This window comes from Sinomonas humi (assembly GCF_000802235.1).
GTDB lineage: Bacteria > Actinomycetota > Actinomycetes > Actinomycetales > Micrococcaceae > Sinomonas > Sinomonas humi.
In genome coordinates this window covers 1-57,671 of sequence record NZ_JTDL01000141.1, presented here as the reverse complement: position 1 = coordinate 57,671, position 57,671 = coordinate 1, and the positions used below count along the sequence as shown (strand labels likewise).

The 57,671-nt window shown below is 65.6% G+C and carries 52 protein-coding genes and 2 pseudogenes (1 of these 54 running past the window's edge); 26 read left to right on the top strand and 28 right to left on the bottom strand.

Annotation, left to right across the window (positions count from 1 at the left end; all coding sequences use genetic code 11):
* A protein-coding gene (locus LK10_RS15925) for an AraC family transcriptional regulator (RefSeq protein WP_043125738.1) crosses the window boundary here: on the top strand, window positions 1-777 show its 3' portion. It extends 213 nt beyond the left edge of the window; only the last 777 of its 990 coding nucleotides appear in the window; the start codon falls outside the window, past its left edge; the stop codon is at window positions 775-777.
* A 63-nt stretch (window positions 778-840) separates the two neighbouring features.
* Here LK10_RS15925 and LK10_RS15920 read toward each other — a convergent pair whose 3' ends face one another.
* From LK10_RS15920 to LK10_RS15905, 4 genes are read right to left on the bottom strand one after another with little or no spacing between them, the layout of a single operon-like run.
* Entirely contained in the window at window positions 841-2,382 is a 1,542-nt protein-coding gene (locus tag LK10_RS15920) for a class I adenylate-forming enzyme family protein (protein WP_197061962.1), read from the bottom strand.
* A 23-nt stretch (window positions 2,383-2,405) separates the two neighbouring features.
* Window positions 2,406-4,346 carry a hydantoinase B/oxoprolinase family protein gene (locus LK10_RS15915; protein ID WP_043125736.1) on the bottom strand — a complete coding sequence of 647 codons (1,941 nt, stop codon included), beginning with the start codon at window positions 4,344-4,346 and terminating at the stop codon, window positions 2,406-2,408.
* Between the two features lie 8 nt (window positions 4,347-4,354).
* Window positions 4,355-6,397, bottom strand: coding sequence for a hydantoinase/oxoprolinase family protein (locus LK10_RS15910; protein WP_043125734.1), 2,043 nt, complete (start codon window positions 6,395-6,397; stop codon window positions 4,355-4,357).
* Window positions 6,398-6,408: 11 nt separating this feature from the next.
* Entirely contained in the window at window positions 6,409-6,627 is a 219-nt protein-coding gene (locus LK10_RS15905; RefSeq protein ID WP_052207488.1) for a hypothetical protein, read from the bottom strand.
* Window positions 6,628-6,813: 186 nt separating this feature from the next.
* On the opposite strand from LK10_RS15905, the gene LK10_RS15900 reads away from it, so the two are divergent.
* Together LK10_RS15900 and LK10_RS15895 are read left to right on the top strand one after the other, a co-directional pair.
* Window positions 6,814-7,617 (top strand): SDR family NAD(P)-dependent oxidoreductase, encoded by an 804-nt coding sequence (locus LK10_RS15900; RefSeq protein ID WP_043125732.1) that lies wholly within the window; start codon window positions 6,814-6,816, stop codon window positions 7,615-7,617.
* Window positions 7,614-8,429, top strand: coding sequence for an acyl-CoA thioesterase domain-containing protein (locus LK10_RS15895; protein ID WP_052207461.1), 816 nt, complete (start codon window positions 7,614-7,616; stop codon window positions 8,427-8,429). The genes LK10_RS15900 and LK10_RS15895 overlap by 4 nt, the downstream gene beginning before the upstream one ends.
* 13 nt (window positions 8,430-8,442) lie before the next feature.
* On the opposite strand, the gene LK10_RS15890 is transcribed toward LK10_RS15895, so the two are convergent.
* On the bottom strand, window positions 8,443-9,474 hold the full coding sequence (locus LK10_RS15890; RefSeq protein ID WP_052207460.1) for an AraC family transcriptional regulator: 1,032 nt from the start codon (window positions 9,472-9,474) through the stop codon (window positions 8,443-8,445).
* 149 nt (window positions 9,475-9,623) lie between these two features.
* On the opposite strand from LK10_RS15890, the gene LK10_RS15885 reads away from it, so the two are divergent.
* The 5 genes from LK10_RS15885 (at window position 9,624) to LK10_RS15865 (ending at window position 15,848) form a co-directional block, all read left to right on the top strand.
* Entirely contained in the window at window positions 9,624-10,874 is a 1,251-nt protein-coding gene (locus LK10_RS15885) for a cytochrome P450 (RefSeq protein WP_052207459.1), read from the top strand.
* 33 nt (window positions 10,875-10,907) lie between these two features.
* Window positions 10,908-12,587: an FAD-dependent oxidoreductase gene (locus LK10_RS15880; RefSeq protein ID WP_052207458.1), complete on the top strand. Its 1,680-nt coding sequence runs from the start codon at window positions 10,908-10,910 to the stop codon at window positions 12,585-12,587.
* 7 nt (window positions 12,588-12,594) lie between these two features.
* Complete coding sequence (locus tag LK10_RS15875) at window positions 12,595-13,833, top strand: NAD(P)/FAD-dependent oxidoreductase (protein WP_043125730.1); 1,239 nt, start codon at window positions 12,595-12,597, stop codon at window positions 13,831-13,833.
* 40 nt (window positions 13,834-13,873) lie between these two features.
* Window positions 13,874-14,209 (top strand): 2Fe-2S iron-sulfur cluster-binding protein, encoded by a 336-nt coding sequence (locus LK10_RS15870; protein WP_043125728.1) that lies wholly within the window; start codon window positions 13,874-13,876, stop codon window positions 14,207-14,209.
* A 157-nt stretch (window positions 14,210-14,366) separates the two neighbouring features.
* Entirely contained in the window at window positions 14,367-15,848 is a 1,482-nt protein-coding gene (locus LK10_RS15865; RefSeq protein WP_043125725.1) for an aldehyde dehydrogenase, read from the top strand.
* A gap of 316 nt (window positions 15,849-16,164) precedes the next feature.
* Here LK10_RS15865 and LK10_RS22385 read toward each other — a convergent pair whose 3' ends face one another.
* Window positions 16,165-16,572 carry a hypothetical protein gene (locus tag LK10_RS22385; RefSeq protein ID WP_043125723.1) on the bottom strand — a complete coding sequence of 136 codons (408 nt, stop codon included), beginning with the start codon at window positions 16,570-16,572 and terminating at the stop codon, window positions 16,165-16,167.
* Window positions 16,573-16,767: 195 nt separating this feature from the next.
* The gene (locus tag LK10_RS15855; protein WP_052207457.1) at window positions 16,768-18,087 is read right to left on the bottom strand and encodes an MFS transporter; all 1,320 of its coding nucleotides are present in this window, start codon (window positions 18,085-18,087) and stop codon (window positions 16,768-16,770) included.
* A 968-nt stretch (window positions 18,088-19,055) separates the two neighbouring features.
* On the opposite strand from LK10_RS15855, the gene LK10_RS22010 reads away from it, so the two are divergent.
* From LK10_RS22010 to LK10_RS22005, 6 genes are all read left to right on the top strand, one after another.
* Window positions 19,056-19,202, top strand: a complete 147-nt coding sequence (locus tag LK10_RS22010) for a hypothetical protein (protein ID WP_156144211.1) — start codon at window positions 19,056-19,058, stop codon at window positions 19,200-19,202.
* A gap of 126 nt (window positions 19,203-19,328) precedes the next feature.
* Window positions 19,329-20,534: an ABC transporter substrate-binding protein gene (locus LK10_RS15845; RefSeq protein ID WP_043125718.1), complete on the top strand. Its 1,206-nt coding sequence runs from the start codon at window positions 19,329-19,331 to the stop codon at window positions 20,532-20,534.
* A gap of 45 nt (window positions 20,535-20,579) precedes the next feature.
* On the top strand, window positions 20,580-23,405 hold the full coding sequence (locus LK10_RS15840) for an ABC transporter permease subunit (protein WP_043125716.1): 2,826 nt from the start codon (window positions 20,580-20,582) through the stop codon (window positions 23,403-23,405).
* Complete coding sequence (locus LK10_RS15835) at window positions 23,402-24,184, top strand: ABC transporter ATP-binding protein (RefSeq protein WP_081998605.1); 783 nt, start codon at window positions 23,402-23,404, stop codon at window positions 24,182-24,184. The genes LK10_RS15840 and LK10_RS15835 overlap by 4 nt, the downstream gene beginning before the upstream one ends.
* 380 nt (window positions 24,185-24,564) lie before the next feature.
* Window positions 24,565-24,795, top strand: coding sequence for a hypothetical protein (locus tag LK10_RS15830; RefSeq protein ID WP_043125713.1), 231 nt, complete (start codon window positions 24,565-24,567; stop codon window positions 24,793-24,795).
* Between the two features lie 85 nt (window positions 24,796-24,880).
* Window positions 24,881-25,033: a hypothetical protein gene (locus LK10_RS22005; protein WP_156144210.1), complete on the top strand. Its 153-nt coding sequence runs from the start codon at window positions 24,881-24,883 to the stop codon at window positions 25,031-25,033.
* A gap of 49 nt (window positions 25,034-25,082) precedes the next feature.
* On the opposite strand, the gene LK10_RS15825 is transcribed toward LK10_RS22005, so the two are convergent.
* From LK10_RS15825 to LK10_RS15780, 10 genes are all read right to left on the bottom strand, one after another.
* On the bottom strand, window positions 25,083-26,069 hold the full coding sequence (locus LK10_RS15825; RefSeq protein ID WP_043125711.1) for an aldo/keto reductase: 987 nt from the start codon (window positions 26,067-26,069) through the stop codon (window positions 25,083-25,085).
* 370 nt (window positions 26,070-26,439) lie between these two features.
* On the bottom strand, window positions 26,440-27,681 hold the full coding sequence (locus tag LK10_RS15820) for an MFS transporter (protein WP_052207455.1): 1,242 nt from the start codon (window positions 27,679-27,681) through the stop codon (window positions 26,440-26,442).
* A 62-nt stretch (window positions 27,682-27,743) separates the two neighbouring features.
* Entirely contained in the window at window positions 27,744-29,141 is a 1,398-nt protein-coding gene (locus LK10_RS15815; RefSeq protein WP_197061961.1) for an MmgE/PrpD family protein, read from the bottom strand.
* 306 nt (window positions 29,142-29,447) lie between these two features.
* On the bottom strand, window positions 29,448-30,245 hold the full coding sequence (locus LK10_RS15810; RefSeq protein ID WP_043125706.1) for an IclR family transcriptional regulator: 798 nt from the start codon (window positions 30,243-30,245) through the stop codon (window positions 29,448-29,450).
* 283 nt (window positions 30,246-30,528) lie between these two features.
* Window positions 30,529-31,404: a cytochrome b/b6 domain-containing protein gene (locus tag LK10_RS22725; RefSeq protein WP_231567801.1), complete on the bottom strand. Its 876-nt coding sequence runs from the start codon at window positions 31,402-31,404 to the stop codon at window positions 30,529-30,531.
* A 672-nt stretch (window positions 31,405-32,076) separates the two neighbouring features.
* Window positions 32,077-33,054, bottom strand: a complete 978-nt coding sequence (locus tag LK10_RS15800) for an electron transfer flavoprotein subunit alpha/FixB family protein (RefSeq protein ID WP_043125702.1) — start codon at window positions 33,052-33,054, stop codon at window positions 32,077-32,079.
* A 7-nt stretch (window positions 33,055-33,061) separates the two neighbouring features.
* Window positions 33,062-33,838 carry an electron transfer flavoprotein subunit beta/FixA family protein gene (locus tag LK10_RS15795; RefSeq protein ID WP_043125699.1) on the bottom strand — a complete coding sequence of 259 codons (777 nt, stop codon included), beginning with the start codon at window positions 33,836-33,838 and terminating at the stop codon, window positions 33,062-33,064.
* Between the two features lie 45 nt (window positions 33,839-33,883).
* Window positions 33,884-35,101, bottom strand: a complete 1,218-nt coding sequence (locus LK10_RS15790) for a CoA transferase (protein ID WP_043125696.1) — start codon at window positions 35,099-35,101, stop codon at window positions 33,884-33,886.
* Window positions 35,102-35,109: 8 nt separating this feature from the next.
* The gene (locus LK10_RS15785) at window positions 35,110-36,003 is read right to left on the bottom strand and encodes an HpcH/HpaI aldolase/citrate lyase family protein (protein ID WP_043125693.1); all 894 of its coding nucleotides are present in this window, start codon (window positions 36,001-36,003) and stop codon (window positions 35,110-35,112) included.
* 75 nt (window positions 36,004-36,078) lie between these two features.
* Window positions 36,079-37,254 (bottom strand): CaiB/BaiF CoA transferase family protein, encoded by a 1,176-nt coding sequence (locus LK10_RS15780; protein ID WP_043125690.1) that lies wholly within the window; start codon window positions 37,252-37,254, stop codon window positions 36,079-36,081.
* Between the two features lie 263 nt (window positions 37,255-37,517).
* Between LK10_RS15780 and LK10_RS15775 the strand changes: the two genes are divergently transcribed.
* Window positions 37,518-37,727 carry an aldehyde dehydrogenase family protein gene (locus LK10_RS15775; protein ID WP_043125688.1) on the top strand — a complete coding sequence of 70 codons (210 nt, stop codon included), beginning with the start codon at window positions 37,518-37,520 and terminating at the stop codon, window positions 37,725-37,727.
* The gene (locus LK10_RS15770) at window positions 37,724-39,160 is read left to right on the top strand and encodes an MmgE/PrpD family protein (RefSeq protein ID WP_043125685.1); all 1,437 of its coding nucleotides are present in this window, start codon (window positions 37,724-37,726) and stop codon (window positions 39,158-39,160) included. Before LK10_RS15775 ends, LK10_RS15770 begins: the two co-directional genes overlap by 4 nt.
* Before the next feature lie 189 nt (window positions 39,161-39,349).
* Here the strand turns inward: LK10_RS15770 and LK10_RS22380 are convergent, their stop codons facing one another.
* The 11 genes and pseudogenes from LK10_RS22380 to LK10_RS15720 form a co-directional block, all read right to left on the bottom strand.
* On the bottom strand, window positions 39,350-39,790 hold the full coding sequence (locus tag LK10_RS22380; RefSeq protein WP_043125683.1) for an MmgE/PrpD family protein: 441 nt from the start codon (window positions 39,788-39,790) through the stop codon (window positions 39,350-39,352).
* 8 nt (window positions 39,791-39,798) lie between these two features.
* A pseudogene (locus tag LK10_RS22375) lies at window positions 39,799-40,002 on the bottom strand (MmgE/PrpD family protein); the annotation flags it as partial.
* A gap of 82 nt (window positions 40,003-40,084) precedes the next feature.
* Entirely contained in the window at window positions 40,085-41,428 is a 1,344-nt protein-coding gene (locus LK10_RS15760; RefSeq protein WP_043125679.1) for a phenylacetate--CoA ligase family protein, read from the bottom strand.
* 5 nt (window positions 41,429-41,433) lie between these two features.
* Window positions 41,434-42,651 (bottom strand): acetyl-CoA C-acetyltransferase, encoded by a 1,218-nt coding sequence (locus LK10_RS15755; RefSeq protein ID WP_043125678.1) that lies wholly within the window; start codon window positions 42,649-42,651, stop codon window positions 41,434-41,436.
* A complete protein-coding gene (locus LK10_RS15750; protein WP_043125675.1) occupies window positions 42,651-43,805 on the bottom strand; it encodes an acyl-CoA dehydrogenase family protein in 1,155 nt (384 codons plus the stop codon). Before LK10_RS15750 ends, LK10_RS15755 begins: the two co-directional genes overlap by 1 nt.
* The gene (locus LK10_RS15745) at window positions 43,802-45,013 is read right to left on the bottom strand and encodes a CaiB/BaiF CoA transferase family protein (protein WP_052207453.1); all 1,212 of its coding nucleotides are present in this window, start codon (window positions 45,011-45,013) and stop codon (window positions 43,802-43,804) included. Before LK10_RS15745 ends, LK10_RS15750 begins: the two co-directional genes overlap by 4 nt.
* On the bottom strand, window positions 45,010-45,801 hold the full coding sequence (locus tag LK10_RS15740) for an enoyl-CoA hydratase/isomerase family protein (protein ID WP_043125672.1): 792 nt from the start codon (window positions 45,799-45,801) through the stop codon (window positions 45,010-45,012). Before LK10_RS15740 ends, LK10_RS15745 begins: the two co-directional genes overlap by 4 nt.
* Entirely contained in the window at window positions 45,798-46,976 is a 1,179-nt protein-coding gene (locus LK10_RS15735; RefSeq protein WP_081998604.1) for a CaiB/BaiF CoA transferase family protein, read from the bottom strand. The genes LK10_RS15740 and LK10_RS15735 overlap by 4 nt, the downstream gene beginning before the upstream one ends.
* A gap of 52 nt (window positions 46,977-47,028) precedes the next feature.
* Window positions 47,029-48,195 carry an acyl-CoA dehydrogenase family protein gene (locus tag LK10_RS15730; RefSeq protein ID WP_043125670.1) on the bottom strand — a complete coding sequence of 389 codons (1,167 nt, stop codon included), beginning with the start codon at window positions 48,193-48,195 and terminating at the stop codon, window positions 47,029-47,031.
* A 10-nt stretch (window positions 48,196-48,205) separates the two neighbouring features.
* Window positions 48,206-50,158, bottom strand: a complete 1,953-nt coding sequence (locus LK10_RS15725) for an AMP-binding protein (RefSeq protein ID WP_043125669.1) — start codon at window positions 50,156-50,158, stop codon at window positions 48,206-48,208.
* Between the two features lie 54 nt (window positions 50,159-50,212).
* Window positions 50,213-50,698, bottom strand: coding sequence for a MaoC family dehydratase (locus LK10_RS15720; protein WP_043125666.1), 486 nt, complete (start codon window positions 50,696-50,698; stop codon window positions 50,213-50,215).
* On the opposite strand from LK10_RS15720, the pseudogene LK10_RS22720 reads away from it, so the two are divergent.
* The 10 genes and pseudogenes from LK10_RS22720 to LK10_RS15670 form a co-directional block, all read left to right on the top strand.
* A pseudogene (locus LK10_RS22720) lies at window positions 50,648-51,463 on the top strand (acyl-CoA dehydrogenase family protein); the annotation flags it as partial. The gene LK10_RS15720 and the pseudogene LK10_RS22720 overlap by 51 nt on opposite strands.
* Before the next feature lie 29 nt (window positions 51,464-51,492).
* Window positions 51,493-52,020: an acyl-CoA dehydrogenase family protein gene (locus tag LK10_RS22715; protein WP_231567800.1), complete on the top strand. Its 528-nt coding sequence runs from the start codon at window positions 51,493-51,495 to the stop codon at window positions 52,018-52,020.
* Between the two features lie 2 nt (window positions 52,021-52,022).
* Complete coding sequence (locus LK10_RS15710; RefSeq protein ID WP_043125664.1) at window positions 52,023-52,844, top strand: HpcH/HpaI aldolase/citrate lyase family protein; 822 nt, start codon at window positions 52,023-52,025, stop codon at window positions 52,842-52,844.
* Window positions 52,845-52,857: 13 nt separating this feature from the next.
* Window positions 52,858-53,604: a 3-oxoacyl-ACP reductase FabG gene (gene fabG, locus LK10_RS15705; RefSeq protein ID WP_043125662.1), complete on the top strand. Its 747-nt coding sequence runs from the start codon at window positions 52,858-52,860 to the stop codon at window positions 53,602-53,604.
* A complete protein-coding gene (locus LK10_RS15700) occupies window positions 53,604-54,506 on the top strand; it encodes an FAS1-like dehydratase domain-containing protein (protein WP_043125658.1) in 903 nt (300 codons plus the stop codon). Before fabG ends, LK10_RS15700 begins: the two co-directional genes overlap by 1 nt.
* Window positions 54,503-54,955: a MaoC family dehydratase gene (locus tag LK10_RS15695; RefSeq protein WP_043125656.1), complete on the top strand. Its 453-nt coding sequence runs from the start codon at window positions 54,503-54,505 to the stop codon at window positions 54,953-54,955. Before LK10_RS15700 ends, LK10_RS15695 begins: the two co-directional genes overlap by 4 nt.
* A gap of 62 nt (window positions 54,956-55,017) precedes the next feature.
* Window positions 55,018-55,749, top strand: a complete 732-nt coding sequence (locus tag LK10_RS15690; protein ID WP_052207452.1) for a GntR family transcriptional regulator — start codon at window positions 55,018-55,020, stop codon at window positions 55,747-55,749.
* A 32-nt stretch (window positions 55,750-55,781) separates the two neighbouring features.
* Entirely contained in the window at window positions 55,782-56,486 is a 705-nt protein-coding gene (locus LK10_RS15685; protein ID WP_052207451.1) for a nitroreductase, read from the top strand.
* 26 nt (window positions 56,487-56,512) lie between these two features.
* Window positions 56,513-56,968: an acyl-CoA thioesterase gene (locus tag LK10_RS15680; RefSeq protein ID WP_156144209.1), complete on the top strand. Its 456-nt coding sequence runs from the start codon at window positions 56,513-56,515 to the stop codon at window positions 56,966-56,968.
* Window positions 56,969-57,215: 247 nt separating this feature from the next.
* Window positions 57,216-57,671, top strand: a 456-nt coding sequence (locus LK10_RS15670; RefSeq protein ID WP_043125652.1) for an MmgE/PrpD family protein, incomplete at its 3' end; no start/stop codon positions are given.

The window sequence follows — 57,671 nt, the reverse complement described above, 5'->3', positions numbered from 1 at the left end:
CCCATGCGCTCCTGCTATCACGTGAATCTGCCGCTGACTGGCGTGAGCACGGCGAGCCAGCACGGTCGGCGTCGGACGGTGAGTGCTGGCGAATCCGGGGTGGCGTTTCTCCCTTCGGGCCCGCTCTCCGTTACTTGGAGCGCCGATCAGCGGCAATACGTCATCCGGCTCCGCAAGGAGCAGCTTGAGGCGTATGCCGCCAGGCTCTCGGGCCAGCCCATCCAGCCGATCGACTTCGACCTGACCTTCGACCTGCGCTCCGGGGCCGCCCAGTCCCTCCTCGCGACGGCGGCTTTCGTCTACGCCGAGCTGATCCGCCCCGGAGGGATCGCCGCCATCCCCGCCGCATGCCAAGAACTTGAGGCGGCCTTGATGACGCAGCTCCTCTTCGTCGTCCCAAGCCAGCTCAGTCGAATCCTCCACGGCGAAGCCTCCGCTGGACGGCCGGCCAAGATCCGTGAGGCACTCGCGATCATCGATGAGGACCCATCGGCTCCCCTGACGACAGCACAGCTCGCCGCGCAAGTCGGGATGAGCCTTCGCTCGCTCCAGCTCGGATTCCAAGAGGCTGTCGGCATGACCCCGACGGCCTATCTATGTGGAGCCCGACTCGACCGGGTTCATGAGGAACTTCTCCTTGGGGCCAACGCCTCGGTAACCGACGTCGCGATGCGATGGGGGTTCTTCCACCCGGGACGGTTCGCCCAGCAGTACCGCGCGAGGTTCGGGCAGCTGCCGTCCCAGACCGCGGGGTGGCGCGCTGGCGCATCCCGTTGACAGCCCCGCGCTGCGATGCAGGCGAGCCGTCACGGGGACCTAGGCCCCAGCGCGTCACCGCTGTCAGGACGCCGCCGCACCCAGAGCTCTCCAACGGTCCCTCAGCTCGAACTTCTTCACCTTGCCGGAGGGCGTCCTAGGTAACTCGCCTTCGACAACGAAGTAGCGCGGCACCTTGTACTTGGCCAAGTGCTCTAGGCAGTAGGACCGGACCGCCGCGATGTCGATCGTGTTGCCATGGATCGGGACAAGGACTGCGCAGCCAACCTCGTGCCACCTAGCATCTGGCACAGCAACCACGGCAGCGTCTGCGACGCCCGGCGCCGTCGCAAGTACCGCCTCGATCTCGGCGGGGTAGACGTTCTCGCCACCGCTGCGGATCATGTCCTTCGCGCGGCCGCCGAGGGTGATAAATCCCGCGGCATCGATGCTCGCGAGATCGCCCGTGCGGCACCATCCGTCGATGAAGGTCTCGGCATTCGCGTCCGGCCGGTTCCAGTAGCCCGGGCTCACGGCTGGACTGCGCACGTAGAGCTCGCCAGCGACCCCCGGACTGACGAGATTTCCCTCAGGATCGAGAACCTTCACCTCGGTGAACGGCATCGTGCGGCCAACCGAACCTGCCCTGTCACTGTCCGCACCATCGAGGCAGCACGTGATCGCCCCTCCCTCAGTCAGGCCATAGACCTGGACCAGCTCGATGTGCGGGAGCCTCCGGGCGAATTCCTCGTAGACCCACGGCATGAGGGTGTCCCCGCCGCACACGATCCGTCGAAGGGTCGACGGGAGAAGCTCCTCGCAGTTCGGGAGCCGAATGAATTCCGGGACCATGAACGAGTAGAGCAGGATGTCTGTCGCCTCTTGAATGCGGCAGGCCGCGAGGTATTCGAGGAGGTCGAATGCTCCCGACGAATAGGTGATCGCAGTACCGTGGTTGACCATGGCGGCGAGGAGGAGGGCTTCCCACCCGCCCGCGTGGAAGAGGGGGCCGGCCGTCACGGCGACGGTGGATGCATCGAACTTCCACCGGAGCGCTTGGATCGTGCTGAACCACAGATTGTTGCCGTGAGTCCAGATCGCCCCCTTGGGCAGGCCCGTCGTACCCGACGTATACATGAGCGTCGCCGGCGCGTCCATGTCCAGTTCGGGGAAGTCGGTGCGCAGTTCGCCGTCCAGGAAGTCCTCGAGCGGCTCGGCCCAGTCTGCGGCGACTTCGGGATCGCCGCGCACGACAAACTTTCGCACCGGAACACCGTCCCTGATGGGCTCGACCTTGTCCACGAGGTCGTGGTCTATGAAGAGCAGACTCGTGCCGGAGTCTTCGAGGATGAATTTCAGCTCTCTGGGCATGAGCCTCCAGTTGAGGCGGACGGCAACCCCGCCGACGCGGGCGATCGCGAAGACCAGGACGATATAGTCCACGGAATTCTTCAAAAGCATTCCTACTCGGTCTCCAGGCTGGACGCCGGCGCGCTGCAGGGCCGAGGCGAAGAGAATTTCGCGCTCGCGGAACTCCCTCCAAGTGAGCGGCGGCTGGTCCGCGATCGAGACGGCCGCCCGGTCGGGGGCCACCGAAGGAGCTTGACCCGCAATCGAATCGGACACCCACGACATGCTGATGCCCACAGTCACCGCCCCTTTCTCAGCGCAGCGGTTGCATGCTCGTCGACGCGCAGTCCCTCGGGGTCCAAGGCGGGGTCGCCAACGACTACAACTCCATAGTCCCGCGCCGCCCCTTCAACGCTCACATACTCGTCGCGGACATCGCGCAGCACTTTCGCTGGCTCCCGCTCGAATGGGTTTCCCCATCCGCCGCCGCCGTTGGTCATGGCCCTCAGTACCGTATTCGGGCTCGTCTTCCACACAGGACGACTGGCGAAATGGTGGTAGACGCCCTGGGGATCGAGCTTCTTGGTCTGAATATTGAGCATTCCCGCAATGGGCTCGCTTGCAGCGTATTCCTCGTCGGAGAAGCCGACGAGCCCGGAGGGGGCAGAGCCGTCGTCTCGAGGGGGGAAGAACCACATTGCGCCATTCGGCCCGGGTCGGCCTCCGTTCGCTCCTACCCCGCTTGGCTCCTTTGTCCTGAATGGCGAGAGCCAATGGCTGGCGTCGGTGAGCCAGAGCGTGTCGCGGACGTTCGCGGCGCCTCCCCTGTGCGTGCCCGGACCGCCCGTGTCAATGGCATGACCTTTGCGGAGCATGACGACGGGCGAGTCGTGCTCGATCGTCTCTGTGGCCGGGTCGAGATTGTTGAGGTTGTAGAGCACGGTGTAGCTGTCCCCGTCGCCGTGCCGCGTTGCGCCCCAGGGTCCATGTTCGCCTCCCGCCTGGGTCGCGCTCGTCCAGAGGGTGCCGTCCGCACGGAGGCCGTGGGAATTGTGGGTGTTCGTCGAGCCGTAGTCGCCGCCGACCCCGCGTTCGCCGAGCACGGGATTAAGGGCCTCGAAGATGGCGGCTATGAGTGCTCCCGAGCTCTCCCAGAACATCATCGTCGGGCCGTCCGGCGGCAGGGCGGTGACGAGCGAGCCTGGCGGGGCGACGAGGTCGATGCTGCGCCACGTGCCGGAGGTGAAGGGGACCTTAGGGTCGAGCATCATGGTGAGCGCGACGCCGACGGCTGTCTTCGCGTCAAGCACGCCGGCGTTGATGCTCGTGCGGGCCTGTGCCGAGGTGCCGGAGAGATCGACCTCGACGGAGCTGCCGCGCTTGCGTACGGTGACGTGCACGCGGTATTCGACGGAGGCATCCGTGCCGTCGGCATCGATGAGGGCGCTGCCCTCGTAGTCGCCGTCTGGGATCAGTGCGATCGCGTCCCGCATCCGCTCCGCAGATGTGTCGGTCGCATAGACGAGGGTTCCGAGATAGGCCTCGAGTCCGTATCGTGCGATGTTCTCGAGGATGAGCCTCTCACCCAGCTTGAGCTGCTCGAGCATGCTCTTGAAGTCCGGCAGGAGCAGGGCTCCCCAGCGTGTGTTGTCGAAAATGAGGCTGAACGTCGACCGCACCGGCTCGTCCTTGGACCACAGCAGCATTGGCGGGATGACCAAGCCGTTTTCGAACACATTTTGCTTCGTCGCCGAGAACCCGCCCGGGACCGTGCCGCCCATGTCGAGCTGGTGGGCACACATGTTGACGAAGCTGACGATCCGTCCGTCCACGAAGACCGGCCGGATGAACAGCACGTCGTTCACGTGCCGCCCTCCCCGATAGGGATCGTTGCAGATCAACACGTCGCCAGGCTGGAGTCGGTCCACACCGTACTCGACGACGGTGTTGCGCAAAGCGTCGGCCATGGTCCCGAGGAAGGGGGTGAGGCTGTTGCTTACAACCGCCATCGGATAGTCCTGCTCCGCCGGGCCGCTGATCGTACAGGCAAAGTCGTACCAGTCGCGGATGATGGGCGAGAATGCCTCCCGCATGAAGGCCGTCGACATGTGCTCGACAACGTATTGCAGCCTGCTTCGGAGGACCGAGGATGTGAACCGATCAGCCCCGTAGGCCGCATGGAACTCATCCTCGGAAATGTCCCGGAGCCGGGCGACCCCGGAAATCTCGACAGTGCTCATGACTGACCTCACTTCTTCCTGATCACGATCTCGCCGTAGCGGCCCACGATGGCCTGCTGCCCCTCACCCACATGGGTTGTCGAGAGCCTCTCGGCGATGATGCTCGGTCCTTCGATGACATCGCCCCGGCGCAGCGACTCCCTGTCGAAGACGGTGGCAGCCTGGCCTGCCTCGTCAGGATCGTCCAATGCACCGAGATACGACAGCGTCGTGGTCCGGGTCGGAACCGGACCGGCGTCGTCTTCCCGGCCGGGCAGTTCGGGGTACTCGACCTTGTCGGTGTCCTGCACCGCGCGGACGCGGAAAGTCACCCCCTGCACCGGGAACTGGTCGAACCGATTTCCAGAACGGGCCTGGTAGGTGTCATGGAACGACGCGATCATCTGCTCGACGGCGAGGGCGTCGATCGTCCCGTCCGGTACAGGGACGAAGGGGGTGTCCCAGCTCTGCCCGACGAGGTGTCCGTCGAAGCTGCGCTCGAAGGTGACCGACGCATCACCCTCCAACCGTTCCCGGAGCTGTGCCTCCATCTCGGCGAAGATACGGTCGATTCCAGAGGCCTCCTCGGGCGACAGGATCGTGTACGCGCTGCGGTTGGCGGTGTAGACCTGATCGGCGGCGAGAAGGCCGAGGGCGGAGAAGAGCCCCGGATAGGGCGGGATCAACACCTCCTTGCAACGGACCGTATCGAGCACTGCGGGCAGCAGCATCGGCCCGGCCGCGCCATAGGCGACGAGCGTGTAGTCCCGAGGATCCACTCCGTTCTTGATCGCGACGTTGAGAAGTCCTTCGGAAATGTTGTTGATCGCCATGTCGTACGCGTAGCGGACACGCTGGCGGAAGGAGAAGTCACAGTCAAGCCCCTCGAAGGCGGCAACCGCCTTCTCCCTGTCGAGCTCGATGGTTCCTCCGGCAAAGGACTCCGCATCGATGATGCCGATGAGTAGGCACGTGTCCGTCGTCGTCGGCTGCGTGCCACCACGCCCGTAGCAGGCCGGCCCGGGATCGGCGCCGGCGCTGCCCGGGCCGACTTGGATCTCGCCCGTTGGGCCGATGGTGACGAGGCTGCCGCCGCCTGCGCCGATGGCCGTAATGTCGTTCGCGAGCGCGTTGACGACGAGGTCGTGCTCGAGCTCGAAACTCGTGTTGACGAACGGGCTGCCATCCACGACGACACTGATGTCGCAGGAGGTGCCCCCGATGTCTGCGCAGAGGAGGTTCGTGGCCCCAATGAGATTGCCGAAGTGCGCCGAAGCCACTGTTCCGGCAGACGGCCCCGAGAACACGATGCGGAAGGGTTGTTCCATGGCTCGGTCGGCCGGGACCAGAGTGGCCGCGCAGTCGGCGAAGTTGAGTTGGCCGGAGAAGCCGAGGCCCTTCAGCCCGTGATCGAGCCGGTGCGTGTAATCGCCGTAGATGATCTTCATGAAGGCGTCGATGACGGTAGTGGAGGCGCGGGCGTACTCCTTGGCCAGCGGAGAGACCTCGCTCGAAATCGAGCAGGCGACGTCGCCGAGGACCTCATGCACGAGTTCGCGAAGCCTGATCTCATGGTCCGGGTTGACGTAGGCATTCAGAAGGCAGACGGCTATGCCCTCGACGTTGCATCGGCCGAGCACCTCTAGCTGTTGGCGGGCCTGATCCTCATCGAGCTCAAACAGCACGCTGCCGTCGGCGAGCAGACGCTCCGCGATCCCGCGCCGCAGATAACGGGGCACCAGGGGCCGAGAGGCATCACCGAAGCTGCGCCGCCATGAGGGGTCCAAGATGGCCGTGGCTGGTCGCCATACGCGCCCCATGTCCAAGATGTCGCGATGCCCATCGGTGGTCAGGAAGCCGATCTTGGGGAGATTCCGTGTGATCACGGCGTTGAGTCCGTGAGTGCTCGCATGATTGAAGACGGGTGCGTCGGCGACGCCGAGGATCTCGGCCCCCTCGAGGACCGGAGCGGCCGTGTCGGCGTAGCTCGTTGAGACCTTCGCGGTTTCGATCCGGCCATTTATGACGGCGACGACGTCCGTGAACGTGCCGCCCACATCTACTGCAAACATAGCGACCCTTCCTAGATCTGGTCCGCGAGTAGGCGGAGGGCGCCGAGCAGCGGTCCGCGCTCCCGGCTCACCGAGTGAAGGCACCCCTGGCACTTCACGACGTCGAACCAGCCGCCTTCCGAAAAGACGGGATAGGCGGCCAGGGCGGCTGATCCGCACCGGGGGCACAGGCCCTGGACCGGGACGCGATCTTGGGCAAGAGGTGGGCTCGTGGCGATGTCCTGGCTCATGGGGGGGACCTCCGGCGTCGTTCTTTTCGCGGCCTCCATGGCCGCTATTCGAAGATAGGATCCTGTGATCCGAGTCACTATCCAGCTGGCGCATTGCACCCATCCGATTTGCGCAGTTCCGGATCCTGACCGACGAATCAGGTCTAAGCCTTGGCTGTTGCTCGAAAAATATATAAAATTAGATCCATGATCCAGATTGGCCGTCCTACCCGAGTCCTCATAAGCGGCGCAGCCGGGGGCCTCGGCACCGCCGTCGCCCGTCGATTCTCCGCCGACGGCGCGCGAGTCGCGCTCACAGACATCAATGCCACCGGCCTCGCCGCTTTGGCCGAGGAGGTAGGCGGTCTCGCACTTCCGGCGGACGGGACGGTGCGCGGCGAACTGCACGACGTGGTCGCAGAAGCAGCCAAAGAACTCGGAGGCCTCGATGCCGTCATCGCCGCCCAAGGAGCACAGATCCCCTCGACCACAAGCCCGAAGACCCAGGAGGCCTGGCTCCGCAACCTCGACATCAACCTGAGTGGACCCTTCTACCTCGTCGCGGAAGCCATGCCCCGTCTGATTGAGTCCAGAGGCTCCGCCGTCCTGATCTCCTCTTCGGCGGGAATCTTCTCCGGACCAGCGGGCACCGCAGGCTACACCGCTGCCAAGACCGGCATCGTCGGCATCGTCCGCTGGCTAGCCCGCGAGTACGGCCCCCGAGGCGTGCGAGTCAATGGAGTGAGTCCGGGGTGGATCCGCACCCCCTTCGGCGACGGCGGCATGGCGTTCATCGCCCAGCGGGACGGCATCACCGTCGAGGAGGCCTACGAGTCAGCGACCGCGCGCGTGCCGCTGCGACGCCCCGCCGATCCCGCCGAAATCGCCGCCGTCTGCGCGTTCCTCACATCGTCGGATGCGTCGATGGTCACGGGCCATACCGTGGTGGCAGACGGCGGCGGCGCCGTCGTCGACTCCTCGACCGAGATCTTCGACGCGGCGAACGCATGAGGGCGACCGAGGGCTATTTCAGCCACGACGACGGAGTCTTCGAGCCTCTCCCGACGGCATCGAGCGGCTGGCACCCCAAACAGCTGCGCGGCCCCGCCGTCACGGGCCTCCTCGCGCGGGCCGCTGAACAGGCCTGCCCCGCCCAGGACCGGCAGCCCGCGCGCGCCACGTTCGAGCTCTTCCGACCCGCGCTCATGACTGCCTCGACCATGCGCGCTACGGTCGTGCGCAGCGGTCGTAGGCTCACGCTCGTCGACAGCGAGATGGTCCAAGGCGGTGTCGTCGTGGCACGCGCCCATGTCCTCTTCCTCGCGTTATCGGAGAATCCGGAGGGCCGGCTCTGGGCCGCCGACGGGCACCCAGATCCTCCCCCGGCTGGTGTGAGATCCGACGAAGAGGGACGCGTCTATCAGAGCCACGGGGGAGCTTGGACGCCCGAGCCCGCCGACCACTACAACGAGCACGCCAAGGCCGTGTGGCAGGAGCCGCTCACGATCGTGCACGGAGAACCACCGACGCCCTTCCAGTGCGTTGCGAGCACGAGCGACCTCACAAGCCTCGTCGTGCACTGGGGCGACCGCGGCGTCGAGTACATTAACGCCGATGTCTCCGTCGCCCTTTCCCGCCTCCCGATAGGCCCCGGGCTCGGGGTCGTGGTGAACCACCGTTCCGCCGAGGCCGGGATCTCCGCGGGAACAGCACTCCTTTTCGACCGGCAGGGAACCTTGGGCTCGGCGAGCGTCGTCGGACTCGCCAACGCTGACAAGGCCGTCACCGTAGGCCGGCACAGTCAGGCGACGACGGCGCGCTGAGCGCCCGAGGACCTTATCGCGTGCCTCGGGCCGTCTCCGATGGCGTGACCCCGAACCGCTCGCGGTAATGGCCCGCGAACCGCCCAAAATGGTAGAAGCCCCATTTTGCGGCGACGGCGGTGACCGCACCGCCCGCCAGAAGGTCGGCGTGAACGCGGTCCAGGCGGACTCCACGTAGGTAGGCGGTGGGACTGATACCCACCGACTCGCGGAACTCGGCCTGCAGTGACCGAATGCTGCACCCGGCGATCTGGGCGAGATCGGCAGTCGTGATCTCCCGGTCGGCATTGGCATCGATGTATTCGAACACGTCTCGTACCCGGGACCGTCGTACTCGTTCGGGCGGGCGGGCGACAATCCTGATCAGCTGACTGGGTACTGTCATGAGGATCTGAGTCAAGAACGCTGATTCGAACTCCTGGCATGCGAGAGGAACGGCACTTAGGCCTTGAGGACGGCTGCACTCCTCGTACAGGAAGCGGACTGCCGACAGCAGGGTCGGTCCCATGCCGTCAGTCAGATCGAAGGTGAGGTCGAAGTCGATGGGCTCACCCGTTGGCAAACCGGCCATCTTAGCTGCCCGTGCCTCGAGCAGTCGCTTCGGAATCTTGACGTGGTACTGCCAAGATCTCGCACTCATCGTCACCTTGAGCGGCTCGCCAGGACGGAACATGATGGCAGCTCGACCGGCTGTCAGAGCGCCGCGCCGCCCGTTCTGTTCAGCGCGCGACTCCCCCGTCATGGGGACATTGATGTGGTACCAGTCCTCCATCGGGGGTCCGAAGACGGTCGCCGCATCCCCGTACCCCATCCGGCCGAGGGTCAGCCGCGACGAGCGGGCGAGGTCGAGCTGGAAGTCCAGATCATTCACACCCGCGAATTGCATGTCGACCTCGCTGAAGGCCGCCGATGTCTGCCGCCGGACCAACTCAGCGTCGCGCCCCCGCAGAGACACGAGACCGCTCTTCTGGCCGACGAGTCGGTCGTGCTCGGGATCAGCGCCCACAAACCCCGGCTGGAGCGCCGCGTCGTCAAGAGGATCCATAGGCCGCCAATAATAGTGACCCCATTCACACCGCGCTACGGTCCGCGGCGGATTGACGAAATCACCGCCCCTGATCTCGAGGCAATCTGCGGTAACCGGATGAAGCGCGACGTTTAGCGGATAGCAGAGGCGTTCCGTCTGCTTCTAGCGTGAAGACGTCCGTAATCCAGCTCACACTCGACCTCTTGAACGGAGCCGATATGACCGTCGCACTAGAGTTCAATCCGTTTCTCCGCGATTACCAGCAGAATCCTCATGGCTATTACCGGACAATGCGCAACGAGGCTCCCGCCTATTACATAGAACCCCTCAACGTTTGGGCGTTGTTTCGGTACGACGACGTTGTCGATACACTTCGGCGCCCGGATCTCTATTCATCCCGGGACTGGATCCGCAACACTCTGGGTGAATACGACCCCGTCCCCCAGGTGACGAACCTCATTGCGATGGATCCGCCGGATCACACCCGCATCCGCAAGCTCGCGAACAAAGCCTTCCTCCCCGGAGTGATCCGCAAGATGGAGGGTGACATCCGCGCGCTCATCGAGGAACTCCTCGACGAGGTGCAGGACCGCGGCCGCGAGTTCGACTTCGTGCACGACTATGCCGCCCACGTTCCCGTCAACGTGACCGCCAAGATCCTGGGCGCCGACGAGCGGACGGCCCGCAACGAGTTCAAGCGGTGGACCATGGATCTGCTGCGTGCTCCGAGCCGGAGCGTTCTTCCACAGGAGGACCTCGACCAGATCAAACGGAGCATGACGGAACTCCGCGAGTACTTCACCGAGCTGATCGAGTTCCGCCGGAGGAACCCAGGCAACGACCTCGTTTCGGTGCTCGTGCAGGCAGAGGAGGACTCTCAGGCCCTGACTGCGGACGAGATCCTCTCACTGGCCTTCATCCTGCAGTTCGGTGGTTCGGAGACCCCATCGCATCTCATCAGCTCGTCTCTGCTCAACCTCTTCGACCATCCGGATGCGATGGCAGCCGTCAAAGCGGATCCCGCGAAGACAGCCGATGCAGTAATCGATGAGACCTTCCGCTACTCCTCGCCGGTGCACTTCGTGAGCCGGACCGCCACCCAGGACATCGAAATCCACGGCCAAACCATACCCAAGGACTCCATAGTGATGGCGTACATCAGCTCGGCCAACAGGGACGAGACCGTGATCGAAGATCCGGATACCTTCGACATCACGCGCAAGGGCAATAGCCGCCATCTCGCCCTCGGGCTCGGCACACACTACTGTCTCGGAGCATTGCTCGGAAAGATGATGTGCGGCACCGCGCTGACCAGAGCCCTCGAGCGGATGCCCAGTCTGCAGCCAATCCACGAAACCCCGGAATGGATGCCGTCGTACTGGGTTCGAGGACTGAACACCTTCCCCGTCCGGTACTGAACCGCGAGAAGATCCGATCCGCTAGGACCTGCCATGCCCCACCTCATCCTCTCCAACTGCTGCAACGATGCCTCCTGCGTGCCGGTCTGCCCCGTCGACTGCATCCATCCGACTCCCGACGAGCCCGACTATCAAAGAGCAGAGATGCTCTACATCGATCCCGATGTCTGCATCGACTGCGGCGCGTGCATCCCGGCCTGCCCCGTCGGGGCGATCATCCCCGACACCGAGCTCGGCCCCCGCGACGAGCAGTATCTGAAGCTCAACGCCGACTATTACACTGCGACGGGCTCGGCGGCGGACCGCCAGAGCGAGTGGGCGGATCCACTTGCGGGACAGCATCCCGCCGCCCCCGATGCCGAGCCACTCCGTGTCGCCGTCGTCGGGGGTGGCGCCGCCGGCCACTACACCGCGGCAGCGCTGCTCGATCGCGTCGACGTACGTGCACGCGTCGACATCTTCGAGCGCCTGTGCACGCCGGGCGGTCTGGTGCGCTTCGGCGTGGCTCCGGACCACCTTGCCACGAAGCGGGTCCTCGACAATTTCACGGCGACACGGCGCCGTTCCGGCGTCCGCACTTTCTTCAACACCGAAGTCGGCAGGGACATCACCCACGAGGAGCTTGCCGAGCGATACCACGCCGTGGTCTACGCGGTGGGCGCAATAGAGGGCAGATCGTCAGGCCTATCGGGTGAGAATCTGCACAACAGCGCGTCAGCCGCAGAATTCGTTGCCTGGTTCAACGGCCATCCGGAGTTCGCCGACGCCTCCTTCGACCTCTCGCACGAACGGGTCGTGGTGCTCGGCAACGGCAACGTCGCCCTCGACGTCGCACGGATCCTGACCACTGATCCCGACGACCTAGCCGAGACTGACATAGCCGATCACGCCCTCAACGCGCTGCGGGGGTCCCGGGTCCGGGAGGTCATCCTCGTGGCTCGGCGCGGACCTGAGTACGCAGCCTTCACATCGCCGGAGCTCCTCGGGCTGATGAGTTCGACCTCGGTTGCTCTGGTGGTGGATCCTTCGGATCTCGAATCGGCCAACACAGCGGTCACGAACGATGAGCTTGAGCGCTACTACCAGGACCAGAAGCTGGCTCTGCTCGGTGAGATCGCCAGCAAAGGGACACCCCCTGGTGACCCTCGGAGGATCGTCTTCAAATTCGGCGCCACTCCGACACTCATCCTCGGTGAGAACGCTGTCACGGGCGTGCGGGTCGTCTCGCGGGGTACGGAGGCAACGATCGACTGCGGGCTCGTGCTCCGAGCCGTGGGATTCCGCGGTTCAGCTGTTGACGGGGTCCCTTACGATGACGACGCGGGGATCATACCCAATGACGGCGGGCGCGTGATCGATCCAGAACGCGGCGGAACGGTCGCGGGCGTCTACGCCACCGGCTGGATCAAGCGCGGCTCCACGGGAGGCATCGGCGCTAACAAGGCTTGCGCGAACGCGACCGTCGCCGCGATCGTCGAGGACTTCGAACACGGCCGACTGAGTGCTACGAACGACCCTGACGATCTCGTCGGAAGGCTCGATCGATCCTTCAACGACGTAGGGGCTCAGGCTATCGACGACTACGAGATCCAAGCGGGAACGAGAGTTCAACGGCCCAGGGTGAAGATCGTCGACCAAGCCCACCTCATATCGATCGGCCTGACGGCCGGCCGCGAGCAGGGAGCACTTCCAACAAGCCTCAGAGGGAAGTGAAGGGGAAATGTCCGAAGAAGCGATTGTCATCGTCGGAGCCGGCCACGCCGGGGTCCAGGCCGCGGTGCGGCTGCACGAGCTGGAGTGGCCGGGCCGGATCCTAATCGTCGAGGAGCAGGCCGGCGACACCTACGAGCGTCCTCCGCTGAGCAAGGAGTTCCTCAAGGCGGGGGCGGGCGAGGACGTCGCGCCACTGCGAAAGGAGCAGTACTTCGCGGATAAGGGCATCGAGCGGGTCACCGGATCAGTGGCAGCGATCGACCGCTCTGCACGCCGGGTCGTGCTGGCCGACGGCACCGCACTCGAGTACGCCCGCCTGATCCTGGCCCCCGGCTCGAGCGCCCGCTCCCTCAAGGTCCCGGGTGGGGACCTCGAGGGGGTGCACCTGCTCAAGACCCGCGACGACGCCCGAGCGCTGCGTACAGCCCTGCATCCCGGTGCGCGCGTGGTGATCGTCGGGGCCGGCTACATCGGCCTCGAGGTGGCCGCCGCAGCCGCCGCCCTTGGCTGCGATACGACCGTGCTCGAATTCATGGACAGGGTCATGAGCCGGGTGACGTCCGAGCCGGTCTCCCGTTTCTTCGAGCAGGTCCACGCCTCGCACGGGACGAGGTTCGTCTTCGGGGCCGCCGTGACAGAGCTCCGCGGCGAGGGCCGCGTCGAGGAGGTCATCACGGCCGACGGCGCGACCTATCCGGCGGACGTGGTCGTCGCCGGCATCGGGGTGGTTCCCCGTCAGGAGCTCGCCGCGGCCGCCGGGCTGGCGGTGCGCGACGGCATCCTGGTCGACCTCGACTCCCGGACCTCCGACCCCGATGTCTACGCCGCCGGCGACGCGACCAGGCTGGTCGACCAGCAGCACGGCATCGACCGGCGCCTCGAAAGCATCCAGAGCGCCCAGGCTCAGGCCGTCAATGCCGCCAACAGCATCATGGGACAGCCGAGTGCAAGGCACGAGGTCCCCTGGTTCTGGACGGTCCAGCACGGAGTACGCCTGCAGACGGCCGGGCTGCGCCTTCCAGAGGACGAGATCGTGCTCAGGGGCGACCCGGCGAGCGGGAAGTTCGCCGTCCTGTACCTGCGGGAGGGGCGTCTGGCCGCCATCGACACCGTCGGCTCGCTCGCTGACTTCATCTCCGGGAAGAAGCTCGTCGCGGCCGGCGCCGCGCTCGACCCAGACCTCGCCTCGGACCCCGCCGTCAAGCTCTCTGCAACCGTGCAGGAACCGGTCGCCCAGACCCGCTGACCTGATCCGAAGATCCACAGAGGAACTGAAAGGACTTGCCATGACAACCACAACCAAGACCACGATCAACGTCGTCGACCGCGACGGCCAGCGGCGCGGGGTGGAATGGGAGCCGGGCCAGTCGCTCATGGAGACCCTGCGCGACAACGACTTCCCCATCCTCGCCTCGTGCGGGGGAACCGCCTCCTGCGCCACGTGCCACGTCTTCCTCGACAAGGCCGTCGTGGACACCCTCGGCCCCCGCAGCAGCGACGAGCTCGAACTCCTCGAGGAGCAGGAGGCCTACGACCCCGAGACCTCGCGCCTCTCGTGCCAAGTCGAGCGCTGCGAGAGCCTCGACGGCATCACAGTCACCATCGCCCCCGAAGAGGACTGACCTTTGATCGTCCCGAAGAGGACTTGATCTAGACGCGCCGGGGCAGCGGCGGCGGCAGCGTGTGTGTTTCTTCATCGACTGTTCCCAGGGTCCGCGCAAGCCCTCCCAACCTTGGCGATCCGCAGCTCGACCGATACAACGACGTAGGGATTTAGCAATGACCATTCAGACTGAACTCTGGCAGGGACAGTACGACAGGCTCTTCATCAACGGTTCGTGGGTTCGCCCCTCATCCGACCGCAGGCTCGAGGTGATCTCCCCCGCCACCGAAGAGGTCATCGCGACCGTGCCCGAGGCGCTCGAAGCCGACGTCGACGCCGCCGTTGCCGCCGCCCGGCACGCCTTCGACCACGGGCCATGGCCGCGCATGGCCCTCGAGGAGCGGATCGCAGTCCTGCGCAAGCTCAGCGCCGACCTCGCTGCCCACGAGGGCGAGGCAGCCCGCCTCGTGAGCGCAGAAATGGGCTGCCCAATCACTCTCTCGACCAAAATGCAGTCCATCGGACCGCGGCTTCTCCTGGACGCCTTCCTGGAGCTGGCGCCGTCGTACCCGTGGGCCGATACGCGGCAGTCGACGACGGGAAACTCGCTCGTCACCCGGGAGCCTGTTGGCGTCGTCGCCGCCATCGTGCCTTGGAACGCGCCCCTCCTCATCTCGATGATCAAGCTCGCTCCTGCGCTGCTTTCGGGGTGCACGATGGTGCTCAAACCGACACCGGCCACACCGCTCGACGCGTACCTCCTCGCACACCTGCTCGAGAAGGCGGGGTTGCCTAAGGGCGTGCTCAACGTCGTGCCCGCGAGCCGCGAGGTGAGCGAGCACCTCGTGCGCCACCCCGGCGTCGACAAGGTCTCCTTCACTGGCTCGACGGCGGCCGGTCGTCGCATCGGCGCAATCTGCGGAGAGGACCTGCGGCGCTGCACGCTCGAACTCGGAGGCAAGTCGGCCGCCGTTCTCCTCGAGGACGCCGACCTCGACGCGGCGATCGCCGCCATCCGCGCTGTCTCCCTCCGCAATACGGGCCAGGTCTGCAGCAACAAGACGCGCATCGTCGTCGCCCGCTCGATCCGGGACGAGCTCAACGACCGCCTCATCGATCTCATCCGCTCAATGCCCGTGGGCGATCCCTTCGACCCTGCGACCGAGATCGGGCCTGTCGCGAGCAGTGCCCAGCGCGACCGCGTCGAGGCCTACATCGCCGACGGGAAATCTTCCGGCGCCTCGCTGCTCATCGGCGGCGGCCGGCCTACCGACCTCGACCGGGGCTACTTCGTCGACCCCACGATCTTCACCGACGTCGATCCAAATGCGCGCATCGCCCAGGAGGAGATCTTCGGACCCGTCCTCACCGTGCACACCTACGACACCGAGGCCGAGGCGATCGCGATCGCGAACAACTCCGAATACGGGCTCAACGGGTCCGTCTTCTCCGCCGACCTCGAGCACGCGCTCAACGTCGCCCGGCACATACGCACGGGAACGGTCGAGGTCAACGGCAACCCCGTAGGGTTCCAGTCCCCCATCGGCGGGTTCAAGAACAGCGGCATCGGACGCGAGGCAGGGCCCGAGGGCTTCGACGCATACGTCGAGATCAAGTCATACGGGCTCCCTTCGACGGCCCTCGGAACGCTCGTCTGACTCAGGAAGGAAGTCAACTCCCGCCAAGGCGGGCGACGTCGGAACATAGCTTTCCTTGTCTCATAAGTGACTTATGAGTCTGTGGGGAAGGAGGAGAGGATCGAAGAGCGTCTCTCACAAGTGATCGAGGGACTCGTGCGCAAGCTGTTGCATCGACGTCCACCACGGCCGACTCCGCCTGCATGAGTCCGAGTCGCCTCTGCGGGAATAGGAGCAGCCGATGAGCATCCCGGGGGTGCTTGGTCGACGCGATTCTGCCCGCCCTAGCGACGGGTCTGCATGCCTCGCCGAGCGATGTGTTTCTCCTGTTTACGAGTTACCTCGCCCCAGCGGGCTCGGAGCAGCCGGTCATCGCCACCGTTCGGGCCAACGCGGCTGCGGCCGCCGTTGTCGACAAGGCCGCGGAGCTCGCTGCGAGGGAAGGCCCGCCGCTCGAAATCGTCCACATACGGGAGACCGAGGTCATCGAAGAGCTCGCGATCAGCCCTGAAACCGCAGAAGAAGCTGCGCCACCGTCGCGAACCACCTCGATCGGCTCGCGCCGGCAAATGGTGTCACAGTGCACGGCCTCGTCCTTCACAGCGTTGTCGACCGCGCGGCCGCTGCCGAAGCGCTCGTGCGCCACGCGTCCGCCGTCGGGGCACGCGCCATTGTGGTCCGTAACGTCCCGCACAGCCCCCTGGCCAGCCAGCTCAAGGCGAGCCTCGCCCCCGGACGGGCTCATTACCGAGTTCGTGCTCGTCCACGCCCAGCCGAGCTGCCGGGACGTAGGGCCGAAGAGGGGACGGGAACCGCACTAATGTGCACGGTTCCCTCCCTGCTATCTGCTATCTGCTATCTGCTATCTGCTATCTGCTATCTGCTATCTGCTATCAGTCATACGGGAGCCCAGGCTTCCCGCGGCCGGTCGCAAGCCTGGCTACGCGTGTTTGGCGACTTCACGCGGGGCACGGAGCATGGCGAGCGCCAGTAGGCTCAGCACAGATCCGAGTGCGACATAGGCGCCGACGGAAACGGTCGTGTGGGTCGCCGCAAGGAGCGCCACCATGATGAAGGGGGCGAGGCCGCCGCCGATAACGTTGGCAAGCTGAGTGCCCAGTGAGATGCCCGAGTAGCGCACGCCGGTGGGGAACATTTCAGCCCACAAGGCAGCGCCCGGGCCGAACATCATGCCCACTGCGATCATGCCCACGCAGGCCGCCAAGGTCAGCAGGGCGAAGCTGCGGGTCTCCGCCAGCGGAAACATTACAAAGCCCCAGACTCCCGTCACGGCGGCTCCGGCGGCATACAGCCAGCGCCGTCCGACCTTATCGGAGAGCCAGGCGAAGAAGATGGTGCCCGCTGCGAAGGCCGCCATGGAGATCATGACGACGAAAAGCATGAGGTCCTTTGCTAGGTGCAGATCGCTCACCGCGTACTGCAGCAGACCCGTCGAGACGACGTAGAACATGATCGTAGGGGGCAAGTATGCGAACGCGATGAGGAGCACCTGCTGAGGCTGGCGCAGCACTTGGAGGACGGAGGAGCGCGGGGCACGCATGCGCTCGTTCAACTTGGCCTCGACCTCCTGGAACTGGGGCGTGTCCTCGATGTGTCTGTGCACGATGTAGGCAACCGGGAACATCACGACTGTGAGGAGGAACGGGATCCGCCATCCCCACGCGAGGAACTGCTCGTTGGTCGTGACCTGACCCATGAAGAGAAATACGAGCGTTCCCGCGACCATGCCGACGGAGACGCCGACCTGCGGCAGCGAGCCGAACAGCCCGCGGCGATTGGCCGGAGCATGCTCGATCGACAGGAGCGTCGAGCCGGCCCACTGACCGCCTAGCGAAATCCCCTGGAGAATCCGCAGGAGCGCGAGGATGATCGGGGCCGCCACGCCGATCGTCCCGTAGCCCGGCAGGAAGCCGATGAGCATCGTCGAGCTGGCCATGATGAGGATCGCCAAAAGCAGCGCCGGCTTCCGTCCGAACCTGTCCCCGATGTGGCCGAACACGGCGGCGCCGATCGGCCGTCCCGCGAAGCCTACCGCGAACGTGGCGAAGGCAGCGAGGACGCCGACCACTGGGTCCGCCGAGGGGAAAAACTGGGTGTTGAGCACGAGTGAGGCAGCCGTGCCATAGACAAAAAAGTCGTAATACTCAATCGACTGCGAGGCGACGCCGGCGAATAGGAGTCGGCCCTGCTGGCCGCGGCGCGCCCTCACCTGCAGATTTGCACTGGTCTCGAGACTCATGGAAGTACCTTTCAGAGAGCCGTTCCGGACATCCTTGACCGAATCACCATCGGCTCGGTATCAAATATATGATCCTTTATATCTTTGTTTGTGACAAGCCTCACGACCGAACTGGTTCCTCAGCGCCCCTCCCCGGGAGACGCCTACCCGCCGCGTCAGCGACAACGACGGCCGCAACGGCGCGCCCGGAGACTAGGCACCAGCTGTTCCGGGCGCGCCGATCGAGACCCTATCAGCCAGATCGTTCACATGTATACACGGATCTACTAGTTGCAACCTGATGGCTTAGGAAAGACCGGGGTATCTTAAGAATTTGGGTGGCAATTGTATACATTTGCTCCCGGCCCCCGAAATTTGGGGCGAACCCGGGACGGCAAGCGAGCGAGCGATGTCATGTCTGGCGCCCCCTCCCCATGCCCGAAACGCGACCCGATACGTCAGCACTTCTCGGGCCGCGGACAGGCTCGGCCCAACTCCCTCTCCACCGACTTGCTCTTGCAGGCTCTCGCGGTCGGGCGCCGGGCGAAGACACTCGGCCAGGCATGAGATCTCCCCATGGGCCGCCACAAGACAAGCTTGACGTTGAGCTCGGTATTTTATATTATGTATTCGGCAGCCTGCGGATCCTCATATCAGAAAGACCCAGAAGGGGCGAGGCGCGATGGAGACTGAAGACGTTGTCCGAGCGTGGTGCTGGGCAGGGAACAATACGCCGCGCGAACGGCTCGCCCACCATGCTGGGGCCCTGGCCGCGGACGGCCCGATGGGTGCGCGTCAGGCCCTCGACGACGAACGGGAAGACAGGACGATTCTTGCCCTCTACCGCGTAGACCGGCCCCACGCCACGATCCCCGATCTCCAACAGGCCCCGCCACTGGCGATTGCCGGCTACCACCAACTGCTCCACGATCTCACGCGCGCGGGACTCGGCTCCCTCCCCTCTGGCCGGATTGCAGGGGGGAGCCCCGGTGAAGCGTCGCAAGCCCCGCACGATCGACGCCCTGCCCCAAGCCATCACCTCTCTGCTTGACGACGGGCACTCCGAAGCCGCACGAAAGCTCGAGCTCATCCTGCACCAGCTAGAGATCGCAGAGCTAGTCACCGATTTCGCCTGACGCAAGCGTCGGCGATGACCGCGCCGTCAGGTACAGGTCGAAGGCATTGCCTAGAAAATATATTTTCGATAGTATCAAAGGCACGTTTCCGACACGCCCCTCGAGGCGCGAACAGGGAGAACTGCAATGAAGCAGATACCAGCAAAGCTCGCACTGACATCCCTCACTCTGCTGACCGCGGCATCGCTCGCTGCGTGCAGCGGATCGGCGGCCGCCGGCGGTGGCAACAAGAACACCCAGACCGGAACGACGGTCAAGATCGGTCTTTCGGTGCCGCTCTCCGGCCCGACGGCGACCGCCGGCACGGCGACGGCGTGCGGCGCGGACGCCTATTTCAATACGATCAACGCGCAGGGCGGAGTGAACGGTTACACATTCAAGACCAGCGCGCAAGACAACAAGTACGACGCCGCCCAGGCGGCGCAGATCGCTCAGGGCTTCTCCGCGGACGGTTCGTTCGCGGTGATCGTCCAGGGCACGGCGATGTTCACCGCATCCACACCCGTGCTGCAGCCGAAGAAGGTGCCGGTGTTCGGCGGCCCCGATGGTGCAATCGTCACGCCGGGCCAAGAGGGCATCTACGGATACAACCCGATCTATGCCGACGAAGGCGCATCGGCGGCGCAATTTATCACGAACACCCTGAAGCTGAAGAGCGCGGCCGTGGCCTACTTGGCTCCTGCAGTCGAGAAGGGCGCCAACACGTTCGCGGACAAGTTCAAGGCGTCCGGCGGCACGGTGCCAATGATCGAGGGCGTGCCGACGACCGTGACCGATTTCGCCCCGCTGGCCCAGAAGTTGAAGGACACGGGGGCGCCAGCCGTCTACACCATGCTCGTCGATACCCAGCTATCGGCTCTGCAGAAGGCCGCGGCGGCCATCGGCTACAAGCCGGCGTGGGTCACCTGGGCGATCGCCTATGGCCCGAGCTACGTGAAGCTCGCAGGCGCGCTGGCCGAGGGTACTTACACCTCTCGCTGGGGGATCCCAGCCTCGGAGACTAGCGACCCGGCGGTGAAGCAGTACGTCGATGCGCTAACTGCGATGCCGAAATGCAAGGCGCTCGTGGGCGACAACGCCGCCGACACCGGCTACGCGTCGGCCGCGGCGATCGTCTACGGCGTAAAGCAGGCCACCCAGGGCGGAGCCAAGCTCGACGTGGACAAGTTCAACGCTGCGCTCTCGAACGTCAAGAACATGGAGCTGGGGATCACCCCCGGGCAGTCATTCGACTCCGCCTCACACGCCTCAGTGCGGGAGAACTCGTACTGGCAGGTCAAGGGCGGCCAGCTCGTCAAGGTGCAGGACTACCAGCAGCTGCCCACCAACTGACCCCGTGCGACCGGGCGAGCGACACGACGATCGGATGAGTTTGCCATGTTGAGTGTTCTGATCAGCGGCCTGGTGACAGGGCTGCTCTACGGTCTGGCCGGACTCGGCCTGGTCGTGGTCTACCGGGCATCGAAGGTGATGAACTTCGCCTTGGGCGGAATGGGAGCGCTCGTCGCTTATCTGGCCAAGGATCTTCTCGGCGCCGGCATCCCCTACTGGCTGGCACTGCCGATCTGCGTGGTGATGGGCGCGGTTCTCGGCGGATTGCTCGAGCTGTTCATAGCTCGGCCGATGAGCAGGCAGTCTCACTTGTCGATCGGTCTGGCCACGCTGGGCGCTCTGCTGCTGCTGGAGGGCGTCATCGACTGGCGGTGGACGACCAACACGGCCGTGCTGCCCCAGTTCATTGACCCGGCCGAGGTTCTCCACATCGGCGGCCTCACAGTCGCGTGGAACAGCATTTTCATCGTGCTGGTCGCGATCGCAGCCACTGGGCTGCTGGTACTCGTCGTCGACCGGACCTCCTTCGGTCTCAGGATGCGCGCCATCAGTGCGGGCGCGCAGACGTCGGCGCTGCTCGGTGTGAACGTGCGGCGGGTACGGATGTCCTCGTGGATGCTCGGCGGCGCTTACGGGTGTCTGGCGGCGCTGCTCGTGATCCCGTTAACCTACCTCTCGCCGTCGAGCTTCACCACCTTCCTGCTGACGGCATTCGCAGCGGTTGTGCTCGGCGGTCTGACGAGCATCGTCGGAGTCATCATCGGCGCAGTGCTGTTCGGCATCGCGTTCAACCTGATGTCCGTGTACGTCGACGGCTCACTGCTGTCGACCTACACGTTCATCGGCGTCACCCTGATGCTCGTGCTCCGCCCGCACGGATTGTTCGGTCGATCCGAACAGGAGATCAGTGAGCCGAGATTGTCCCGCCCGTCGCGAGCAGGCCGAAGTGCGGGGGCAGCCGCATCACGCAACCGGGCCGCAGCGGCGTCCGCCGCACTGACTGGACCGGGATCGCTCGTGGCCCGCCTACCCGCCGTGAAGTACCTCGGATGGGTCCTTCTCGCAATCATGCTGATAGCCGTGCCGTTCGTGCTCGACGAGCTGAGCATGAACACGGCCGCAACCATCCTCGCCACTTTCATCGCGGTGCTCGGCCTGAACGTGATCGCTGGCTTCAGCGGCCAAGCGTCGCTGGCGAACGGGGCCTTCCTGGCGATCGGCGCCTACACAACGGCCTACCTCGTAAACAACGGCGTCGACCTGTTCCTCGCCCTGATCACTGCCGCCGTGGTCGGCGCGGTCGTCGGGTTCCTGCTCGGGCTTCCCGCGACACGACTTTCCGGCATCTACCTGCTGCTCTACACGCTCATGTTCGCCTTCGCGGTGCCGGAGCTGATCGCGCTGATCCCCGCAATCACCGGCGGCGCCGACGGCTCCCGCCTCAACCCGCCGGGCTTCGGAGTAGTGGACGCGATCCCACAGTTCTACCTAGCCCTCGGCGGTGCCGCAGTGTCGGCGGTCGTAGTGATGATCGCCGCCACAACCAAGCTCGGCCGCACTTGGCGCGCGGTGCGGGACAGCCCTGCCGGCGCGCAGGCGCTCGGCTACCGTGTGGCGCGGGTGCGCCTGAGTTCATTCGCATTCGGATCCGCGCTGGTCGGCTTTGGTGGCGGCGTGTCTGGCGTGCTGATCGGCCAGATCAGCCCAGAGAACTACGGCGTCTTCGTCGCAATCTACGCGCTTCTGGCCGTCGTGCTCGGCGGATCCGGTTCCGTCTTCGGCAGCCTGCTCGGCGCGGCGTTTATCGTGATCGTGCCGAGCGCCTCAGCCGGCGGCGGCATCGTCCCGGGCGAGTTCGTGATGGGTCTTGCGCTCGTGCTGGTGCTGATCTTCGCACCAGGGGGCCTTGCACCGCTGCTGTTCCGGCTCTGGGCCTGGCTCATCGGTCTGGTCACGCCACGCGGCGAGACGGTTGTCCCGGAGGCCCCAGTGCTCGCCGGCTCGCTCCATACCGATGGGACCTCCGTTCTAGAGGAAACTGAGGCAGGCTCGGGCCGGATGGAGCGTACCGCCGTCACCGCAGACGTCGTCAAGCCGGCTCAGGGAACGACGCCTGCGGACCTTCCAGATGAGGACGCGCCCCGCGCGCTGCTGGCACTAGAGGGCATCAGCGCGGGCTACGAGGCTGGCCTGGTGCTCAGCGACTTCTCGCTCGAGGTCGGCGCCGGTGAAGTCGTCACGCTTCTCGGAGCAAACGGTGCCGGGAAGTCGACTGTGCTGCGGGCAGTCTCCGGGCTGGTCCCGGTAGTAGGCGGTCGAATCCTCTGGCAGGGGCAGCAGATCGGTTCCGGCAAGCTGTCACGTGTGGAGCGCATCGCGCACACCGGTCTCGGCCACGTGCCCGAGGGCCGGGGGATCTTCCCCGACCTGTCGGTGCGGGAGAACCTGCGCATGGGCTACTTCGCGCGCGGAGAAGGAACCGGTCAGGGGGACGACGAGTGGGAGCGGGTACTGGAGATGTTTCCGATCCTGAAGGAGCGGTTCGCGCAGCGCGCCGGATCGCTCTCTGGGGGCCAGCAGCAAATGCTCGCCATCGCCCGCGCACTTATCGGCATGCCGAAGCTGCTGATGCTCGACGAGCCCTCACTGGGGCTCGCCCCGCTGGTCAGCGAGCAGGTGTTCGAAAAGCTGCGCGAGATCGTCGCTGGCGGGGTGTCAGTGCTGCTCGTCGAGCAGAATGCCCACGCCGCTCTGGAGCTCGCTGATCGCGGTTACGTCATCCAGCGCGGCCGCGTCGCGATCTCCGGCACTGCCGACGAGCTACGCGCCGATTCCCGATTGTCCGAGAGCTATCTGGCGGTGCACGGATGAGTGAGCTATTGAGGGTCACAGAGGTCTCCCGACACTTCGGCGGAGTGAAGGCCGTCGACAATGTGAGCCTATCGATCGATGAGGGCGAGCGCGTTGCGCTCATAGGGCCGAATGGCGCGGGCAAGAGCACCTTGGTGAACTGCCTCTCGGGTGTCACGAAGGTGTCTGCCGGGGAGATCACCTTCCTCGGAGAGAGCATCAACGCTGTGTCGGCTCCGAGCCGCGCCCGGATGGGCATCTCTCGCACCTTCCAGAACCTCGAGATGTTCGGGAGCATGACCGTGCTGGAGAACGTGCTCACGGCTGTCGATGCGGGGACGCGCTTCGGCAGCTCGCTCTGGCCGCCCACGGCTCGTGCGCGACGTGCTGTCGCCATGGAGAGTCTGGCAACCCTCGGCGTCGAGGAATACGCGCACGCACCCACGAGTGCTCTGCCGTACGGCGTGCGCAAGCTGGTCGAGCTTGCCAGGGCCTTCGTGACGCGTCCGAAGCTGCTGCTGCTCGACGAGCCCGTCGCTGGTCTGGCCGATACCGAGCAGTTCTTGGACACCCTGCACGCGGGCCTTGATCAGCTCGGCTGCGGCGTGCTGCTCATCGAGCACGACATGGTCACAGTGCAACGCCTCGCGAGCCACGTCTACGTGCTCGACAGCGGCCGACTGATCGCCGAGGGCACCTACAACGAGATCGTCAACGACAAGCAGGTGATCGAGGCCTACCTCGGCACAGGATCCACCTTCGGTACGGGATCGACCCAGATCTCCGGCCTCGCCAACTGAACGCCCGACACAGGACGGCGAGCAACGCCTGCGAAAGGAGCGATCGCATGTCGGGGCCGAGATCGCACGCGTCGTCGTCCCGTACCCAGACTAAGTCTTCCTCGGCAGATCCTGGCTTCTGGGGGAAGGCGGAACCGATCCACGCGGGAATATTAGCGTCTGCGTAGACCCCGAAGCCGAAGTCGAGGACAGAGAAGTCGAATCCACGGATACGAGCATCTCCCGGATCACCGACGCCATCGTCGGACGCTGCCCGAGCATGCCGGCGGACACCCCCGACGGTCGCGGTCGGAATCGGGCAAGCAATCACGTGCGTCGAGTAAGGCGGCGGGAGCTCGAGTTGGTGTGCGGGGTGCACAAGGGCGATCGGAGCGCGATCCTTGCTACGCAATAGAGCGGACTACATCGCCTGGTTCCTCCCGATCGGGACGTCTGAGGTCGTCGTAGTTAATTGGGGCACCCGGCGGCTGAGCTCGCTCGGGGAGATGGGAGCCGACGAGGTCGTCAACTTCACCGAGTTCGACTCCCCCACCGCGCGCCTCAAGCACGTTCGAACTCTCATGGCCGGCGGCGGCAACCAGATGTTCGAGCTGATCGGCGCCCCGGCGTGATCGAGCAGGGGCTGCAAATGGTCTCCGCCGGCGGCCTCAAAATGGGCAGCAGGTATACCGGCACCAACTCTGCCATCGACGCACCATGGCCAGAGCACTGGACTTCCTGGCCCGCGATGCGGAGGGGCTGCCGAAAGTCGCCGGCACTGTGACATACGGCTGGAGGACATCGACCAGGCCCTTCGAGGAGGCGCAGCAGGGCCGCGCAGCCCGACCCAGCCTGATGATGGCAGCGTGAATTCGACAGCCATCAGAGGGTCTGGAAGACCGCTTCGCAAGCGAATGGATCAGCGATTGACGTAGGCCAAGTGCTGGGCGTTGTAGCGGTCCCCGCGCACGCCGATCCGCTGGGCGAGGCCATCGAGGTCCGCCATCTCGTCGGCGGAGAGGGCAACTGCGGTCGCGGCAGCGTTCTCCTGGATGCGGCTGGTTTGCCGGGTGCCAGGGATCGGGACGATCCAGGGATGCTGCGCGAGCAGCCAGGCCAGGGCGATCTGCCCCGTGCTGGCCCCCTTGGCCTCGGCGAGGACCTTCACATGCCCGACGAGAGCCTGGTTCGCGGCGAGGTTCTCCGCCTCGAAGCGTGGGATGCGCTTGCGGATATCGCTCTCCTCGAACCTCGTGGAGGTGTCCACCGTGCCCGTGAGGAATCCTTTGCCGAGTGGGCTGAACGGCACGAACCCGATCCCCAGCTCTGCGAGGGTCGGCAGCACCTCGGCCTCGGGGTCCCGCGTCCAGAGCGAGTACTCGCTCTGCACCGCCGTCACCGGGTGCACGGCGTGCGCCTTGCGGATGGTGGCGGCGGAGGCCTCGGACAGGCCGAAGTGCTTGACCTTGCCCTCGGCGACCAGTTCGCCGACGGTCCCGGCAACGTCCTCGATCGGCACGTGGGGGTCAACCCGATGCTGGTAGAACAGGTCGATCACGTCGGTGCGCAGCCGCTTCAAGGACTCCTCGGCGACGCGGCGGATCCGGTCAGGACGACTGTCCAGTCCGACGCGCCGCCCGTCCCGGATGTCCCATCCGAACTTCGTGGCGAACACGACCCGGTCCCGGATGGGCCCGAGAGCCTCACCCACCAGCTCTTCGTTGACATACGGACCGTAGACCTCTGCGGTGTCGTAAAAGGTCACGCCAGCATCTGGGCCGGAGCGCAGCACGGCGATCATGTCCTCACGGGTCCCGGGGTTGGGGCCGTAGCCCTGGGACAGGCCCATCACGCCGAGCCCGATCGCGGAGACCTCCAGGCCCTGTCCGAGTTTTCTGGTGTGCATGCTCAGTCCTCCGTGATCGTGGTGTGGCCGGGGCTGTAGTCCTTGGAGGGCTCCCGCTGGTCCGGCTCCTGCGGCTAGGCGACGCGGTCGACCCACGCGTCTCCGGTGAACTGCCCCGGTGGATTCCTCACGGTCGGGCTCTTCGCGATGGTCTTGATGGCTCTTCTCCTTCTTCGGCTCGGCGGAGCCGAACTCGGCGGCTGCCTCGCGGGTGGCCGCTCCCTGCAGCCGACTGGTCGCCGACCAGCTGGCCAGCAGGTCCAGGCGTTCCTAGGTCGGCGAGCCAGCCCCGGCGGTGTAGATCAGGACCGACAGGCCCGTTCGGCGGTGAGCTCCAGTCCGTTGTAGGCGAGGGAGGCATGAGCTCCGATCAGCCCGTAATCTTCGAACGTGACCTCGGCAGTAGGAACAGCGAGGAGGCGACCGCGAAGCCGACGGGGATGACGGTCAGCAAATAGATCATGGCCGGCTCGATGACACCCACCGCGACGCCAACGAGCAGGGGGGCGATGACGGCACCGACTCGCCCGACCCCCAACATCATGCCGTAACCCTTCGCGCGTGCCAGTACCGGATACCACGTCGGAACCATTGCGGTGTACCCGCACAACGACGCGAAGACCGCCACACCCAGCAGGCCCGCGAAGACGTTCGCGACCGCGTTCGGAAGCAAGAGCGCGAATCCGACGATCGCAACCACAGCGAGGAACAGAAACGCTAGCGTCAAGCGCACGGCACTGAGGCGCAGGCCGAGGAGGGCGAAGAGAATCGCACCGACGAAGGTCCCCACGCTCACGGCAATACCTGCCAGGGAGCCCGTGGCCCCATTCCTGCTGAGATCGGTGATGAGCTGTGGTGTCCATGTGCCCACGAAGTAGTATGCGGCCGACAGCATTCCGTACCCACCCGCCAGCAGGACCGTGGTAGCCCACAATGATCTGCCCAACAGAGCCCGATGCGCCCCGGATGCCGGACTATCCTCCAATGCCGCGACTGGCGCGATCCCCGGCCCACTATCTGAAGCGACTCCTGAGGACCGAGCAAGGAAGGCCGCAGATTCCGGAACTGTGAAGAAGGCTACGACTAGGCTCACCACTGCGAGTGCCGCCCCGAGCCAGAACAAGGACTGCCAGGCGCCTGCCGTCAGAGACAATGCAGCAGCACCTCCCAACCCGGCTACGGTGCTTCCCAATGGGAAACCGATCATGACCATGCCGGTGGACATGTTTCGCCGATTGCGAGGGGCCCCCTCTTGGGCAATGACGACGATGACCACGCTTACCATTCCCACGCCCAGACCGGTGATGAAGCGTCCGGTCATGAGCATCACCTGATTGACCGCAAGCGTGGAGACGACAAGGCCGACCAGATTGACCAGCAGTCCGCAGAGGACTGTCGACCGACGTCCGAAACGATCCGCTAATCGGGCCAGGAAGATCGCACCAATGCCCATTCCCACTAAGGCAAGACTGATGATGACGCCCTTCTCGCTGGCGGAGGCAAAATCCTTGGGCAGGTGCGGCAGCGCGAAACCTATGAGGAAGAGATCAAAGCCGTCCGTCATGTTGAGGAACATGCACAGGGCGACAATGCCGCACTGGCGAACACCCATTCCCGAGCTGCTCTCGGGTGCATACTTTGCAATGCTGTTTGTTGACATGCTGGTAGCCCGTTTCAGTAAGCCGCGAGAGCGGCGTCGTCTTTGCGAAAAGCGGAGACCGCTGCGGGCGGCGTCAAGGGGAGAAGTAACGCGTCTACGACATCTACGATGTTTTCGATATCGAGAAGGCTGCTTATGAGAGCGTCCTCGGCGTCCCTGTTCAATGAGAACACCGAGTAGGGGACGCACAGGCGGAACTTGTCGATGAAGTCCTGGAGATCGAATGGGTTTTTCGGGTGGCCCTTGACGTATTCGTGTTCGGACGTGAACTCGCGGCCGTCACGCAGTGTGGTGTGCACCCGGGCGCCCCAGTCAGCCATCGACGGGGTCGCTTCCACAGAGATTCGGCTCATGAGCTCGCGCACCTCATGGCGAGCTCGCGCTCGCGGACTGTAGGTGTCGAGGAATACATGTCCGTCGAATGCCGCAGACGCCACGACGTAGGGCAAGCTGAACTGGCATTCGGGCACCGTTTGCGGCGACCACTTGTTCTCCACGGGCTCGCATACCGCCTGCCAGCCCGCTGTGGAAACCTCAATATAGATGCGTGCGATGTCCTCCGCTCCGAAGCCATGCATCTCCATCTGCCCGAGGATCCCGTCTATCGATGAGTGAGAGAAATAGCAGGCGCTGTGCGCCTTCGTCGTGATCTGTGTCGATTCCCAACGGTCGCCCAGATCACGGGTCAGAGCCTCCGGTTTGGTCTCCCACCGAGCGGTCTCGAGGAATCCGTTTGGGCCCGTGAGGACTGATTGCCGCGGGCCGGTGATCCCCTTTTGTGCCATGAGGCACGCTGTGATTGCCGACTGGCACACCAACCCGTGATGCATCCGCACCATGAGCGTCGCTGGAGAATAGATGCCCATCGTGTGCGGCTGGGTCATGGTGCGGGCAATCCCCTGGGCGTTTTCCAGCTGCTCGTGGGTGAGACGAAGGAGCCTTCCGACGGCGGCCACTGCCCCGAAGATGTAATGACCCCCGCAGTCGTTATTGACGATCGCCTTGCTGATCACCTGATATGCGGAGCCTATGCGGATCAGCACCTCCTGGCCGACCACCATAGCGGTGAGAAAGTCCTTGCCTGAGACGGTCGGAAGCAAACCCGTTGCAGCAAAGAGGCTCGCCACAATGTATTCACTGACGTGGCCCGCTTCCTCATGGAGATCACCACAATCCATGGCGCGCGGCATCGGACCTATTGCAAGCGCAGCCTCTGCCGCCGGGACACGGCCGCCGTAGAACGGGATGACAGACTGCTCAGCCCCGCCCTTCTCCTTAACCAGCTCGACGATCTCGGCAATACCTTCGAGACCGGACCCCCCGATCATGACCGCCACACCGTCGAGCAAGGTGTGCTTGGCGTGGGCTATAACCTCGTCAGGAAGTTCTTCAAAGGTGGTGTCGAGCGCCATGCGGCACAGGGCACTCATCGGGTCTTGAGAGGAATTTACGCCGAACCGAGACACTCTGATCTCCTTTTGTTATGAGCGGTCACATGGTTGGCACGGCGGCATTTGGGCGGACGATTGGATGGATACCGTCAGACGAGCCGTGGAATAACGGATGCCGGGCCAAGTGTGGTGTATGTCACGGTATGGGAGGCGTCACCCGCCGTGCCAACGTCTTTCTCGATTCACGAGAAAGCATCCTCTTCCCACTTTGCAGCAGCTGAGCGTGCGGGCGCTTTGTGATTCGTGGCGAAGTGAGCTTCCGGCCTGTCAGCGACCTTCCGTCGCCCGCCTTAGTTGGTGTTTGAGTAGTGCCAGACGCGGGTTGGCTGTCTCGCCCCCGGACTGGGCAGCCCTCGAAATACCACGTGCCGCGGCCCTCAGCGTCGGCACGATCGCATCGAGGTCGACCGAGCCGACCGGAAGGGTGACCGACAACGAGGCCACCGCTCGACCGTCGCCCCCCAGCACCGGAACGGCAATACCGGTGGAGTCCGACGACATCCACCGAGGTGCCACGGCGCGCCCCAGACGCTTCGCTTCGTCGATCAGCTTCCTGATGACGGCCAAATCGACAGGGGTATACGGAGTGAAGCGGATAGCCTTAGCAGTTGCGAGAACCTCGGCGCAGGTCGGCGGGTCGGCGAAAGCTAGCAAAGCTATGCCAGGCGAGGAGGCCAGAGCCGGCAGCCGTACCCCGGGTTGTGTCACGTTGGTGGCGGCAGGTCCGCGCGGCATGAGAGTCTCCACATTGACGACATCGTTGCCGTCAAGCACACAAAGCAGCGTCGGCGCACAGACCGTCGTCATGACCTCCTCCATGTATGGGAGGGCTGACTCCCGGAGGATGCGAAGGGTTGAGGATCGTGCGGTGATCTCCCATAGTCGCATGCCGATACTGAGCTTGTTGTTCTCGTCCTTTGTGAGAATGCCGGTGCGGACCATTTCGGCGACCAGACGATGTGCGGATGCCATCGGAAGCCGTGTCCGTCGCGCAATTTCCGACGCGGTTAGGGGGCTGCCAGCGGTTTTGAAGGCTTCGAGGATCTCGACGACGCGGTCGATCATCAGATTTTCGCCGCCACGCAATCAGCCCGACCGTCCACCCGAGGGTCTTGTGTCCGCGAGGCCGCCGCGGTCATGCTGCTTCCTTCATGCTCTCTCACGTTGGCGCTGGATTGCGTTGACGAACGGACCTGGGCAGCCAGAAGGAGAACCTGCCGCAGTTTCTCCCACTCGGGCAAGTCCCGGAGAATCGGATGCCACGCCGCAAGCAGATTTCAGCGGCCGCGCCGAATTCATCGCAGGGAGCACATTGTCCACCCTGAGGACAGGACGGTTATCCACCCAATCAGCGGCCGCTGACCTTGCCGAAAAGCTTGGCGACGGGCACGAGCAGGAGGGGACGAGCCGCCATCCAAGCCCCGGCGATCACGACCACCGAGCCGACGAAAATCCAGAATCCAGCCCATGAGGACCCGTCCTGCGAGGCGTACATGTGGTTGAGATTGTGGACAAGCCCGGTAGAGAGGACAAGGAACACATGGACGACGATGAAGCCGACGAAGTACAGCATGACGGGGAAATGCAGAGCGCGCGCCCATTCGACGGGGTACGCCTTGGAAAGGCGCTGAGCGCGCTTGGGCCAGAGCCCAGACATGCGTAACCCTGTTGCCGCCGCAAGCGGCGCGGCGACGAACACCGTCGTGAAGTAGGCGAGCTGTTGGAGGCTGTTGTAGTTGACCCACCCGTTCTCAGTGGGCCAATTGAAGGAGAGATACTGCAAGAGCGCCGAGAGCGCGTTCGGGAAAACCGTCCAGCTCGTCGGCACGATCCGCATCCATTGTCCTGTCGCGAACAGCACCACAACGAACAGCGCACCGTTGGCGAGCCACAGGATGTCGAGTGACTGATGGAACCACAGGGTGAGGCTGATCTTGGTCCCGCCGGTCCTCTTCGAGGTCCAGAACACCGTTGGCCGCTTCTCGGAACGCACCCCTAGGCCGGAACGGATGATGAGCACCATGAGGAAGACATTGAAGAAATGCTGCCATCCGACCCACGCGGGGATTCCGATGGGAGCCCCGTCGGGGAGGCGGTACTCCCCCGGGTAGGTAACGAGAAACTCCTTGAGCGGTTCAGTGCCCAAGAGCGCGCGGACGAGCGCTACCACAGCACCCGCGACGAGGCCGAGGGCCACGGCGGCCAGCGCCACCCGCACGGCCACTGGCCACCTTTGCCGCTCTCGTGGCGCTCTGCGCCGCTCTCGGAGAGCTTTGCTCGGAGGCGCAGCGGGCACGGGCGCCGCGCTCGACAGCGTTTGGGTCTCGGGCGTTTGGGTGGGCAGCGTTTGGCTCTGGGCAGCCGCAGGAGTCGTCTCAGGCGCACCCGCGGCCTCCACGCTCGGGCCGAGCGTTGCCGTCGTACCCTGAGGTGGCCAAGCCTCTCCCCCGGCAATGCGCGGCAAGCCCCGCCTCAGCACCACATTGACGCCGTTCCCTGCCGTCGCCGGGCTTTCCGAAGCGGTTCGGCTTCCCGAGACAGCCACTCCACCGATTGCCGAAGAAGCAGTTGCCGCCTCGAAGGAGGCGACGGAGTCCGACGCCGGGACCGGCACGCCCACCGCCGGCGCAGCGGCATCTCCCCCTGCGGAGGGCCAAGGATCACCGCCCGGAACGCGCGGCAGGCCGCGACGCAGCAGTGTGGTCTTCGACGGTGTCGTGGTCACTGCAGTCCCTGCTGTCGTCGCCGTCGTGATCGGACCTTCTTGTCCTTCACTCGGTCCAGGGCCAGCACTCGCTTCAGGTTCAACCGCGGTGACAAGACCCGCGGGGGGCCACGGGTCCCCGCCAACAGCGCGCGGCAGACCTCGCCGCAATGTCCGTTCCGTCATGACACGCTACTTCTTCCGCGCTTCGAGCGCTTCGATGGCCTGAGGCACGACTTTGAACACGTCGCCGACGATGCCGAAGTCCGCGACGTCGAAGATCGGCGCGTCGGGATCCTTGTTGATCGCGACGATCATCTTCGAGGTCTGCATCCCGGCCCGATGCTGGATTGCGCCGGAGATGCCGAGGGCGACGTAGAGCTGGGGTGACACGGACACCCCAGTCTGTCCGACCTGGTGCGACTGCGGGACGAACCCCGCGTCCACGGCTGCACGGGAGGCACCGACGGCCGCGCTCAAGGTGTCGGCCAGTTGTTCGACGAGCACGAACTGCTCCTTCGAGCCGAGGCCACGGCCGCCCGAGACGACGCGGGTGGCGCCGCGCAGCTCGGGCCGCGAGGACGCCTTCTCGACGATCGCGACCTCACCGGCAAGAGCGGCCGGCATGCCCGACGGTGAAACAGCCAGAGTCTCGACGTTGAGCGGCTGAGCTTCAGCGCGTGCGTCTACGGCGCCCTGGCGCACCGTAATGACGGGAGCGCCGTAGGTTGCCGCAGAGTTTACCCGATAGGCGCCTCCGAACACGGAGTGATGCGCTACAACACCCTCCTCGTCGCGAGAGAGGCCGACGGCATCCACGGCGAGCGCGGCACGCGTGCGCGCCGCGAATCGGCCGGCGACATCACGCCCCGCGATCGAGTTCGAGACAAGGACGGCGTCGGGTTGCACCGCGTTGTAGGCGGCCTCCAGCGCGTCGACGACCGGTACCGTGAGAGCGGACGCGTCTGCCTCGGCCGTCAGCACGGAGACCGCGCCTGCCGATGCGGCGGCATCCACCGCGGCCTGAGCGATGCCGGCAGGTGCGACGACGAGCGCCACCGGCGTGCCGATCTGGGCGGCAGCGCCGATCAGAGCGGCCGTGCTGCTGGCTGCTTCGCCTGTCGGGGTCACATCGACCAGGACGAGGATCGCATTCTCGGGGTAGCTCATGATTTCCTCACACCAACCGGTTCTGGACAAGGAACTCCGCCAGCTGGGCACCGGCGTCGCCCTCGTCGGTGATCTTCACACCTGCCGCGCGCGGAGGCTTCTCCGACACCGACGTCATGATGGTCCTCGGCGCCGCTGACGGGTCGGCCTGAACACCGAGGTCCGCTAGCGAGAGGACCTCGAGCGGCTTCTTCTTGGCCGCCATGATGCCCTTGAAATTCGGGAAGCGCGCTTCTGGGAATGCTTCGGTGATCGAGATCACGGCGGGGAGCTGCGCCGACACGGGCTGCGCACCAAAGTCCGAAGCGCGGGTGCCCGACACACTCCCGGAGCCGATCTCCACCGCACTGAGCGCCGTGAGCTGGGCGAATCCGAGGTGCTCGGCGATCATGGAGGGGATCACCCCGCCCGAACCGTCCGTTGACACATTGCCGGTGATGACGAGATCAGCGCCGCCACGGCGGATCGCGGCTGCGAGCACCTCAGCGGTTAGTCCCAGATCAGCTCCCGCGAGGTCATCATGCACGATCTGGACGGCGGATTCCGCGCCGATCGCGAGCGCTCGCCGCACCGACGGGGTCGCCGACTCTGGTGCCATGGACAGCGCGACGACCTGCGTGCCCGGATTGGCATCCGCATACTCAAGAGCCACCTCGAGGGCACGCTCGGTGATCTCGTCGAGCACCGGCTCGCTCGCGTTGCGATCAACCAGCCCGGTCTCAAGATTGAGGCGGCGATCGCCGTAAGTATCCGGGACTTCCTTGACCAGGACGAAAATCTTCATTGTGAACCTCCTTCCTCCAATAATATAAAAAATATTCAAACGTGGCTAGAGGGAAGACGGCTCGAGCACGCCCGCATCCTGGAGCCGACCCAACGCGCTGGGCTGAAGCCCCAGCAGGTCCGTGAGTACCTCCTCGGTGTCTGCCCCGAGCGCGGGCGCAACGGCCGTAGGGCCGTACTCGTCGCAGTCCCGGATGGGCGAGCGGGCCGAGATCACGGAGCCTATCCCGGGCTGGTCGACCTCCGCGAGCACAGGGCTCGTAAGGCCCGCCTCGAAGTCGGCAACGACATCTGCCATCGTGCGATACCTGCTCCACAGCACGCCGGCCTCAGTGAGGGCGGCGCCGACCTCGCCGCTGCTGCGCACTCTGAACCATGGCCGCATGAGTGCCGCGATGACCTCGCGATGCAGGTAGCGGTCGTCCTCCCGGGCGAAATCTGCGCCCGCCGCTTTCTCGAGAGCGGCGAGCACCGTCTCCGTTCCCGTTGCCCGGCCGAGGGCGGCCCACTGGCGCGGGGTGAGCGCCACGACCATGACCCGCCCGCCGTCGGCCGCCTCGAAGTCGACGCCGAAGGTTCCGTACACGTAGTTGCCGTGCCTGTCCCGATCGCCCCTTTCACGGACCTCAGAGAGCCAGCCGAGATTGGCCACTCCGGCGAAGGCCACGTCCGCGAGCGCAATCTTGAGGTCCGCTCCCTCTCCCGTGCGGTCACGCCGCCGCAGGGCGGCGAGGAGCCCGGTCGCGGCCGTCATTCCGGCAAGGTAGTCCCAAGCGGGCAGCACGTGATTGACAGGCGTACGTGAGTCGCCGGGCCCGGTGAGGTCTGTGACGCCCACCTCTGTGTTGACGGTGTAATCAACGGCGGGTCCACCGTCGGCCCGACCGCCGATGTGCATTCGGATCATGTCCCGGCGGCGTTCGGCGAGCGCGTCGTAGGAGAGCCATGGGCGTCCTACCTGGTTGTCCACGAGAATGCCGGCATCCGGGCCCGGCAAGGTCGCGAGCGCGAGGACGAGTTCCTGCCCCTCGCGAGACCTTACGTCTACGGTGACCGACTTCTTCCCGCGATTGAGCGACGACCAGTACAGGCTGCTTCCGGTCCCACGCGAGACCGGCCAACGGCGAGCATCAGGGCCGCCGCGTAGCGGATCGATCCGGATCACCTCAGCGCCCAGCTGGGCGAGGTTCATTCCCGCCGAGGGACCCGCAACGAACGAGGCGAACTCGACGATTCGGAGGCCGGCCAGGGGCGCTGTGCTCATACTCGTCCTCAGACGTTCGCTGTGATGGCGTCAGCTAGGGCGATGACACCTTGCGCGGTCTTCACGTGGGCGATGTCGATGTGCTGGCCCTCGAAGTCGACGGCTGCGCTCCCCGACGCTTCGGCATGGCGGAAGGCCTCGATCATCCGGCGGAAGAAGTCGACCTCCTCAACCGATGGTGTGAACACCTCGTTGGCGATTGCGACGTGCGACGGATGGATGCAGACCATGCCCCGGTACCCCAGGCGCTTGTTGTCGAGCGTGAACTTGCGAGCGCCCTCGAGGTCCTTGATGTCCTGCCAGACACCGGCCACCGGATGGTGAAGTCCCGCGGCCCTCGCGGCGAGCACGATCCGGCTGCGCAGATAGAGCGTCTCAAGGCCCTCGGGAGTGAACTCGAACCCGAGCTCGCGGCCGACGTCGGCACTTGGGCCCGTGGCGCCGAGCAAGCTCACGACGCGCGGGGATGCAGCGGCAATCTCCTCGCAGTGTGCCATCGAGACCGCCGTCTCGTAGCTGACGATGAGGCCGATGCTGCCGGCGTCGAGGCCTTCGCGCGCCTCGATGTGCGAGACGACTGCGTCGATGCGAACGATCTCCTCGGCGCTGAAGACCTTCGGCAGGAACAGGCCCGCGAGACCAGGCCGGATCACAGCCTCGAGGTCCTTGCCCTGAATGCCCGTCACCGATGCATTCGGGCGCACCCAGAGGTCCGCCCGAACGCCGTCGGCATGGAGCCTATCGATGGTCGCTGCCACGATGGGACGGGCATCGTCCTTCTCGGCCGCGGGAACGGAGTCTTCGAGGTCAAGGATGAGTGCGTCTGCCCCCGAGGCGAGGCCCTTGTCCGCCCAGCTGGCCTTGTGGCCGGGAACGAAGAGCATGGAACGGTACGGTTTCACAGCGATCTCCTCTGATCGTCGGGGTAAATGAAATTCGTTGCTGGAAGGAATGTTGCTGGAAGGAATTCGGTGCCGTCACGACTCATCGGCATACAGGATGCCTTTGGCGAGGAACTCATCCACCTGCTCGGGAGGGAGCACCTCGCCCGCGATGGCGCGGGTGTCCGCGCCCACCTTGGGTGCCCGCCCACGACGATCGGGGCGCTCGCCGTCGAACGTCCACGGCGGCCGGACGAGCGCAAGGCCATCGGGCTGCCGATCAATCATCTGCAGGTGTTTGACCTGGTCGTGCTCGAGGTATCCCGTGAGCGACAGGACCGGGGCGAACGGCACGTCGGCCTCAGCGAGGACCGCCTCCCAGTGAGCCTTGGGCTTGGTCGCGAACTCCTTCTCGATGATCGGAACGAGTTCGAAGTAGTGCGCTTCGCGGGGACGGTATTCAGCGAAGCGCGGATCCTCTGCCAGGTCGAGGCGGCCCAGGGCCGAGCACAGCGAGCGCCAGAATTTCTGGGACGACGACAGGTGGATGGCGAGGTACTCGCCATCCGACGTGGGCACGCAGAAGTTCTGCGCCTGCGGATGGCGGCTCGTGCGGGTCGGATCGTGGCCGAGTTCGAAGGACTGCGTGATGGCATCGGTCGTCAGGACGCTCACTGCCTCCATGATGGACGTCTCGAGATGCTGTGGCTCCCCGGTCTTGAGGCGCCCGACGAGTGCAGCCAGCACACCGGTCGCGGTGCTGAGGCCTGTGACCAGGTCGGCGCTCAGGCCGCCCGCGAGACGGGGCTGGCCGGCGTCGCCCCACATGGAATAGAGGCCGCCGAATGCGTGCCCGATGGTGTCATAGGCAGCGCGGTTCGCGAGCGGCCCGGTCGAACCGAAGCCGGTGACTGAGCCGTAGACGATGTCGGGGCGGAGTTCGCGGCACGCATCGGCGCCGAGGCCGAGCGCAGCAAGCTTCCCGGGCCGCAGATTTTCGAGCACGACGTCGAAGTGCGGGATGAGTGCCTTGACGAGGGCGACTCCTTCGGGCGATTTGAGATCGACCGAAAGGCTGCGCTTGCCCGTGTTGTACTGCCTGAAATAGGGGCTCTTGTCGTTCTGATGCCGCCGGAAGTCCTCCCCTGCGCCCGGGCGCTCGACCTTGACTACCTCAGCACCGAGTGAGCACAGGATCGAGGTCCCCAGCGGGAGGGCGATATACCCGCCGATCTCCAGTATCCGGATGCCCGTGAGTGGTCTATGTTGCATTGCTGCCCCGCCTTTGTGAGCTCGGTCCGCGTCGGAAGGACCTGCGGACACCGATCGCCATCGCATCGTTACGAGCGTTTCGGGCCGGACTTCCCGACCTTCTTCTAATATAATATACTTTTTATCGAGGGGTGCAATGACCGCCTAGAGGCTGGTTCGAACAGCCTCGGATCTTCCGCTCCATGATCAACCGCTCGATCGGCACAAAGACGTAGGGATCAGCACATGACTACTCAGACCGAACTCTCGGACCCGTCCTCACCGTGCACACCAACGACCCCGAGGTCGAGGCGATCGCGATCGCGGGCAACCGCGTGGACTTCCAGTCCCCCATCGGCGGGTTCAAGAACAGCGGCATCGGACGCGAGGCAGGGCCCGAGGGCTTCGACGCCTACATCGAGATCAAGTCATACGGGCTCCCTCCGACAGCCCTCGGCACGCTCGTAAGCGCGAGCAAGGAAGGCACATCATGAGCACATTCCCACCGGTCGAAGACGCAGCGGCGCGGCTCGTCACCGACCTCACGTTCGATGTCATCCCACCCGAAGCCCTCACTGGCGTCCGCACCCTCATGCAGGACCAGCTATCGCTCCAGATCGGCTGCTCGGCTCTCCCCTGGAACCGCGCGGTTCTCGAGCTCACCCGAGCGGAGCATGCCCCCGGGCGCTCGCACGTCTCCGTGAGCGGCGACGCTGTGAGCGCCGCCGACGCAGCATTCGTCAACGCGACCTACGGCCACAGCTTTGAGTACGACGACGCCCACCGAGCGAGCTCCTCGCACCCCGGAAGTGCCGTTGTTTCCGCGGCCCTCGCAATCGGCGAGGAGCTCGGCGCAACCATGCGTGAGGTCGTGACCGGGATCGTCGCGGGGTACGAAATCTACACACGGATCGGCAACCTCGCCGCGCCTGAGCTGCTCGAGGCAGGTTTCCATCCGCACGGACTCCTCGCGAACTTCGGTGCCGCCGCCGTGGCCGCGAAGATGTACGGCTTCGACGCCGAGACCACGGCGAATGCGCTGGGGATCGCACTCAGCCACGCCTCGGGCACCACGGAGTACACGTCAACCGGCGGGTCGGTCAAGCGCGTCCACGCTGGCATCGGCACGCGCAATGGCATTCGGGCAGCGAAGATGGCAGGAACGGGCATAACGGGCCCCACGGCGTTCCTCACGGGCGCCAAGGGATTCTTCCGCACCTTCGTCGGGCGAAGCGTGGACGACGGCGCCAGGGCAGCTTTCGGGCTTGGCCGCCCCTTCGAGATCACGAGGGTTTGGATCAAGCCGTACTGCTGCTGCGGAATCAATCACGCGTACATCGACGGCGCGCGCCAGCTCCGGGACGGGGCCGACGACATCGGGCTCCGCGGCAGAGCCGACGACATCGAGAAGGTGACGCTGAAGATCCAGTCCGGTGGCGACGTCGTCATCGGCAACCGAAACGCGAATGCCTTCGCCCCCCAGCTCATCGACCACCTGCAGTACAGCCTGCCGTTCCAGTTCTCCCTAGCGCTACTCGGCTACGGCAACGGATTCTCGGCGCACTACGCCTATCTCGCCGGGAAGCTAGACATCGGGCCGGGGAGCGACGTCGCGGCGCTCGCCAGCAAGATCGAGATCGTGGTCGATCCTGAACTCGACGCGAAGTACCCGGGGCGCTGGATCGCCGACATCGGGGTCGACTACACCGACGGCACGCGCCGCGCCGTATTCGTGGACAACCCGATCGGCACCGCGGAGAACCCGATGCCGCAAGACGAGCTGGACGCGAAGTTCCACGACCTCACTGACGCAATCCTCGGCACCGCGGGCAGCGCGGCGCTCCTCGACGCGATCCAGAATCCCGATCCGGACCAGACCGCGGCGGATTTCGTCACACTGCTGTGCACCGCCCGAAGCGTCGTCTGAATCGGAAGCTTGTCCGTGCTTCCCACGATCTTCAGCGACCGCTGGCAGATCGATGGCGCCCCTGAAGCCTATGTCGAATTCGACAAGCAGACGTGCGGCAAGGCGGTCATCGCGTTCTGATCGACGCACGACGAAAGGCAGGAGACCCGCGGGTCCCCTGCCTTTCGCAGTCGTGAGAAGCGCGCTGCCCTACGCCCTGACCGGTGAGACCAGCCGCATGAACTGGCTCACGCCGGGTCCGGCGACGGCGTGCCCTTCGGATACGTGCGCTCGGCGGAGAAACGCGTCCCTCGCGCTACAACCTCGATCCGGGAAGGTCGGCTCGCGGGACGGGCTGAAGACGACCTCCGGGCGCTGCCACTCAGGCCCCGGCGTGAGCCGATGGGCGGCCGCCGCGAGACCGTGCGCGATGCTGAACTGGGCGTCCACGACATTGTCGATCGACCGGTTCATCCACTTCGGCAGTTGAACCCGCCCCTCGCCCCAGGCGTCTATGGCCTCTATCTCGCTAGGCCCGATGTCGTGCTCGTCCACGATGGCGATGAGTCCGTCGAGCAGCGCATGGAGGATGCGGCAGTGCGGGTACGGCTTGAACGACTGTTCCGGCGGGAGCACCGCGTCGAAGTCCAACGCGTTGATCAGCTCGCGATCAGCTCGCCGTTCGCGAAGGCCGCGCCGAAGACGTTCACGCGCTCGGCCGTGCCGATGATGGTGGCGTCGCCGACGCCTGTTCGCGTAAGCCGACCGTAGTCGATGCCGATCCGTCCCTTCGGCTCGTCGACCGCTCCCACGGCGCATCCCAGGGAATCGAGCACGATTCGCTTTGACTCCTCGACGACGTCAGTGGGAAGCGGCGTATCCCGTGGCGGACGCGAACTCGGTGAGCGGCTCGATCAGTGTTGCTGCCATGGCTCTCTTCAGTCGCTAAACGCGCTCGATGAGCGCGACTTTGACGTGGTCCGGACGTTTCAGAGTGCCCTCGGGGACGAGGTCGACGACGATCTTGACGTTGAGCGCGGAGCGCACCCGCTGCTCGATAGATGCCCGGAGCTCGTTCTGCTCCCGTGCTGACAGCCCATCCGCGTACTCCACGACCACGGGCAACGGCTTCTGCGTGGAATGCCCTTCGAAGTCGACACGGATGCGCATCTCCCCCGTCGTCAGCGGCCGCAGCTCGGACACGAGCTGTTTGACGGCCGATGGGAAGAGGTTGATTCCGCGGACGATGAGCATGTCGTCCGTACGGCCGACGCACCGCACCTTGTAGCCGGTGCGTCCGCACGCGCAATCGGTACCAGTCACGACGACGTGGTCCCGGGTCCGGAAGCGGACGAGCGGTGACGCTTCGCGGCGCAGCGCGGTGTACACGAGCTCACCCCTCGCACCTTCCGCGGGTACGACGACGGCGCCCGTCTCAGGGTCGATGAGTTCGGCGATCATGAGGTCGGGCGAGAGGAAGTGCATACCGTCCCCGAACGCGCACTCGCCCCAGTAGATGCACGCGATATCGGTGCCACCGAGCATCTCGCGGGACGTGGCGCCCCATAGCGACTCGAGCCGCTCGCGAACGGCAGGCAGGCCCCCTCCGGGCTCCCCGCCGACGCTGATCGTCCGAACGCCGAGGTCGCGGGCGTCGAGGCCGAGAGCCGAAGGCGCCTGCTCGCCAAGGTGCGCGAGGAAGTTCGGTGTCCCGATGAGTGCATTCGGACGCTGGTCCGCCTGCACCCGAAGGAGCCGGTCGGTTCCCGCCTCCGCGCCGATCGGAATGTCGACGATGCCCATGTACTGCGCGATCTGCACGACTGGTAGGCCCCCGACGAAGCCCTTGCTCATCCCGAAACCATGCAGGAGCCGGTCACCCGGGCGGAACCCGTTTGCGTACAGTGCGCGCGCCCCGAGCTCGCACCAGACCTCGATGTCCCGGCGCGTTAGCCCCACATAGGACGGGCTGCCCGTCGTGCCCGAGGACGCCTGGATCTGGACGATGTTCGCAGGCGCGGCTGCCGCATGGCTGCCGAGCGGGGGGAAGGTCGAGAGACTGTCTCGCAGTTCCTGCTTCTCGGTGAACGGCAGCTCAGCGAGTTCCTGGACGGTCCGGATGCGGGCGACGTCGACCTTGCGCTCGGCGAACTTCCCTCGGTAGAAGGCGCTGTGCTCGGCGACGTATGCAAGCTGCTCGACGAGGCGCTCGTTCTGGATACGCTCTGCGTCCTCTCGCGGGATCGCTTCGATGTCGCTCCAGTAGTCAGCGGAATACGGAGTAGCCATCGGCCTCAGGCTGCCTCGATGATCGCGGCGAGGCCCTGGCCGCCGCCGATACACATTGTGGCGAGGCCCGAGCCGCCGCCGCGGCGCTTGAGCTCATGGAGGAGCGTCGTGACCATCCGCGAGCCCGTGGCCCCGATGGGGTGGCCAAGAGAGATGCCGGAGCCGTTGACGTTGAGCCGCTCGTCGTCGCGCCATCCCCAGCCTTGAAGGACGGCCAGCACCTGCACGGCGAAGGCCTCATTGAGCTCGACGAGGTCGAGCGAGTCCAAGAGGGTCACGGCGTCTGTACCGCGCCGGGAAGCGAGGCGTTCTACTGCAGCAACGGGCCCGATGCCCATGCGCGACGGATCGCAGCCTGCTGCCGCCCATCCTGTGAGATAGCCCATGGGCTCGAGTCCGAGCTTGTCGAGCTCGTCCTCGGCGACGACGAGCATGGCCGAAGCAGCGTCGTTCTGCTGGCTCGAATTGCCCGCCGTGACCGTTCCACCCGGGGTGATCGTGCGAAGCTTCGCGAGCGTTTCGACGGTTGAATCGGGTCGGATGCCCTCGTCGCGCTCGAACAGGATCGGCTCGCCCTTTCGCTGCGGGACCTTCACGGGCACGACCTCGTCCTCGAAGCGGCCCTCGGACCACGCCGCCGCGGCGCGCTGGTGGCTGCGGGCTGCAAACGCGTCAGCCTGTTCACGCGCGATCGAGTAGTCGGCGGCAAGGTTCTCCGCGGTCTCGATCATGCCCGAGATCCGACCGAACCGGGCCTCCGGCTGCGAGCGCTCCCGCCCGCGGTCAAGACGGTCGTACAGCTGCACGGTCCCGGCGCGGGCACCCCACCGGGTGGCGGTCGAGTAGTACTCGATACGGCTCATGGACTCGACGCCGCCGGCGAGCACGGCATCCGCCCCGCCGGTCTGGACCATCATGGCGGCCGTGATCAGTGCCTGGAGTCCGCCCCCGCAGCGCCGGTCGAGCTGCATTCCGGGGACGGAAATCGGCAGGCCTGCGTGAAGGGCGAGCCATCGGCCGACGCAAGGCACCTCGGAGTTGGCGTACGACTGGGCGAACACGACGTCGTCGATGCGCTCGGGTTCGATTCCCGAGCGTTCGACGACGGCGTTCACCACCGTCGCGCCGAGGTCCTCGACGGGGACATCCCGCAGGGAGCCGCCGAACGTCCCAACGGCGGTCCTGACCGGGGCGACGAGCGCCGCTCGCCGCAGCCCGGGCATCAGCTCACCACCCGGTTGCGGGCAATGAGCTGCGCGGCGATGACGTTGCGCTGGATCTCGTTCGTGCCCTCGCCCACGATCATGAGCGGGGCGTCGCGGAAGTAGCGTTCGACGTCGTACTCCTTCGAGTAGCCATAGCCGCCGTGCACGCGGATCGCGTCGAGCGCGATCTGCATCGCGGTCTCGGAGGCGAAGAGTTTGGCCATGCCGGCCTCCATGTCGGCGCGCTCGCCGCGGTCGACCTTCTCGGCAGCATCGAGTGTAAGGAGGCGTGCTGCGCTCTGCTTCGTTGCCATGTCGGCGAGCAGGTTGCCGACCGACTGGTGCTTCCAGATGGGCTTTCCGAACGACTCGCGCTCCTGCGCGTACTTCACAGCGGTGTCGAGTGCCGCTTGGCCGACGCCGAGAGCGCGAGCGGCGACTTGGATGCGCCCGACCTCCAGTCCGCGCATCATGTGGGACCAGCCCTGATTGGGGGTGCCGCCAAGGATCGCGTCGTCGCCGACGCGGCGCCCGTCGAACACGACCTCGCATGCTTCGACACCGCGGTAGCCGAGCTTGGGCAGCTTCTTCGAGATCACGAGTCCATCACCGGGTTCGACGAGGATGACGCTCATGCCCTTGTGCGTCGGGTTCGCGTCCCGATCAGTCACGCACAGCAGGCCGAAGAGGCCTGAGTGCGCCGCATTGGAGATCCAGGTCTTGGATCCCCTGATGGACCACGCGTCGCCGTCCCGCACCGCGTGGGTGCGCATCGCCTGGAGGTCGCTGCCGCCGCCGGGCTCGGTGAGGGCCATCGTCGCGCGGATAGACCCGTCGGCCATGCCCGGCAGATACTTGGCCTTCTGCTCGTCCGTGCCGAACGTCCTGATCAGATACGTGATGACGGAGTGGCCGCCGATCGCGCCCGCGAGGCTCATCCAACCGCGCGCGAGCTCTTCGGTCACACGAGCGAAGCAGGCGGTGCTCACGTCCACTCCCCCGTATTCCGCGGGCGCGAGAAGGCCGAAGAAGCCGAGCTCCTTCATGTCCTCGATGAGGGGTTCGGGGTAGATGTCGTCCTGCTCGAACTCGCGTACGCGCGGACGCACCCGCTCGTCTACGAACTCGGCAACCATGCCGACCATTTGCTGTTCGTCGCTAGTGAGGCTCATTGCGCCCCTCCTCTTGGATTCGTGAGGTGGAATGTCATGTCGTCGCCTTCGGCCGGTTCGGAGACAGCCCCGAATTCGGCGCGGATGGCGTCAGTGTGCTCGCCGAGGACAGGCACGGATCCGCTGCGCACAGGCCAGCCGAGCGCAACGGCGGGGGGAAGCAGGGCGGGCACCGGCCCCGATGGCGTTCCGATGTCGCGCCAGCGGCCGCGCGCCTTGAGCTGCGGATGCTCGACGAGGGCATGAACTGTGTTGAGCCGGGCATTGCCGATGCCAGCCGCGTCTGCCGCTGCCTGGATCTCCTCGAGCGACCGTGTCGCGCACCATGCGCCGACAGCGGCATCGAGTTCGTCGCGTGCGGCCACTCGGTCATCGTTGTGGAGGTAGCGCTCGTCGTCGGCGAGTTCAGGCCTGTCGATGAGCTCAGCGAGCCTCCGCCACTCGCGGTCGTTGGTGGTCCCGAGCACGGCCATCTCGCCGTCAGCTGTCGCGTAAGCACCGTACGGAGCGACCATCGGCGATCCCATGCCCACCGGCACCGGTTCCGTCCCGGCGTGGATCACCTGGTTCATGGCGAACCCCATCATCTCCGCCACAGTGTCGAGCATCGCGATCGGAATCACCGCGCCCTGGCCCGTGCGCTCCCGGTTGTACAGCGCCGCGAGGATCGCCGAGTACGCGTAGAGCGCGGTTCCGACATCGGCGATCGGGATGCCGGACTTGGCCGGATGCCCCGGGAGTCCCGTGATGCTGCACGAGCCCGCCTCGGACTGGATGAGGAGATCGTACGCTCGCTTGTGGTCGAAGGGGCCGCCCACACCGTAGCCGGAGATGTCGACGACGATGAGCCGCGGATAGCGCTCTGCGAGCCCTCGCGTCGCGAGGCCGAGACGATCGAGCGCGCCAGGAGCAAGGTTGCTCACGAGCACGTCCGCCGTAGCGAGGATGCCGTGCAGGACGCCGAGGTCCGCGTCATCGCGGAGGTTGAGGGCCGCGGATTCTTTCCCGTGGTTGAGCCACGCGAAGTGCGCCGAGAGGCCGCCGACGACCGAGTCATATGAACGCGTGGAGTCGCCGTGCCCGGGAGTCTCGACCTTGATGACGCGCGCACCGAGGTCGGCGAGGTGACGTGTGGCCAGCGGAGCCGAAATCGCCTGTTCGAGTCCAACCACAGTGATGCCGCTCAAGGGACCGACCGTCGTCGTCATGCGAACCTCGGATCGCGTTTTTCCCGGTGTGACGCGACGCCTTCGACGACATCGGGCCCACCGAAGCCATAGAACTCGAGCCCCAGAGACGCGTCGAAGATCGGCATGGCCTGGCGGTACCAACCGTTGAGCGCCATCTTCGTCCCCTGGACGCCGCTGCGGGAACCGGCGGCGAGCCTGCGTGCGATGTCCAATGCCCGGTCCTGCACCTCGTCGTCTTCTACCACGACGGAGACGAGGCCGATGCGCTCGGCCTCCTCGCCTGTTATCACCTCGTTGGTCAGCAGGTGGTACTTCGCCTTCGCCATCGATGTGAGCAGCGGCCAGCAAACGGCCGCGTGATCGCCCGCAGCGACGCCGAGGCGCACATGCCCATCGACAATCTTGGCGCGACGTCCCGCAACGGAGATGTCTGCGAGGAGCGCCGCGACGAGGCCAGCTCCAGCGGCAGGCCCGTTGATGGCGGAGACGATGGGCTGGGGAACCTCGATGATATTGCGCACGAGGTCGCGCGCTTCACGCATGACGCGCGTGCGCGACGCGTAGTCCCCGATCATGTCCTCTACGAGATCGAAGCTTCCACCCGCCGAGAAGGCACGTTCCCCTGCTCCACGGATGAGGACTGCGCGGACGGACTCGTCGAGCCCGATGACTGGCCACACGTCGGCGAGTTCCCTGTGTGCGTCCGGTCCGACCGCGTTCAGGTTCGGACCGTCGAGCACGATCCGGAGGACGGAGGCCTCGGGGCGATCGATCTTCAGGGCTGTGAAGTCTTCGTAGCTGATCACAACAGATTCCTCTCCGGGTTCCCGCCGACGGAGGCAGGAGCGTCTTCGCGGGGACCTCCATTGGCTCCCCAACGGTCCATGAGCTCGCCCAGCTTTCTCGTGCCCGACTGCGGGACCGACGGTCGGCGGGGCGGCGTCCGGCTGAACCTTGGCGCCGGTGCGGGGTGCAGGACGCCGCCCACTACCTCGTAGAGCCCACGCTCGGCGTTGTGCGGATCGACGGCAGCCTCGTCGAATGAGAGCACGGGGGTCACGCAAGCATCGGTCCCCGCAAACACGCGCTGCCACTCGTCGCGCGACTTCGAACCGATAGCCTGGGCGATGAGCCCGCGCAGCTCGGGCCACCGCGCACGGTCGTCCTGGGCCGGCCACCCCTCGGTAGCAACGTCCAGACGTGAGACGAACTCGCGGTAGAAATCCGGCTCGAGTGCGCCGACCGCGACGTAACGGCCGTCAGCGCATTCATACGTGTCGTAGAACGGCGCACCGGAATCCAAAAAGTTCGTTCCCGGCTCGTCCGAGAAGAGTCCCGCCGCCCGCAAGCCCTGCAGTTTAGCCGTGAGCGCCGCAACGCCGTCGACCATCGCCGCATCGATCACCTGGCCGCGACCGGTGCGTGCGGCCGAGAGGAGCGCGCAGACAATGCCGAACGCCCCCATCGCGCCTCCGGCCGCATAGTCGCCGAGCAGGTTGATCGGGGGGCGTGGCGCTCCACCTGCACGCGCCATCGCATGCAGTGCGCCGGACTGTGCGACGTAGTTGATGTCGTGGCCAGCGTCCCGAGAGCGGGGCCCGGTCTGCCCATAGCCGGTCAGCCGGACGTAGACCAGTCGCCCATTGCAGTCGAGCAGCTCGTCCGGCCCGAGCCCAAGGCGTTCGACGACGCCCGGCCGGTACCCCTCGATGAAGACGTCCGCTTCGGCGGCAAGCCGGAGCACCGCGTCCCGCCCGTCAGGGTCCTTGAGGTCGATCGCCACCGCGTCGATGCCCCGGTTGACCACGTCGGCCTCCTCCGTGAGTCCCACGGTCTGGCTCAGCGCCCGCGCCGACCGGGACGGCGGCCGGACGACGCGGACCACGTCGGCACCCATGTCGGCCAGGAGCATGGACACGTACGGCACCGGCCCCATACCCGCCAGCGCGAGAACGCGTATTCCCGTCAATGGACCCGTCATGGCTTCCACCTTTCCCCTCGATGTCCCCCTCTGGGGCTGCTTGCCAAGCAGCTCAGTAGGACCTCGGAAGCCCAAGGACCTGCTGCGAGATGTAGTTGCATACCATTTCCTGCGAGAACGGCGCATTCCTCAGGAGGCGCACCTCGCGCCACAAGCGCTCAATGTGGTATTCCCTCGCATACGCATAGCCGCCGAGCGTCGAGAACGCTCGGTCGCAGGCCTCGAAGCCGGCCTCGGCGCCGAGGAACTTGGCGGCCGCGGACTCGGGGCCGCATTCCTTCTGCTCGTCGAAGAGCTTCGCCGCGTGCATCGCCATGCGTTCCGCGGCTTCGAGACGGATCCACGAATCGGCGAGGGGATGCGCGACGGCTTGGTTCTGCCCGATGGGGCGGTCGAAGACCACTCGGTTCTTGGCGTATTCCGTCCCGATCTCCAGGGCGGCGCGCCCCAAGCCGATGCCCTCCATTGCGACCACGATCCGCTCGGGGTTAAGTCCGTCGAGGATGTAGTAGAAGCCCTTGTCCACCTCGCCGACAACGTCCTCATCCGCCACGAAGAGGTTGTCGATGAACACCTCGTTCGTGTCGATCGCGGCCCGCCCGAGCTTATCGATCTCGCGAATCGTGACGTGCTCGGGATCCATCTCGGCGAAGAAGATCGTCATGCCGTACAGCGGCTTGTCGTCGCGACGCGGAGACGTGCGGGCGAGCAGCACCATGCGATGCGCGTTCTGGGCGTTCGTGATGAACACCTTCTGTCCGTTGATGACCCACCCGCCATCGACCTTCTCGGCCTTCGTCCGGATCCGCGACGTATCGACGCCCGCGGTGGGCTCGGTGATCGCGAAGGCCGTGAGCATCTCTCCCGTCGCGAGCTTGGGCAAGTACTTCCGCTTCATCTCCTCCGAACCGTGCCGCACGATGGGGGCCGGAGGGAAGACGTAGAAGTGGATCGCCGAGCCGCCGCTCATGCCGGCACCCGAGGCCGCAATCTCGTTCATCATGACCGCAGCTTCTTGGAGGCCTAGGCCGATTCCGCCATACTCCTCGGGAATCATCGCGCCGAGCCACCCCCCGTCGGCGAAGGCCTTGATGAAGTCCCACGGATACTCGTGCTTGCGGTCCTTCTCGAGCCAGTACTCGTTGTCGAACTTCCGCGCCAGTTCGCGGGTCGCCGACCTGACGAGCTCGATGTTGCCCTCTGTCTCGGTGACTGTCATTTCCGTTCTCCTACTCTTGTGTGCCCGCGTCCACGGGGATGTCTTCGAGCGGCGTCGCGGGGTCGAGCGAGGACATATCGCCGACCGGGGCGCCGATGAACCGGGCCCTGATCGCCCGCCGCATGATCTTTCCGTTCTTGGTTTTTGGCAGCGTCCGCACGGTATGCACGGCAGGCGCGAACGACTTGCCGGCATTCTCGAGGGCGACTGCCTGGATGTCTTCGGGCTCAGCGTGCTGATCGCGCAGCACGGCGAACGCGACGGCCCGCTGGCCGCGCAGCTCGTCGGGCACGCCGATCACGGCAACCTCGGCGATCCTGCTGTCGCGCAGCAGAGCAGCCTCGATCTCGGCTGGCCCGACCCGGCGGCCCGAGAGCTTGATCGTGTCGTCCGAACGACCGTGGATCCGCCAGACCCCGGCCTCGTCGACGCTCGCGAGGTCGCCGTGCACCCAGACTCCCTCCCAGCGGTCCCAGTATGTGCTGAGGTAACGCTCGCGGTCTTGCCAGAAGGCGTGGGTCATCCCCGGGAATGTGTTCCGGAGCACGAGCTCGCCGATCCTGCCTGTGACCGCCGCGCCGTCGTCGTCGAACACCGCTGCGTCGATGCCCGGGAGCGGGCCCGTGAACGCAGCCGCGGGTCCCGGCAGGAAGGGATACCCCACCAGGATGCCTCCCCCGACCTCGGTGCCGCCGCTGTAGTTGACGATAGGTCGGGAACGGGCGCCGACGACGTCGAAGAGCCACCACCACGTCGGAGCGTCCCACGCCTCGCCCGTCGACACGAACGTCTTGAGGGTTGGCATCGTCGGCACCACGCCGTCGCTCGCGGCTTTGATCGCGCGCGCCGCCGTCGGGGCGATGCCCTGCACCGTGACCCCATTGCGGACGACGACGTCCCACATACGGCTCGACGTCGGATACGTCGGCAGGCCCTCGATCATGACGATCGTGGCCCCGAGCTGAAGCGGTCCGACCATGAGCATGGGCCCCACTAGCCAGCCGAGGTCAGTGATCCATGACACGACGTCGTCGGCGTGGACATCGAACCCGTAGGCGAAGTCGATAGCTGTCTTCGCGGCGAATCCGCCATGCGAATGCACGATCCCCTTGGGACGGCCCGTGGTGCCCGACGTGTAGACGATCGAGAGCGGGTCGTTCGCCTCGGTGTCGGCCGCGGGAACCGGCGCGGGGTCGGGGGCAAGCTCGTCGTAGGCGACATCGCGGCCCTCGACCAGGGCCGCGTCGGTGCCTAGATGGCGTACGACGACGACGCGGCGCACCGAGGGTGCCTGGGCGACGGCCTTGTCGGCGATCTCCTTGAGCGGCACGGTCTTGCCCCGGCGGGTGGTCCCGTCGGCGGTGATGAGGAGCACGGCTTCGGAATCCTGCAGCCGGGTCGCGAGTGCATCGGGCGCGTACCCGGAGAAGGTGGGTACCGAGATGGCGCCGATCAGGGCAACCGCGAGGAAGGCGACGACCGCCTCCGGCACGACCGGCATGAACAGAACCACGCGGTCCCCGCGGCGCACGCCGAGCGCGGCGAGGTGCGCCGCGAACCAGCTGACTTCCCGCGCTAGTTCCGCATACGTCAGCGTCCGGCGCTGGCCGGAGTCGCCCTCGTAGATGACGGCAGTCTTTCGGGCGTGAGGGCCGTGTTCGTGTCTGAGCGCGGCAAGCTCGGCGACGTTGATCCGCCCTCCCTCGAACCACTTCGGGAACGGCTTGCCGTCCGTCTCGTCAAGCACACGTTCGAACGGCACCGCGAACTCGACGCCCAGGTCCGCGAGAGCTGCCCGCCAGAACCACTCGGGATCTGCGACTGCACGCCTGTTGAGCTCGGCAACTGCATCAGCGTCATCGCTGAAGCCCCACTGACGCATCGCCGCCAGGAGCCTCGAGCGTTCCCGCACGTCGGCCGGCGGGTCCCATGCGATCGGCTCATGGCCGTCCATTTCAGCCATTCCGTGTCCTCCTCGACTCGGTCAGAGAGCGTTGATTCGCGAACTCGGCGGTCCTCAGGCCGTTTCGTCAGCGGCGACGCGGGCTGGCCCGGGTGTGCGCTTGAGCATGAGGCCAACGCGGGTCGCGTCGCACACGACCTCATCGCGCTGATTGATGCCATAGTGCCTGAACGTGACGATGCCCGAATCTTCACGGCTCTTGGACTCGCGGACGGCCGTGATCTCTGTGCGCACGTGGATCGTGTCGCCGTGGAAGACCGGCTTGGGGAACGTGATCGAGTTGAACCCGAGGTTTCCGAGCGTCGTCCCGTACGTCGTGTCGTGCATCGAGATCCCCGCCACGAGGCCGAGGAGGAAGAGGCTGTTGACCAGCCGCTGACCGTGGATCGAGTTCTTGCTGTACTCGGCATCCAGATGCAACGGCGCCATGTTCAGCGTCATCGTGCTGAAGAGCACGTTGTCCGATTCGGTGACCGTGCGGCGGACCTCGTGGTCGATGACCATTCCCGGTTCGAATTCTTCGAAGTAGAGACCCGGCATTGGGAGTCCTTTCTCACTGAGTCCTGCGGTTGCGCCGCGGACTGCTTCAGCCGCGCTGCTGCAAGCTCGTTCCAGCCTACAAAAAATATATTTTACACGCAAGGGCTTGAATGGGGCTCTTCCTATGGGTTAAATATATTGTATGCGAAAGCCCAATGGAGGGAGTCGACCGTGTCCGAAGTGAGTACAGAGGACTTCGAACTGATCTTGGCGGAGGTCCGCCAATGGATCCGGACGCGGGTGGTCCCGCGCGAGCACGAGATCGCCGAGTTCGACGACATCCCGGAGGACCTGCGGCAGCAGGCCCGCGAGATGGGCCTTTTCGGCTACGCCATTCCCAGCGACTGGGGCGGCCTTGGACTCGACCTCACGCAGGACGTCGAGCTCGCGATGGAGTTCGGCTACACCTCGCTCTCGCTGCGTTCGATGTTCGGCACGAACAACGGCATCGCGGGTCAGGTGCTCGTGAACTTCGGCACCGACGTCCAGAAGGCGACTTGGCTCGAGCGGATCGCGTCGGGTGAGGTCGTCGCGTCATTCGCCCTGACAGAGCCGGGAGCAGGATCGAATCCGGCAGGCCTCCGTACCCGCGCCGTCCGAGACGGCGACGACTGGGTCCTCGACGGTGAAAAGTGCTTCATCACCAATGCCCCACTCGCAGACCTCTTCGTCACGTTCGCACGCACACGACCCGCCGACTCCTCCGGACCCGGGATCGCCGTCTTCCTCGTTCCCCGGGACACCCCCGGCCTCGAGGTTGCGAAGAAGGACAAGAAGATGGGCCAGGAGGGCGCATGGACGGCGAACGTGCGTTTCGACGGCGTTCGCGTCCCGGCGTCTGCCCTCGTGGGAGGGGACGAGGACACCGGCTACCGCGCCGCGATGACCTCTCTCACATCGCGGCGCTCGCCGTGGGAACGGCCCAGCGTGCGCTCGATGAGTCCGTTCGGCACGCGGCGACCGCGACGCAGGGTGGTACTCCGATCGGAGATTTCCAGCTCGTGCAGGCCATGCTCGCCGACCAGCAGACGGGCGTCCTCGCGGGGCGAGCACTCGTCCGTGACACCGCGGCGAAGTATGTCGCAGGCGAGGACCGGCGGATCGCCCCCTCGGTGGCCAAGCTCTACTGCACCGAGATGGCGGGCAGAGCCGCGGACCTCGCCGTACAGGTCCATGGCGGATCCGGCTACATGCGTGAGCTCACTGTCGAGCGGATCTACCGCGACATCCGTCTTCTGCGCCTGTACGAGGGCACCAGCGAGATCCAGCGGCTCATCATCGGCGGAGGGCTCGTCCGCGAAGCCAAGAAGAACCTCTCGTGAGCATGCACGAAGCCATCTCCGAGGTCTCCACACTCCTCTTTGTACCCGGGGACCGGCCAGAGCGCTTCGAGAAAGCCACGGCCTCTGGCGCCGGACTGGTTGTCGTCGATCTCGAAGATGCTGTGGCTCCCTCGAACAAGCCTGCAGCGCGGAGCAATGCGGCGGCGTGGGCACGCGACCACGCGTGCATCGTCCGCATCAATGGGGTCGGCACCGCCTGGCACGCCGACGACGTCGCGCAGCTCGCGGCCTCGTCCTGCGGCATCATGCTCCCCAAGGCCGAACGGCCTGACGATGTACGCCGACTGGTCGCGGCCGTGGGAGGTTGTGGCGTCGTCGCCCTCGTCGAGACCGCCCGCGGAATCTTGGACGCGGCCTCGATCGCCGAGCTCGACGGCGTAGACCGGCTCGCGCTCGGCAGTTTCGACCTCGCCACCGAACTCGGCGTCAACCCGAGCGATCGCGAGGCGCTGCTCGCCTCGCGATCGGCGCTCGTCCTCGCGTCGGCCCGCGCGGGGCTGCCGGGCCCTGTAGACGGGATTACGGCGGGAATCGATGACCCGGCCGGGATCACCGACGACACGGATTATGCACGTCGCCTCGGTTTCACCGGCAAGCTCTGCATCCACCCGAGGCAGGTGGCGCCCGTTGCAGACGCCCTCCGCCCGTCCGAGGCGGAGCGGTCATGGGCCGCGACCGTCACCGCCGCGCAGCGGGAGGGCGTCGGCGTGGTGGACGGGGCGATGGTGGACAAGCCTGTCATCGAGCGAGCGGAACGCATCCTGCGCCGCTTTGCCCGAACCACCACCTCAGGGACGATTTAGGAGCACAGCACACATGACTGAACCACTGTTGAAGGGCAAGACTGCGGTCATTACCGGGGCCGCGCAAGGAATCGGGTACGCGATCGCGCAGCGATTCATTGCTGAAGGTGCCCGCGTCGTCGTTGGCGACGTCAACGGCGAGGCAGCCGCGGAAGCCGCGGCACGGCTGGGAGGCGATGAAGTCGCCGTCGGTGTACGCTGCAATGTCACCTCGGCGGATGAGGTGCAGAGCATGCTCGAGACCGCCGCTCAGGTGTTCTCACATGTGAATGTCATGGTCAACAACGCCGGCATCACGCGAGACGCGACCATGCGGAAGATGACCGAAGAACAGTTCGACCAAGTCATCGATGTCCATCTCAAAGGCACGTGGAACGGCACCCGGCTCGCTGCCGGCATCATGCGTGAGAACGGCGGTGGAACGATCATCAACATGTCGTCGCTCTCGGGCAAGATCGGGCTCGCAGGCCAGACGAACTATTCAGCCGCGAAAGCCGGAATCGTCGGGCTATCGAAGGCGGCAGCGAAGGAGGTCGCGCACCTCGGCGTCCGGGTCAATGCAATCCAGCCAGGCCTCGTCCGCTCTGCGATGACTGAAGCGATGCCGCAAAACGTCTGGGACCAGAAGATGAGCGAGATCCCCATGGGCCGAGCGGGCGAAGTAGACGAGATCGCCAAGGTCGCACTCTTCCTCGCGTCAGACCTTTCGTCCTACATGACCGGGACGGTCCTCGAGGTCACTGGTGGGAGGTTCATGTAATGGTCGATCTCGGCACCTGGACAGCCCAGACCGTCGTTACGGAGGAACTCCTGGATCCGGCCCCCGTCGCCGCTCTCGCGGCGCTGCTCGACGACGGGCTGTCCGCCCCGGGAGAAGGGGACGAACTCCCGCCGCTGTGGCACTGGGCCGCACTACCCCGCTGGGCCGCATCGGGCGAGCTGGGACCGGACGGCCACCCTCGCCGCGGCGGCTTCCTGCCGCCCATCGGGCTTCCACGGCGCATGTTCGCGGGCGGAAACCTCATCTTCCACGGCGCACTGAGGGTCGGCAGTACGATCCGCAGGGAGTCAGAGGTCGTCTCGGTCGCAGAGAAGACAGGGCGTTCGGGCCCGCTCGTAATCGTCGACGTCGCAACGCGGCTGTTCGACGAGTTCGGCGAACTCGCCGTGACCGAGATGCAGAACCTCGTGTACCGTGAGGCTGCCGTCAAGACAGAAGGTGCTGAGGCCCAGATCGCTCCCCTCGAACCGCCGACATCGACGCCGCCCCCCGCGCAGCCCCTCCGCAGGCTCTCCGAGCACGAGTGGGAGTTCCGTACGGACGCCTCGCTGCTCGCACGGTTCTCCGCGGCCACAGCCAACGCGCACCGCATCCACTACGACTGGCCGTACGCGACCCGTGTCGAAGGCTACCCTGGGCTCCTCGTACATGGGCCACTGCAGGCCATAGCGCTCACGGAACTCCACCGCCTTTCGGGCGGTGCACGGGTCGAGCGGCTTCGCCACCGGGGCCTCGCGCCCCTGTTCTGCGGTGAGCCGGCCCGCCTTCGCGCGACCTACGACGGCTCAGGCAGCGCCCTCCTCGAACTCAGCGGGACAAACGGGGATTCATTCGGCCCCCGCTCAACCGTCGAGCTCACGACCGATGGGAGCCCCTCGTGACTCGCCGCTTCACTTCGCTCGCCGAACTCCGCGAGGCTCTCGGCGAGGCGATCGGGCCGTCAGAGCCGCTCGTCGTGACCCAAGAGCGAATCGACGCATTTGCGGACGTGACGGATGACTACCAGTGGATCCACACGGACCCAGTCCAAGCGGCAACGGGTCCGTACGGCTCCACTATCGCCCACGGTTACCTCACGCTCTCGCTCATCCCCCAGTTCGGGCGCCAGCTCTTCTCCATCGAGTTCGGCTCGGCTCGAGTCAACTATGGGGTGAACAAGGTGCGCTTTCCCTCTCCGACCCGCGTCAACGACCCGCTCCGGGCGACGGTGACCTTCGCCGATATCGCGGAAACTGCCGGGGGGACGATGCTGACAGCTCGCTACGTCATCGACGCGGGCTCGAACAAGCCTGCGTGCGTGGCAGAGACTCTCGTGTTGATCGCGTCCTGAGAGCCACCAGAGGGGCGAGGTATAAAGTATATGTAGGACTATGCATATGAGGTGATGTCTGCGTGAACACTCTGATCGACCCAACCCCGCGAGCCCACCCTAGCCGCCGAACCCAGCTCCCGGAAGAGGTGGCGGCCTACGTGCGCGAGCAGATCATGTCGGGCAACCTCACGCCCGGGCAGTTCCTCCGCCTGGAGCCCATCGCGGAGGCTGTCGGCGTCAGCATCACTCCGGTGCGCGAGGGCCTCGTTGCGCTCAGCAACGAGGGATTTGTGACCGCGGTGCCGCGTCGGGGCTTCGTTGTGGCTCCCTTCACGCGGCAGGATGTGCGCGACCTGTTCTGGGCTCAGAGCCGCCTTGCCGGCGAGCTCGCGGCACGGGCTGCAAAGCAGATCACGCGCGAGGAGCTCGACCTGCTGGGGAACGTCATGGAACAGTGCGCTGTGGCGACAAAGCGTGGAGATGCAGATGAGATCGGACGGCTGGGGCATCAGTTTCACCGGATCATCAACGTCGCGGCACGCTCGGACCGCCTTGCACGGCTCCTCGCGGGCGTCGTCAAGCACCTCCCCAACCAGTACTATGCCTCGCTCGAGGCGCACGTCAGCACCGCCCCCCTCGAGCATCAGGAGATTTTCGACGCCCTGTCGAAGCGACAGGCGAAGCGTGCTCGAACGCTCACCGAGGCACATATCGAGGGAAGCGCGGACTTCGTCATCGACAGCCTCGAACAGCGAGGACTATGGCGGGACAACAACCAGGACCAGGAACTTCCCCGCGAGCAGGTATCGTGAATTTTATATTTTATTGTTAGACTGGACTGGTGATGACCTCGAACGACACCGCCGTCGCAGAGACAGAAGAGTCCGTCCTCTTGGAGCACCTGCTCAGTACTCGGTGGAGTTGCCGCGCCTATCTTGACCGTCAGGTGCCCCGCCAGACAATGGAGCGCCTTCTAACGCTCGCGCAGCGCACAGCATCGTGGTGCAACACTCAGCCTTGGGAAATGATCGTGACGAGCGGGGGCGGGACCGAACGGTTCCGCGCGGCGATGATGGACTGGGCCCGCTCCAATCCGATGAAATTCGATTTCGATGAACCTTCGGAGTACCGCGGCATCTATCGCGACCGGCGAAGGGCCAGCGGGTGGCAACTGTACGAGGCAGTCGGGGTCGTGCGAGGCGACCGGGAGGCCTCTGGGCGTCAGGCGTTCGAAAATTTCCGCTTCTTCGGGGCACCGCACGTCGCGATCGTGACCACGGACGCCGCTCAGGGCGTCTATGGCGCTGTCGACGCCGGCCTGTACGTGGGAACCTTCCTCCTCGCAGCTAACAGCCTTGGCCTCGGCGCGATTGCACAGGCGGCGCTTGCAGGCCATTCCAGCCTCATCCGCCGGCACTTCAACATCCCTGACGACAGGAAGGTCTTGCTCGGGATCTCCTTCGGCTACCCCGACCTGAGTCATCCCTCCAACAGCTACCGTACCGCTCGCGCCTCCCTGCAAGAGGTCGTGACCTGGGCCGATCAGTAAGCCCTAGGCTTCAGGAAGGATCCGCCATGGCCGATACCATGCCCGCTCCCCTCCGCGAGACACTGACCCGACCCGTCGAGTGGGTTGACACTGACGCAGCGGGACACCACCACAACTCGTTCGTCCTGCGGAGTGTCGAGGCGGCTGAAGCGCGCCTCTTCCGACGCCTCGGGATGCTGGAGGGGTTTTTTTCGTCCTCCCCGCGAGTCCGGCAGGAAGTGGACTACCTCTCCAGCCTGTACTTTGGGCAAGAGGCCACCACCATCCTGGAGATCGAGTCCCTCGGCCGCTCCTCGATGACATTCCGCTTCGAGGTCTGGGGTGAGGCGTTCGACGGCGCGCCCCGGGGCCCCGTCCCGCGGCGGCTCGCGGCGACGGGGAAGTTCGTCACCGTCCACGTGCCCCATGGTGAAGACGCATCCGCCCCTTGGCCGCCACACGTTCGGGACCTTGTGGGTGCCACGAGGCCCGAGCAGCACTGAGACAAGCCGTGCCGGGCGGCTTGAGTGCGCCCGAAAATCGACTTGATGGTCGCCTCCGGGTCCCATGATTTCCAGAAGGGCGAGGACTACCCCGCTGGACGGCGTCGCCGAGTTGTCCACGAGTGGGAAGCAGCACCCCGAGTCGCGATCCGGTGGCCCTTCTGCCCAGTCGCTGGCGCCGCGACGGCGGTGCACCTGAGCAACAGCCTTCAGCACATCAGAACGAACTACCCGAAAGAGGCCGCCCATGGTTGAGCTGCACAAGGTCCGCGTCCACCGCAGCGAGGAGAACCTGCCCCGCCAGGGCCAGCTCGCGTACAGGATCGCGCAGGTCGCCGCGGACCCGGTCGAGGTCGCGCCCGAGGTGGCGGAGATGGTCATCAACCGGATCATCGACAACGCCTCGGTTGCGATCGCCTCCCTGAACCGGGCCCCGATCGTGGCCGCCCGCGCCCAGGCCCTCGCGCACGCGCCCTCCTCCGGGGGGCGCGGGGCGCTGCTGTACGGGATCGGCGACCGGGTCTCCCCGGAGTGGGCGGCGTGGGCGAACGGGGTCGCGGTGCGGGAGCTGGACTACCACGACACGTTCCTGGCCGCGGAGTACTCCCACCCCGGGGACAACATCCCCCCGATCCTGGCCGTCGCCCAGCACGTGGGCTCCACGGGCCGGGACCTGGTCCGCGGGATCGCGACCGGGTACGAG

Excerpts from the sequence above, each read along its gene's own strand:
- LK10_RS15845 (WP_043125718.1), top strand. The coding sequence starts at position 19,329 with ATGAAGCAGATACCAGCAAAGCTCGCACTGACATCCCTCACTCTGCTG.
- LK10_RS15815 (WP_197061961.1), bottom strand. The coding sequence starts at position 29,141 with ATGGCGCTCGACACCACCTTTGAAGAACTTCCTGACGAGGTTATAGCC.
- fabG (WP_043125662.1), top strand. The coding sequence starts at position 52,858 with ATGACTGAACCACTGTTGAAGGGCAAGACTGCGGTCATTACCGGGGCC.
- LK10_RS15915 (WP_043125736.1), bottom strand. The coding sequence starts at position 4,346 with ATGAGCACTGTCGAGATTTCCGGGGTCGCCCGGCTCCGGGACATTTCC.
- LK10_RS15725 (WP_043125669.1), bottom strand. The coding sequence starts at position 50,158 with ATGGCTGAAATGGACGGCCATGAGCCGATCGCATGGGACCCGCCGGCC.
- LK10_RS15720 (WP_043125666.1), bottom strand. The coding sequence starts at position 50,698 with ATGCCGGGTCTCTACTTCGAAGAATTCGAACCGGGAATGGTCATCGAC.
- LK10_RS15900 (WP_043125732.1), top strand. The coding sequence starts at position 6,814 with ATGATCCAGATTGGCCGTCCTACCCGAGTCCTCATAAGCGGCGCAGCC.
- LK10_RS15745 (WP_052207453.1), bottom strand. The coding sequence starts at position 45,013 with ATGACGACGACGGTCGGTCCCTTGAGCGGCATCACTGTGGTTGGACTC.
- LK10_RS15685 (WP_052207451.1), top strand. The coding sequence starts at position 55,782 with ATGACCTCGAACGACACCGCCGTCGCAGAGACAGAAGAGTCCGTCCTC.
- LK10_RS15875 (WP_043125730.1), top strand. The coding sequence starts at position 12,595 with ATGTCCGAAGAAGCGATTGTCATCGTCGGAGCCGGCCACGCCGGGGTC.
- LK10_RS15910 (WP_043125734.1), bottom strand. The coding sequence starts at position 6,397 with ATGTTTGCAGTAGATGTGGGCGGCACGTTCACGGACGTCGTCGCCGTC.
- LK10_RS15790 (WP_043125696.1), bottom strand. The coding sequence starts at position 35,101 with ATGAGCACAGCGCCCCTGGCCGGCCTCCGAATCGTCGAGTTCGCCTCG.
- LK10_RS15855 (WP_052207457.1), bottom strand. The coding sequence starts at position 18,087 with ATGAGTCTCGAGACCAGTGCAAATCTGCAGGTGAGGGCGCGCCGCGGC.
- LK10_RS15780 (WP_043125690.1), bottom strand. The coding sequence starts at position 37,254 with ATGCAACATAGACCACTCACGGGCATCCGGATACTGGAGATCGGCGGG.
- LK10_RS22715 (WP_231567800.1), top strand. The coding sequence starts at position 51,493 with ATGGACGGCGAACGTGCGTTTCGACGGCGTTCGCGTCCCGGCGTCTGC.
- LK10_RS15710 (WP_043125664.1), top strand. The coding sequence starts at position 52,023 with ATGCACGAAGCCATCTCCGAGGTCTCCACACTCCTCTTTGTACCCGGG.
- LK10_RS15795 (WP_043125699.1), bottom strand. The coding sequence starts at position 33,838 with ATGAAGATTTTCGTCCTGGTCAAGGAAGTCCCGGATACTTACGGCGAT.
- LK10_RS15770 (WP_043125685.1), top strand. The coding sequence starts at position 37,724 with ATGAGCACATTCCCACCGGTCGAAGACGCAGCGGCGCGGCTCGTCACC.
- LK10_RS15905 (WP_052207488.1), bottom strand. The coding sequence starts at position 6,627 with ATGAGCCAGGACATCGCCACGAGCCCACCTCTTGCCCAAGATCGCGTC.
- LK10_RS15760 (WP_043125679.1), bottom strand. The coding sequence starts at position 41,428 with ATGGCTACTCCGTATTCCGCTGACTACTGGAGCGACATCGAAGCGATC.
- LK10_RS15820 (WP_052207455.1), bottom strand. The coding sequence starts at position 27,681 with ATGGGTGTTCGCCAGTGCGGCATTGTCGCCCTGTGCATGTTCCTCAAC.
- LK10_RS15800 (WP_043125702.1), bottom strand. The coding sequence starts at position 33,054 with ATGAGCTACCCCGAGAATGCGATCCTCGTCCTGGTCGATGTGACCCCG.
- LK10_RS15680 (WP_156144209.1), top strand. The coding sequence starts at position 56,513 with ATGGCCGATACCATGCCCGCTCCCCTCCGCGAGACACTGACCCGACCC.
- LK10_RS15825 (WP_043125711.1), bottom strand. The coding sequence starts at position 26,069 with ATGCACACCAGAAAACTCGGACAGGGCCTGGAGGTCTCCGCGATCGGG.
- LK10_RS15730 (WP_043125670.1), bottom strand. The coding sequence starts at position 48,195 with ATGACAGTCACCGAGACAGAGGGCAACATCGAGCTCGTCAGGTCGGCG.
- LK10_RS15835 (WP_081998605.1), top strand. The coding sequence starts at position 23,402 with ATGAGTGAGCTATTGAGGGTCACAGAGGTCTCCCGACACTTCGGCGGA.
- LK10_RS15700 (WP_043125658.1), top strand. The coding sequence starts at position 53,604 with ATGGTCGATCTCGGCACCTGGACAGCCCAGACCGTCGTTACGGAGGAA.
- LK10_RS15840 (WP_043125716.1), top strand. The coding sequence starts at position 20,580 with ATGTTGAGTGTTCTGATCAGCGGCCTGGTGACAGGGCTGCTCTACGGT.
- LK10_RS15750 (WP_043125675.1), bottom strand. The coding sequence starts at position 43,805 with ATGAGCCTCACTAGCGACGAACAGCAAATGGTCGGCATGGTTGCCGAG.
- LK10_RS15870 (WP_043125728.1), top strand. The coding sequence starts at position 13,874 with ATGACAACCACAACCAAGACCACGATCAACGTCGTCGACCGCGACGGC.
- LK10_RS15895 (WP_052207461.1), top strand. The coding sequence starts at position 7,614 with ATGAGGGCGACCGAGGGCTATTTCAGCCACGACGACGGAGTCTTCGAG.
- LK10_RS15755 (WP_043125678.1), bottom strand. The coding sequence starts at position 42,651 with ATGCCCGGGCTGCGGCGAGCGGCGCTCGTCGCCCCGGTCAGGACCGCC.
- LK10_RS22385 (WP_043125723.1), bottom strand. The coding sequence starts at position 16,572 with ATGAGCCCGTCCGGGGGCGAGGCTCGCCTTGAGCTGGCTGGCCAGGGG.
- LK10_RS15865 (WP_043125725.1), top strand. The coding sequence starts at position 14,367 with ATGACCATTCAGACTGAACTCTGGCAGGGACAGTACGACAGGCTCTTC.
- LK10_RS15880 (WP_052207458.1), top strand. The coding sequence starts at position 10,908 with ATGCCCCACCTCATCCTCTCCAACTGCTGCAACGATGCCTCCTGCGTG.
- LK10_RS15890 (WP_052207460.1), bottom strand. The coding sequence starts at position 9,474 with ATGGATCCTCTTGACGACGCGGCGCTCCAGCCGGGGTTTGTGGGCGCT.
- LK10_RS15810 (WP_043125706.1), bottom strand. The coding sequence starts at position 30,245 with ATGATCGACCGCGTCGTCGAGATCCTCGAAGCCTTCAAAACCGCTGGC.
- LK10_RS15735 (WP_081998604.1), bottom strand. The coding sequence starts at position 46,976 with ATGACGGGTCCATTGACGGGAATACGCGTTCTCGCGCTGGCGGGTATG.
- LK10_RS22005 (WP_156144210.1), top strand. The coding sequence starts at position 24,881 with ATGGCCAGAGCACTGGACTTCCTGGCCCGCGATGCGGAGGGGCTGCCG.